This is a genomic window from Streptomyces musisoli, assembly GCF_016741855.1.
GTDB classification, from domain to species: domain Bacteria; phylum Actinomycetota; class Actinomycetes; order Streptomycetales; family Streptomycetaceae; genus Streptomyces; species Streptomyces musisoli.
The window spans coordinates 57672-114509 of the sequence record NZ_JAERRH010000018.1 but is presented as its reverse complement, the minus strand read 5'-3'; the positions used below and the strand labels follow the sequence as shown (position 1 = coordinate 114509).

Annotated in this window: 51 protein-coding genes, 1 pseudogene and 1 riboswitch (1 of these 53 cut by a window edge); of the genes and pseudogenes, 15 read left to right on the top strand and 37 right to left on the bottom strand. The window is 72.6% G+C overall.

What is annotated here, in order from left to right; genetic code table 11:
• The 3 genes from JK361_RS32635 to JK361_RS32625 form a co-directional block, all read right to left on the bottom strand.
• Positions 1-588, bottom strand: partial view of a glycosyltransferase family 4 protein gene (locus JK361_RS32635; protein WP_201825272.1) — the 5' portion only. The gene continues 540 nt to the left of window position 1, outside the view; only the first 588 of its 1128 coding nucleotides appear in the window; the start codon lies at positions 586-588; its stop codon lies off the left edge, out of view.
• Positions 589-948: 360 nt separating this feature from the next.
• Positions 949-2367, bottom strand: a complete 1419-nt coding sequence (locus tag JK361_RS32630; protein ID WP_201825271.1) for a HEAT repeat domain-containing protein — start codon at positions 2365-2367, stop codon at positions 949-951.
• Positions 2368-2667: 300 nt separating this feature from the next.
• Positions 2668-3060, bottom strand: a complete 393-nt coding sequence (locus JK361_RS32625; RefSeq protein ID WP_201825269.1) for an ankyrin repeat domain-containing protein — start codon at positions 3058-3060, stop codon at positions 2668-2670.
• A 322-nt stretch (positions 3061-3382) separates the two neighbouring features.
• Between JK361_RS32625 and JK361_RS32620 the strand changes: the two genes are divergently transcribed.
• Together JK361_RS32620 and JK361_RS32615 are read left to right on the top strand one after the other, a co-directional pair.
• On the top strand, positions 3383-3577 hold the full coding sequence (locus JK361_RS32620; protein ID WP_031174416.1) for a hypothetical protein: 195 nt from the start codon (positions 3383-3385) through the stop codon (positions 3575-3577).
• 40 nt (positions 3578-3617) lie between these two features.
• Positions 3618-5315 carry a hypothetical protein gene (locus JK361_RS32615; protein WP_201825267.1) on the top strand — a complete coding sequence of 566 codons (1698 nt, stop codon included), beginning with the start codon at positions 3618-3620 and terminating at the stop codon, positions 5313-5315.
• A 312-nt stretch (positions 5316-5627) separates the two neighbouring features.
• Here JK361_RS32615 and JK361_RS32610 read toward each other — a convergent pair whose 3' ends face one another.
• The gene (locus JK361_RS32610; protein ID WP_201825265.1) at positions 5628-7136 is read right to left on the bottom strand and encodes an SCO1417 family PLP biosynthesis transcription factor; all 1509 of its coding nucleotides are present in this window, start codon (positions 7134-7136) and stop codon (positions 5628-5630) included.
• A gap of 102 nt (positions 7137-7238) precedes the next feature.
• Here JK361_RS32610 and yczE point away from each other — a divergent pair, with 102 nt between their 5' ends.
• From yczE to JK361_RS32590, 4 genes are all read left to right on the top strand, one after another.
• Positions 7239-7910 (top strand): membrane protein YczE, encoded by a 672-nt coding sequence (yczE, locus tag JK361_RS32605; protein WP_201825263.1) that lies wholly within the window; start codon positions 7239-7241, stop codon positions 7908-7910.
• A complete protein-coding gene (locus JK361_RS32600; RefSeq protein ID WP_201825261.1) occupies positions 7907-8683 on the top strand; it encodes a glycerophosphodiester phosphodiesterase family protein in 777 nt (258 codons plus the stop codon). The genes yczE and JK361_RS32600 overlap by 4 nt, the downstream gene beginning before the upstream one ends.
• A 56-nt stretch (positions 8684-8739) precedes the next feature.
• Positions 8740-10086: an MFS transporter gene (locus tag JK361_RS32595; RefSeq protein WP_201825259.1), complete on the top strand. Its 1347-nt coding sequence runs from the start codon at positions 8740-8742 to the stop codon at positions 10084-10086.
• A 278-nt stretch (positions 10087-10364) separates the two neighbouring features.
• The gene (locus JK361_RS32590; protein ID WP_003977404.1) at positions 10365-10739 is read left to right on the top strand and encodes an RNA polymerase-binding protein RbpA; all 375 of its coding nucleotides are present in this window, start codon (positions 10365-10367) and stop codon (positions 10737-10739) included.
• Between the two features lie 295 nt (positions 10740-11034).
• Here JK361_RS32590 and fxsA read toward each other — a convergent pair whose 3' ends face one another.
• The 4 genes from fxsA to JK361_RS32570 form a co-directional block, all read right to left on the bottom strand.
• Complete coding sequence (gene fxsA, locus JK361_RS32585; RefSeq protein WP_201825257.1) at positions 11035-11586, bottom strand: FxsA family membrane protein; 552 nt, start codon at positions 11584-11586, stop codon at positions 11035-11037.
• 212 nt (positions 11587-11798) lie between these two features.
• Complete coding sequence (locus JK361_RS32580) at positions 11799-12605, bottom strand: polyprenol monophosphomannose synthase (RefSeq protein ID WP_201825255.1); 807 nt, start codon at positions 12603-12605, stop codon at positions 11799-11801.
• Positions 12606-13180: 575 nt separating this feature from the next.
• Positions 13181-14785, bottom strand: a complete 1605-nt coding sequence (locus JK361_RS32575; protein ID WP_201825253.1) for an amidohydrolase — start codon at positions 14783-14785, stop codon at positions 13181-13183.
• A gap of 52 nt (positions 14786-14837) precedes the next feature.
• Positions 14838-15278, bottom strand: a complete 441-nt coding sequence (locus tag JK361_RS32570) for an Lrp/AsnC family transcriptional regulator (RefSeq protein WP_201825251.1) — start codon at positions 15276-15278, stop codon at positions 14838-14840.
• Positions 15279-15512: 234 nt separating this feature from the next.
• Here JK361_RS32570 and JK361_RS32565 point away from each other — a divergent pair, with 234 nt between their 5' ends.
• Positions 15513-15947 carry a hypothetical protein gene (locus JK361_RS32565; RefSeq protein WP_201825249.1) on the top strand — a complete coding sequence of 145 codons (435 nt, stop codon included), beginning with the start codon at positions 15513-15515 and terminating at the stop codon, positions 15945-15947.
• 6 nt (positions 15948-15953) lie between these two features.
• Here JK361_RS32565 and JK361_RS32560 read toward each other — a convergent pair whose 3' ends face one another.
• The 3 genes from JK361_RS32560 to JK361_RS32550 all read right to left on the bottom strand — a co-directional run bounded on the left by JK361_RS32560 (position 15954) and on the right by JK361_RS32550 (position 19680).
• Positions 15954-17051, bottom strand: a complete 1098-nt coding sequence (locus JK361_RS32560; protein ID WP_201825247.1) for a phosphotransferase family protein — start codon at positions 17049-17051, stop codon at positions 15954-15956.
• A gap of 11 nt (positions 17052-17062) precedes the next feature.
• Complete coding sequence (locus tag JK361_RS32555; protein ID WP_201825245.1) at positions 17063-18163, bottom strand: Rv3169 family protein; 1101 nt, start codon at positions 18161-18163, stop codon at positions 17063-17065.
• Between the two features lie 344 nt (positions 18164-18507).
• Positions 18508-19680 (bottom strand): acyl-CoA dehydrogenase family protein, encoded by a 1173-nt coding sequence (locus JK361_RS32550; RefSeq protein WP_201825244.1) that lies wholly within the window; start codon positions 19678-19680, stop codon positions 18508-18510.
• A 324-nt stretch (positions 19681-20004) separates the two neighbouring features.
• On the opposite strand from JK361_RS32550, the gene JK361_RS32545 reads away from it, so the two are divergent.
• The gene (locus tag JK361_RS32545) at positions 20005-21234 is read left to right on the top strand and encodes a glycoside hydrolase family 18 protein (RefSeq protein ID WP_201825242.1); all 1230 of its coding nucleotides are present in this window, start codon (positions 20005-20007) and stop codon (positions 21232-21234) included.
• A gap of 53 nt (positions 21235-21287) precedes the next feature.
• Here JK361_RS32545 and JK361_RS32540 read toward each other — a convergent pair whose 3' ends face one another.
• The 5 genes from JK361_RS32540 to JK361_RS32520 form a co-directional block, all read right to left on the bottom strand.
• Positions 21288-21941 (bottom strand): TetR/AcrR family transcriptional regulator, encoded by a 654-nt coding sequence (locus JK361_RS32540; protein WP_372448763.1) that lies wholly within the window; start codon positions 21939-21941, stop codon positions 21288-21290.
• Positions 21942-22160: 219 nt separating this feature from the next.
• Positions 22161-22301 (bottom strand): SCO1431 family membrane protein, encoded by a 141-nt coding sequence (locus JK361_RS32535; RefSeq protein ID WP_201825240.1) that lies wholly within the window; start codon positions 22299-22301, stop codon positions 22161-22163.
• A 115-nt stretch (positions 22302-22416) separates the two neighbouring features.
• Positions 22417-23784 (bottom strand): C39 family peptidase, encoded by a 1368-nt coding sequence (locus JK361_RS32530; protein WP_201825237.1) that lies wholly within the window; start codon positions 23782-23784, stop codon positions 22417-22419.
• Positions 23785-24022: 238 nt separating this feature from the next.
• On the bottom strand, positions 24023-25549 hold the full coding sequence (locus JK361_RS32525; RefSeq protein ID WP_236053902.1) for an amino acid permease: 1527 nt from the start codon (positions 25547-25549) through the stop codon (positions 24023-24025).
• Between the two features lie 101 nt (positions 25550-25650).
• Positions 25651-26607 carry a hypothetical protein gene (locus JK361_RS32520; protein WP_201825233.1) on the bottom strand — a complete coding sequence of 319 codons (957 nt, stop codon included), beginning with the start codon at positions 26605-26607 and terminating at the stop codon, positions 25651-25653.
• 262 nt (positions 26608-26869) lie between these two features.
• Between JK361_RS32520 and JK361_RS32515 the strand changes: the two genes are divergently transcribed.
• The gene (locus tag JK361_RS32515; RefSeq protein WP_201825347.1) at positions 26870-27490 is read left to right on the top strand and encodes a uridine kinase family protein; all 621 of its coding nucleotides are present in this window, start codon (positions 26870-26872) and stop codon (positions 27488-27490) included.
• Positions 27491-27921: 431 nt separating this feature from the next.
• Positions 27922-29793 (top strand): AAA family ATPase, encoded by a 1872-nt coding sequence (locus tag JK361_RS32510; protein WP_201825231.1) that lies wholly within the window; start codon positions 27922-27924, stop codon positions 29791-29793.
• Positions 29794-29980: 187 nt separating this feature from the next.
• On the opposite strand, the gene JK361_RS32505 is transcribed toward JK361_RS32510, so the two are convergent.
• The 9 genes from JK361_RS32505 to JK361_RS32465 form a co-directional block, all read right to left on the bottom strand.
• Positions 29981-31066, bottom strand: a complete 1086-nt coding sequence (locus JK361_RS32505; protein WP_201825229.1) for a hemolysin family protein — start codon at positions 31064-31066, stop codon at positions 29981-29983.
• Positions 31063-32397, bottom strand: a complete 1335-nt coding sequence (locus JK361_RS32500; protein WP_201825228.1) for a hemolysin family protein — start codon at positions 32395-32397, stop codon at positions 31063-31065. The genes JK361_RS32505 and JK361_RS32500 overlap by 4 nt, the downstream gene beginning before the upstream one ends.
• 164 nt (positions 32398-32561) lie before the next feature.
• Positions 32562-33023, bottom strand: coding sequence for a PH domain-containing protein (locus JK361_RS32495; RefSeq protein ID WP_201825226.1), 462 nt, complete (start codon positions 33021-33023; stop codon positions 32562-32564).
• Between the two features lie 15 nt (positions 33024-33038).
• A complete protein-coding gene (gene hisG / locus JK361_RS32490; RefSeq protein WP_201825224.1) occupies positions 33039-33887 on the bottom strand; it encodes an ATP phosphoribosyltransferase in 849 nt (282 codons plus the stop codon).
• A 55-nt stretch (positions 33888-33942) separates the two neighbouring features.
• A complete protein-coding gene (locus tag JK361_RS32485) occupies positions 33943-34215 on the bottom strand; it encodes a phosphoribosyl-ATP diphosphatase (protein WP_086760055.1) in 273 nt (90 codons plus the stop codon).
• A gap of 34 nt (positions 34216-34249) precedes the next feature.
• Positions 34250-34735, bottom strand: coding sequence for a 6,7-dimethyl-8-ribityllumazine synthase (gene ribH, locus JK361_RS32480; RefSeq protein WP_201825222.1), 486 nt, complete (start codon positions 34733-34735; stop codon positions 34250-34252).
• A gap of 19 nt (positions 34736-34754) precedes the next feature.
• Complete coding sequence (locus JK361_RS32475; protein WP_201825220.1) at positions 34755-36044, bottom strand: bifunctional 3,4-dihydroxy-2-butanone-4-phosphate synthase/GTP cyclohydrolase II; 1290 nt, start codon at positions 36042-36044, stop codon at positions 34755-34757.
• On the bottom strand, positions 36041-36682 hold the full coding sequence (locus JK361_RS32470) for a nicotinamide mononucleotide transporter family protein (protein WP_201825218.1): 642 nt from the start codon (positions 36680-36682) through the stop codon (positions 36041-36043). Before JK361_RS32470 ends, JK361_RS32475 begins: the two co-directional genes overlap by 4 nt.
• Positions 36679-37284: a riboflavin synthase gene (locus tag JK361_RS32465; protein ID WP_201825216.1), complete on the bottom strand. Its 606-nt coding sequence runs from the start codon at positions 37282-37284 to the stop codon at positions 36679-36681. Before JK361_RS32465 ends, JK361_RS32470 begins: the two co-directional genes overlap by 4 nt.
• A gap of 165 nt (positions 37285-37449) precedes the next feature.
• A riboswitch (FMN riboswitch) is annotated at positions 37450-37580 on the bottom strand.
• Between the two features lie 416 nt (positions 37581-37996).
• Between JK361_RS32465 and JK361_RS32460 the strand changes: the two genes are divergently transcribed.
• Positions 37997-38752, top strand: coding sequence for an SDR family oxidoreductase (locus tag JK361_RS32460; RefSeq protein WP_201825214.1), 756 nt, complete (start codon positions 37997-37999; stop codon positions 38750-38752).
• A 405-nt stretch (positions 38753-39157) separates the two neighbouring features.
• Here JK361_RS32460 and JK361_RS32455 read toward each other — a convergent pair whose 3' ends face one another.
• Entirely contained in the window at positions 39158-40513 is a 1356-nt protein-coding gene (locus tag JK361_RS32455; RefSeq protein WP_201825213.1) for an ROK family transcriptional regulator, read from the bottom strand.
• Positions 40514-40670: 157 nt separating this feature from the next.
• Between JK361_RS32455 and JK361_RS32450 the strand changes: the two genes are divergently transcribed.
• Positions 40671-41885 (top strand): MFS transporter, encoded by a 1215-nt coding sequence (locus JK361_RS32450; RefSeq protein ID WP_201825211.1) that lies wholly within the window; start codon positions 40671-40673, stop codon positions 41883-41885.
• On the opposite strand, the gene JK361_RS32445 is transcribed toward JK361_RS32450, so the two are convergent.
• Positions 41845-42303 carry an acyl-CoA thioesterase gene (locus tag JK361_RS32445; RefSeq protein WP_201825209.1) on the bottom strand — a complete coding sequence of 153 codons (459 nt, stop codon included), beginning with the start codon at positions 42301-42303 and terminating at the stop codon, positions 41845-41847. The genes JK361_RS32450 and JK361_RS32445 overlap by 41 nt on opposite strands.
• 374 nt (positions 42304-42677) lie before the next feature.
• Here JK361_RS32445 and JK361_RS32440 point away from each other — a divergent pair, with 374 nt between their 5' ends.
• From JK361_RS32440 to JK361_RS41590, 3 genes and pseudogenes are all read left to right on the top strand, one after another.
• On the top strand, positions 42678-44069 hold the full coding sequence (locus tag JK361_RS32440; RefSeq protein WP_201825207.1) for a uracil-xanthine permease family protein: 1392 nt from the start codon (positions 42678-42680) through the stop codon (positions 44067-44069).
• A 100-nt stretch (positions 44070-44169) separates the two neighbouring features.
• Positions 44170-44856, top strand: a complete 687-nt coding sequence (locus tag JK361_RS32435) for a DUF5995 family protein (RefSeq protein ID WP_201825205.1) — start codon at positions 44170-44172, stop codon at positions 44854-44856.
• A 23-nt stretch (positions 44857-44879) separates the two neighbouring features.
• Positions 44880-45152 (top strand): annotated as a pseudogene (locus JK361_RS41590) (LLM class F420-dependent oxidoreductase); the annotation flags it as partial.
• 36 nt (positions 45153-45188) lie between these two features.
• Here JK361_RS41590 and JK361_RS32430 read toward each other — a convergent pair.
• From JK361_RS32430 to JK361_RS32385, 10 genes are all read right to left on the bottom strand, one after another.
• Positions 45189-46901: a flavin monoamine oxidase family protein gene (locus tag JK361_RS32430; RefSeq protein WP_201825203.1), complete on the bottom strand. Its 1713-nt coding sequence runs from the start codon at positions 46899-46901 to the stop codon at positions 45189-45191.
• A gap of 50 nt (positions 46902-46951) precedes the next feature.
• Entirely contained in the window at positions 46952-47740 is a 789-nt protein-coding gene (locus JK361_RS32425; RefSeq protein ID WP_201825201.1) for a carbon-nitrogen hydrolase family protein, read from the bottom strand.
• A 582-nt stretch (positions 47741-48322) separates the two neighbouring features.
• Positions 48323-48703 (bottom strand): DUF742 domain-containing protein, encoded by a 381-nt coding sequence (locus JK361_RS32420; RefSeq protein ID WP_251092588.1) that lies wholly within the window; start codon positions 48701-48703, stop codon positions 48323-48325.
• A gap of 7 nt (positions 48704-48710) precedes the next feature.
• The gene (locus JK361_RS32415; RefSeq protein ID WP_201825199.1) at positions 48711-49148 is read right to left on the bottom strand and encodes a roadblock/LC7 domain-containing protein; all 438 of its coding nucleotides are present in this window, start codon (positions 49146-49148) and stop codon (positions 48711-48713) included.
• Positions 49138-51720: a sensor histidine kinase gene (locus JK361_RS32410; RefSeq protein WP_201825197.1), complete on the bottom strand. Its 2583-nt coding sequence runs from the start codon at positions 51718-51720 to the stop codon at positions 49138-49140. The genes JK361_RS32415 and JK361_RS32410 overlap by 11 nt, the downstream gene beginning before the upstream one ends.
• 301 nt (positions 51721-52021) lie before the next feature.
• Positions 52022-52474, bottom strand: coding sequence for an Lrp/AsnC family transcriptional regulator (locus JK361_RS32405; protein WP_031174468.1), 453 nt, complete (start codon positions 52472-52474; stop codon positions 52022-52024).
• Positions 52475-52501: 27 nt separating this feature from the next.
• Complete coding sequence (locus JK361_RS32400; protein WP_201825195.1) at positions 52502-53989, bottom strand: amino acid permease; 1488 nt, start codon at positions 53987-53989, stop codon at positions 52502-52504.
• Between the two features lie 481 nt (positions 53990-54470).
• Positions 54471-55913 (bottom strand): GuaB1 family IMP dehydrogenase-related protein, encoded by a 1443-nt coding sequence (locus JK361_RS32395; protein WP_201825193.1) that lies wholly within the window; start codon positions 55911-55913, stop codon positions 54471-54473.
• A 132-nt stretch (positions 55914-56045) separates the two neighbouring features.
• The gene (locus tag JK361_RS32390) at positions 56046-56375 is read right to left on the bottom strand and encodes a barstar family protein (protein ID WP_201825191.1); all 330 of its coding nucleotides are present in this window, start codon (positions 56373-56375) and stop codon (positions 56046-56048) included.
• Positions 56372-56809, bottom strand: a complete 438-nt coding sequence (locus JK361_RS32385; RefSeq protein WP_201825189.1) for a guanyl-specific ribonuclease — start codon at positions 56807-56809, stop codon at positions 56372-56374. The genes JK361_RS32390 and JK361_RS32385 overlap by 4 nt, the downstream gene beginning before the upstream one ends.
• Positions 56810-56838: the final 29 nt, after the last annotated feature.

Sequence of the window (56838 nt, the reverse complement as noted above, 5' to 3'; positions counted from 1 at the left end):
GGCGAGTTCACGGCGCAGCGCCTCGTCACGGTGCTCCGGCCGGAAACGTACGGTGTCGACGCCGCGCGGCCACAGCCGTACGCGCGGTACGCCGTGCGTCTCGAGGTCGGTGCGGGCCGCGCTGGAGGGGGCCAGGGTGCGGTCGGCGGCGGCGTGCACGGAGCGGATCCGCCGCCAGGCGGCGGCCTCTCCGGCGCCCATGTAGGTGCGGGCGTATCCGGCCAGGTCGGTCTGGTAGACGGCGACGGCGGGGACACCGAGCCGGGCGGCGGCCGCCATGCCGCGGACGCCGAGGACGAAGGGGCTGGCCAGGTGGACCACGTCGGGCCGGTGCGAGACGAGGGCCGCGGCCAGCCGCCGGCTGGGCAGGGAGACGCGGACCTGGGGGTAGCCGGGGAGCGGGAGGGAGGGAACCCGGACGACCGGGCACGGGGCGTCCGTGTCCGGGCCGCTGCCGGGCGCGGGGGCGGGGGCGACGACGAGCGGGTGGTGACCGCGGTCTACGAGGTGCCGGGCGGTCTGGAGCGTGCAGTGGGCCACGCCGTTCACATCGGGGGGAAAGGATTCGGTCACGATGACGACACGCATACGGGTGTTGTCGCCGCGCCGGACGTGCCGGCGTCGACTTAGATCTTTCCGCGCGGGGAACGTCCTATGAGCGTTGGACTGCGCACCCGAGCAGGTCAGGCTGCCGTCATGGCCGCCTGACCCGCGGGTCACCCGGTGTTCACGCGCCGGGCGGTCGTCCGCCCGGGCGGGTTGCGCGAGTGGGGACCGGCCGGCGCGGGCTCAGCCCACCCCGGGTCCGGCCGGTGCGCGGCCCGGCCGGTGCGCGGTCTCGGCCGAGCGTCACGGCCCATGCCGGTGCGCGGTGTGTCAGCCGAGCGTCACGGCCCAAGCCGGTGCGCGGTGTCAGCCGAGCGTCACGGCCCAAGCCGGTGCTCGGTGTCAGCCGAGCGTCGCGTCGGGGCCGAAGCGGCTGCGTACCGCCGTCTGCACCTCGGCCTCCTCGGCCGGATCGACGGCCAGGCGGCGCAGTCGCTCCACGACCCGGGTGTCGCCGGTCTCGGCGTGCCGGGCGGCGATCTCGCGGGTGGTCTCCTCGCAGTCCCACAGGCATTCGACGGCGAAGCCGGTGGCGAAGGAGGGATCGGTGGCGGCCAGCGCGCGGGCGGCGCGGCCGCGGAGGTGGGAGGAGGCCGTCTCGCGGTAGACGTGGCGCAGGACGGGGGCGGCGCAGGCGATGCCGAGGCGTCCGGCACCGTCCACGAGGGTCCACAGGGTGGGTGCGTCCGGGCCCTCGCCGCGTACGGCCTCGCGGAGGGCGGCGAGGACGAGGTCGCGGTCCTGGGTACCGCCCCGGCAGGCGAGCATGCGCCCGGCGGCGGCGCCGAGCGCGTCGGGGCGCTGGGCCCAGCCGCGGGCGCGGTCGACGGCGACGACGCTGCGCATCCGTTCGAAGGCGTCGACGGCGGCCTCCACGACGACCGACGTGCCGTCGGTGACCGCGGCCTCGATCAGGTCGAGGGCGTCGGGGTCGTTGCTGTCGGCGAGGTAGCGCAGGGCGGTGCAGCGGGCTCCGTCGATGCCGGTCCTGGCGGCCTGGAGGATCTCGGGCCGGTCCTCGGGGCCGGCCACGGCGGCCAGGCAGCGGGCGGCGGGCACATGGAGGGCGGCGCCGCGCTCCACGCCCTGCTGGGCCCACTCGAAGACGGCGCGGACGCTCCAGCCGGGGCGGGGGCCGGTGGGACGCATCTGCCGCTGCCAGCGGTCGAAACAGCCGGCCTCGTGGGCGGCGCGCACCCGCGTGGCGATCGACGTGCGCGGATCCTCGGCCCACAGCCGCCAGGGCCGTGGTTCGAAGGCGTCGCGTACGGCGGCGGCCAGCTCGGCCTCGCCCTCGGGATCGGTGGTGAAGCGGGCCAGGACGGGGGCGGCGAGGGCGCGCAGGCCCGCGTCGTCGTCCCGCAGGGCCAGCTCGTCCAGCGCCCAGGCCCAGTTGGAGCCGTGGGCGGCGTACCTGCGCAGCAGTTCGAGGGCGTCCCGCCTGCCGTAGGAGGCGAGGTGTCCGAGGACCGCCAGGGCCAGGCCGGTGCGTGACTCGTCGGTGTCGACGACGTCCTCGGGGTCGAAGAGGTGCGCCTCGACGGCATCCAGCTCGCCGTTCAGGTCGAGGTAGAGCCGGGCGTAGTAGAGGGAGCGGTTCTCCACCTGCCAGTCGTGGCGGGGGTCGCGCAGCACACAGTGGTTCAGGGCCGCGAGCGCTTCGGCGCGCGGGGCCGTGAGCGCGTGCAGCGTGCCGTCGCCACGGCCGCGCTGGAGCAGGCCGAGCAGCGTACCGCTGGGCGCTATGACCGGATCGAACATGGGAAACAGCCTCACATCAAGCGTCGACGCAACCGGGGAACACGCACTACCTGGCCGCGTGACACAACGTCGGAGCGCCCGCCGTCTCTTGCTTGCTGTAGACCATCTCTCTCTGCCTCTCGTCGGTGGCCCATGCGGACCGCATCACGGTCCGCGCGGTGCGGCAACACCTGCCCAGCCATCGCGTCCGTGAATCACGACGTCATGATGACCCGCGCTTTGTGCTGCCGCGACCGTATTTCCGGCGGCCCTTTACCGCCTCCCCCGTTTTCTGTGTCGTACCTGGTCAGGACACGTGATTCAGTGTGCGCCGAACAGTTCCAGCAGTTCCGTCTTGGCGAACATGCGGGCCGTGTCGACGGCCGACGGCGTGCCCGCGGAAGGGTCGGCTCCGCCCTCCAGGAGGGCCTTGATGACGTCCGTCTCACCCTTGAAGACGGCGCCCGCGAGCGGGGTCTGCCCCCGGTCGTTGATCTGGTCCGCCGCCGCGCCGCGGGCGAGCAGCGCGCGCACCGCGTCGGCGTGACCGTGGTAGGCGGCGAGCATCACCAGGGAGTCGCCGCGGTCGTTGGTGAGGTTGGCCGGAACACCCGCGTCGACATACGCCACGAGCGCCTCGGTCTGCCCCTGCCGGGCCAGATCGAAGATCTTGGTCGCCAGCTCCACGACCTCGGGGTCGGGGGCTTCGCTCATCGGCCGGACCACCTCTCCTTGCGCGTTCGGGGACTGCTTGCGGACTGAGTGAGCGTACGGCAGTGAAGGAACGCAGCCGTACGAGTGAATCGCCAGCGTACTGGCTTGCGCGGCACATGACCCGATGTGCCCGAGGTAAAGATCAGCGACAGGCCCCGCGGGAGGCGATTCGCCTGGTCAACCCGGGCCGGAGCCGGCTCCTCCGACTGAGGGAAATCAGCCGTTTTTCACCCAGTTGCACCTTTAATCGTATGGATACATCCTGTGATCCTGGAAGAACTCATGGTGACTGTCCCCCACCTTCGACACCAGGAGGCCCGAAATGATCCTCTCCCTGTCTGGCGTGTTCCTGCTCGGCGTCGTCGTCTTTCTCTTCTTCCGCAAGGACGGACTGAAGGGCTCGCACGCCACGGTCTCGGCCCTGTTCGGCTTCTACCTGTCGAGCACGGCCATCGCCCCGAGCATCAAGGCCGGCGGCGAGAGCCTGGCCAGCCTCCTCGGCGGGCTCAAATTCTGATCCCGCCCACCCCACCCGCACGCACGATCAGGAGTCAGCAGTGGCCCGGCGCCCCCTCCCCCGCATCCTGAGCAAGGACAGCGCCCAGATCGCCCGGACGCAGATCGCCCGGAGCAGGGAGCTGGCCCGGACGGCGGCCGACAGTGCCACCGACGTCCTCCACCCGCTGATCACCGTCACGCGCGGGCTGCGCCTGCTGGCCTCGGCCGGCCGGCGCAGATGGGCGGACACGCCCAAGGACAGGCGCGGGCCACTGCTGTTCCTGGTGGCCTCCGCGGTCCTGGTCGTGGCCCTGGTGCCGTACGGTCCGCTGCTCGCCGTCATCACCGTGATGGCGGCGGCGGGCTGGCAGGGCCGCGACCGCACGCCGGCGGCGCCCGAGGGGCCCGACGAGTCCCAGATCGAACGGCTCCAGGCGCTGTACGAGGCCCTGGTGCCGTACTTCTCCGGCCCCGAGGATCCGGCGCCGCTGTACGCGCACGGCGGGGAGTGGGAGAAGGCCTTCGCGGCGCACGAGTTCGACGACGCCGGACGCGTCGGACACCTCGTGATCCGCTACCCCGCCTACTTCCCGGACGGCGAGCCCGCGGCCCGCGCGCGGATCGAGCAGTTGCTCACCGCGAAGGCGGGACGGGGCCGCGAGTACCACTTCGACTGGGACGAGGAGGGCAACCGGCTCACCGTCACCGTCCTCGCCCCGCTGCCCGCCGACGTCCCCGCCCAGCGCTTCGTGACCGCGCCGGGCGAGACCGTCCTCGGCTACACCGACCCCAGCGAGGTCCAGCGCACGCTCCCCCTCTCCTACGGGGAGGAGAGGATCGACGTCCCGCCGGTCGTCTGGCGCACCGGAATCCGCTCCACCGAGCCGCACATGCTGGCCATGGGCCACCCCGGCGGCGGCACGTCCACGCTGCTGCGCTCCATCGCCCTCCAGGCCCTCCAGTACGGCGACGTGCTGATCGTCGACGGCGGCGGCACCGGCGAGTACGCCTGCCTTACCGGGCGGGACGGCGTCCTGGCCGTCGAGTGCTCCCTCGCCGGGGCGCTGGCCAGCCTCGAATGGGCCGCGCAGGAGACCGAGCGACGGCTGATCGCGATCAACCTGGCCCGGCAGGCGGGCGATCCGCCGCCCGCGGACACCCGGCGCCCGTTGTGGGTCCTGCTGGACCGGCCCGGTGTCTTCGCGCACCTGGCGGCGGCGGAGGGCCGCAAGGACCCGCAGGCCCTGCTGCAGGTGCCGCTGCGGCACGGGCGCGCGGCCAACGTGACCGTGGTCGTGGCCGAGCAGTTCGACCACGCGGAGGCGCTCAGCGACGCGGTACGGCAGCACACGCGCGCGCGTGTCGTGCTGGGGGCCGCGGAGCCGCAGCAGGTGGAGGCGGTGCTCGGGGCGCCGCCGCACACGACGCCGCCGGCACACGTGCCGCCCGGGCGGGGGTACGCCCGGCTGGGGTCCGGTCCGGTGCACCGGCTCCAGGTGCCGCGTACGCCGGATCCCTACGACGACGCCACGAGCGATGCCGACCGGCAGGCGGTGCTGGAGCTGCTGCCGGCCCGGACCACCGCGATGGAGGCGGAGCCGGCGGCACCCGCCGGGACGACGGAACCCACGAAGCCGGAACACGCCCGGCCGGCCGAACTCACGGAACCGGCGGAAACCGCCAGGCCGGCCGGACTCACCAAGCCGGCGGTGGGGACGGCGCCGGTACCCGCGAAGGCGGTGGCGGCCGAGAGCTAGGGCCTCTCGTTTGGATCATGCCGGCCTGATCCAAACGAAAGACCCTAGCTAGCCGGCGCCCGGCTAGCTCTCGGCAGGCGGGGACGGAACTCCGCCCCACCACGCGGCCGAGACGCCGCCCCACGCCGCGGCCGGGAGCCGGCCGGGTGCGCGGCGCCGGGGCGGGCGGGGGTGGTCGCCGTCCCCGCCCCTCCGGGCTGCCGCTCCGCCGTTCCGGGCCGTCGGCCGCGCCACCCGCGCCACCCGTGCCGCTCGGCGGCGCGTGGCGGCGCGTGGCGGCGCGTGGCGTGCGTGGTGCGGCTGAGGACCCGGCTACGCCACGAACGTGCGCGGCGCCTCCGAGCCGCCCGTCATCCCCGACTCCACCAGCCGGGCCGCGGCGGCCAGCCGTACCGCCGCCTCGTCCGCCACCGCTCCCCCGACGGTGAACGGAAGCCGCACGTAGCCCTCGAAGGCGCCGTCGACGCCGAAGCGGGGACCGGAGGGCACCCGGACGCCGACCCGCTCGCCCGCTTCCGCGAGGCGGGAGCCGGAGAGACCGCCGGCGCGGACCCAGAGGGTCAGGCCGCCCCGGGGGACCTCGAACTCCCAGTCCGGCAGTTCCCGGCGCAGGGCGGTGACCAGGGCGTCGCGGTTCTCGCGGGCCTGCACCCGGCGCAGCTCCACCGCCTCCGCCCAGCCTCCGGTGCTGAAGAGCCAGTTCACGGCGAGCTGCTCCAGCACCGGCGTGCCCAGGTCGGCGTACGCCCGCGCGGCGACCAGGCTGCGCACGACGTCGGGCGCCGCGCGCACCCAGCCGATGCGCATCCCCGCCCAGAACGCCTTGCTGGCCGAGCCGACCGTGATCACCGTGGAGCCGGCCGGGTCGAAGCCGCACACCGGGCGGGGCATGCCGCCGTCCCGGAAGTCCTCGTCGAGCCAGAGTTCGGACATCGTCTCGTCGGCGACGAGGACCGTGCCGGCCGAGCGGGCCGCGTCCACCAGCCGGCGCCGCTGGTCCTCGTCGGCGAGCGCGCCGGTGGGGTTGTGGAAGTCGGCGACGACGTAGGCAATGCGCGGCGCGGCCTCGCGCAGGACCTGGCGCCAGCGGTCCATGTCCCAGCCGGACAGCCCCTCGGCCATCGCGACCGGGACGAGCCGGGCGCCCGCCTCACGCATCAGCTGGAGGATGTTGGCGTAGGACGGCGACTCCACGGCGATCCGCTCGCCCCGGCCCGCGAAGAGGTGGCAGATCGCGTCGATGGCCCCCATCGCGCCGGTCGTCACCATGATCTGCTCGGGCATGGTGGGGATCCCGCGCGCGGTGTAGCGCTCGGCGATCATCGAGCGCAGGGCGGGCAGCCCGGCCGGGTAGTCGCCGTGCGTGTGGGCGTACGGCGGCAGTTCCTCCAGGGCGCCCTGCACGGCCCGGGTCAGCCACGGCTCGGGCGCCGGGAGCGAGGCGCAGCCGAGGTCGATCACCGAGCCGAGGGCCTCCGGCGGGAGCGGTTCCAGGCCGCGGGCCGGGATCGGGTTGCCGGCCGGCACGGCGGTCCAGCTGCCCGCTCCGCGCCGGGACTCCAGGAAGCCCTCGCCGCGCAGCGCCTCGTAGGCCGCCGCGACCGTGGTGCGGCTGACGGAGAGGGCCAGGGCCAGTTCGCGCTCCGCGGGCAGCCGCGCGGCCACCGGGACCCGGCCCTCCAGCACGAGCAGCCGGATGCCGTCGGCGAGGGCGCGATAGGCCGGGGGACGGCGGGTGCCGGGGCCGGCCGGGCGGTCCTGCTGGGAGGTGAGGAGCCGGGCGAGTTGCGCGGCCCCCACTGCCGAGGTCCACTGCGCCATGACGATCAGTCCACCTTCCCCGAATTGGCCATGGATGGCGATCCATCCCAAGCCACAGAGTGTCATGCATCAGGCCACTGCCACCACCCAGGGGGGTATCTCGTGTCCGCTCCCAGCGCGTCCGCTTCCGGCCGCCGTCTCGGACGACGGCTGATCCAGCTGTACGCCGGACTCACTCTGTACGGCGTGAGTTCCGCGCTGCTCGTGGCGGCGGGGCTGGGGCTGGAGCCGTGGAACGTGCTGCACCAGGGCCTCGCGGAGCTGACCGGGATGAGCATCGGGGTCGTGTTGATCATCGTGGGCGCGGCGGTGCTGCTCCTGTGGATCCCGCTGCGCCAGCGGCCCGGGCTCGGCACGGTCTCCAACGTCTTCGTCATCGGTCTCGCCATGGACGGCTCGCTCGCGCTCCTGCCGGAGCCGCGCTCCCTCGCCGTGCGGGTCCCGCTCCTGGTCGTGGGGATCGTGCTGAACGGCATGGCGACCGGTCTGTACATCGCGGCCCGCTTCGGCCCGGGTCCGCGCGACGGCCTGATGACGGGGCTGCACCGGCGCACCGGCCGGTCGATCCGGCTGATACGGACGGTGATCGAGGTGGCGGTGGTGGTCACCGGATTCGTCCTGGGCGGCACCGTCGGGGTGGGCACCGTGCTGTATGCCGTGTCCATCGGCCCGCTGGCACAGGCGTTCCTGCGGTGGTTCGCCGTCCCGCCGGCACCGACGGGCAGCACGGTCGTTGCCGCCGCGACACCCGAGGGGGTCATACTGCGTCCGTGACCCTCACGACACCGCCCCTGCGCCACCCCTACCTGGACCACCCCGGGCCGATCGCCTTCGCCCACCGGGGCGGGGCGGCCGACGGCCTGGAGAACACCGTGGCGCAGTTCCGGCGTGCGGTGGAGATGGGCTACCGGTACATCGAGACGGACGTGCACGCCACGGCCGACGGCCGGCTGGTCGCCTTCCACGACGCGACCCTGGACCGGGTCACCGACGGCGCGGGCCGGATCGCCGATCTGCCGTGGGCGGACGTACGGCACGCGCGCGTGGGCGGCCTGGAACCGGTGCCGCTGTTCGAGGAGCTGCTGGACACCTTCCCCGAGGTGCGCTGGAACGTCGACGTCAAGGCGGAGCCGGCGCTGCGGCCCCTGCTGGAGCTGATCGAGCGCACCAACGCCTGGGACCGGGTCTGTGTGGGCTCCTTCTCCGAGGCGCGGGTGCTGCGGGCGCAGCGGCTGGCCGGGCCCCGGCTGGCCACTTCCTTCGGCACGCGCGGGGTGCTGAACCTGCGGCTGCGCTCCTGGGGCCTGCCGGCCGCGGTGCGCCGGTCGGCAGTGGCCGCGCAGGTGCCCGAGGCGCAGTCGGGTGTCCCCGTGGTCGACCACCGCTTCGTCCGCGCCGCCCACGCGCGCGGGCTCCAGGTGCACGTGTGGACCGTCAACGAACCGGAGCGGATGCACCGGCTCCTGGACCTGGGGGTTGATGGCATCATGACCGACCACATCGACACGTTGCGCAAGGTCATGGAAGAGCGCGGCGTCTGGGTCTGACCGCCCGGGTGCCTCGGCCCGAGCCTTCGCAGGACAGCGGGGAAGCGAGGGCACGGGTGGGCACCGACACCGTGCGGGCACGGGCGGCGGACGAGACCGCCGGACGCAGACGCGAGCAGCGGGGCTGGTACGTCTACGACTGGGCCTGCTCGGTCTATTCGACGACCGTCCTCACCGTGTTCCTCGGCCCCTACCTCACCTCGGTCGCCGAGCGGGCCGCGGACGGCGACGGCTATGTGCACCCGCTGGGCCTCCCGGTCCGCGCGGGCTCGTTCTTCGCCTACTCGGTGTCCCTGTCGGTGGTCCTCGCGGTCGTCCTGATGCCGCTGGTGGGCGGCGCGGCCGACCGCACGGGCCGCAAGAAGCCGCTGCTCGCCGCGGCGGCGTACACCGGTGCGGCGGCCACGACCGGGATGTTCTTCCTGGACGGCGACCGGTACCTGCTCGGCGGGGTGCTGCTGATCGTGGCCAACGCGGCGCAGTCCGTCGGGATGATGCTCTACAACTCCTACCTGCCGCAGATCGCTCCGCCCGAGGAGCGCGACGCGGTCTCCTCCCGGGGCTGGGCCCTCGGCTACGCGGCGGGGGCCCTGGTCCTCGTCGCCGATCTGGTGCTCTACTCGGCGCACGACTCCTTCGGCCTCTCCGAGACCGCCGCGGTGCGCGTGTGCCTGGCCACGGCCGGCCTGTGGTGGGGTGCCTTCACGCTCGTACCGCTGCGCAGGCTGCGCGACCGGCACGCGCGCGTGGAGCAGGCCACGGCGCCGGGGCTGCGGCAGCTCGCGGCGACGGTCCGGGACATGCGCCGGTATCCGCTGACGCTGGCGTTCCTGCTGGCCTACCTCGTCTACAACGACGGCATCCAGACCGTGATCTCCCAGGCGTCGGTGTACGGCTCCGAGGAGCTGGGGCTCGGGCAGTCGACGCTCATCGTGGCCGTGCTGCTGGTACAGGTGCTGGCCGTGGCGGGCGCGCTGGCGATGGGCCGGCTGGCGCGGACGTACGGCGCGCAGCGGACGATCCTCGGCTCGCTGGTGGCATGGACGGTCACGCTGGCGGCGGGCTACTTCCTGCCGGCCGGGGCGCCGGTGTTCTTCTTCGTGCTGGCCTCCGGGATCGGCCTGGTGCTCGGCGGCAGCCAGGCGCTGTCCCGGTCGCTGTTCTCGCACCTGGTGCCGCCGGGGAAGGAGGCCGAGTACTTCTCCGCGTACGAGATGAGCGACCGCGGGATGAGCTGGCTCGGCCCGCTGCTGTTCGGCGTGACCTACCAGCTGACCGGGAGCTACCGGTCCGCGATCGTCTCGCTGGTGGCCTTCTTCGTCCTCGGCTTCGCCCTGCTCGCACGGGTCCCGGTGCGGCGGGCGATCGGCGAGGCGGGCAACACGGTTCCGGAAAAGATCTAGCGTCGATTTAGCACTCGGCGCGAAAGGGCGGTAGTGTACGCGTTTGGCCTGCCAGGCGGACCGTTACTGCGCGTCAAAGATGCCGAAACGCTGGGTGACATCTGCTAGCAGATGTGACAAACCGGGCGCCTGTGGGTAGAACAAGGGGCGGCTACGACGGCGACGCATGACCCGGAACGGGACTCGGAACGGGAATCTTTACCGCCGACCGGACGTTGACCGGATGACGACGACAGCGACACCTGTCCTGTGGGCGACAAGCCCGGGAGGCACGATTCATGAGTGAGCGAGCTCTTCGCGGTACGCGCCTCGTGGTGACCAGCTACGAGACGGACCGCGGTATCGACCTGGCCCCGCGCCAGGCCGTGGAGTACGCATGTGAGAAGGGGCACCGCTTCGAGATGCCCTTCTCGGTCGAGGCGGAGATCCCGCCGGAGTGGGAGTGCAAGGTCTGCGGGGCCCAGGCACTTCTGGTGGACGGCGACGGCCCTGAGGAGAAGAAGGCCAAGCCCGCGCGTACCCATTGGGACATGCTGATGGAGCGACGCACCCGCGAGGAACTCGAAGAGGTCCTCGAGGAGCGTCTGGCGGTGCTGCGCTCGGGGGCGATGAACATCGCGGTCCACCCCAGGGACAGCCGCAAGAGCGCGTAACGCGCACGACAGCACAAGTAACCGCGGGCGCCGTACACAGAAGTACGGCGCCCGCGGTTTCGTGCTGCCCGTGGAGACCTGCCCGCTGCCCGCGAAGACCTGCCCGCACGGGCCTCGGGGGTCTGTTCGCACGGCTCCGGGGGGTTTGCCCGCACGGCTCGGCTCGTCGCCCGACGGCTCGTCGCCCGACCGCTCGTGCGGACGGGGGCTGCACCTCAGGCCAGCCCGGACGGCCTGTCCGGACACCGGTTGACCGGCTCGGTCTTCCGCCGCCCGGACGCTACGGGCCGAGGGCTCAGCGGGTGAGCGGGGGCCACTGCTCCCCCGGTTCGGAGCGGTCCTCCCGGATGACCTCGCCCTGCACCACCTTGCCGTCGGGCCGGTGCATGCGGGCCTGCTGGAACACATTGCCCAGGCTGCCCGGGGCGGCCTTGCGCAGGCTCCTGTCCAGGGCGTTCTCCCCGAAGCGGCTCACCGCCTTCTGCACCGGCGGGAGCAGCAGGAGCAGACCGGCCGCGTCCGAGACGATACCGGGGATCATCAGCAGCAGGCCGGCGAGCATCATCAGGCCGTTGCCGCCGCCGCGCTCCGGCGAGCCGCCCTGCCGGAGCGCCTCGTTCGGGCTCCGGAAGGCGCGGCGGCCTGCCCGCTTGATCACCACGGAGCCGGCCACGAGGCCCGCCACGAGCAGCAGGAACACCGTGAGGCCGCCCGCCGCGCCCGCGACCAGGGTCAGCAGCCAGATCTCCAGCACCAGCCACGCGGCGATGCCCAGCGGCAGGTACCTGCGCAGCCTGGAGGGCCGGCGGCGGGCGGTGTACGGAGAGGTCGGAGCGCCAGTCGTCATGCTCCCAGTGTGCCTGGGCGCGGCTCAGCGCGGGATAAGGGATGACCGGCCCGCGCCGGGCACCGTGCGCCAGGGCCTCTCGTCCGGATCGTGCCGGGCTCGCGGGGCCCGGCACCGCTCCCCCTCTGTCGGCTTCACCAGAGCGGGAGGTGCCCCCCACCAGATCCCGCTCCCTGACCCGGCCTGACCCGGCCTGACCCGGACGAAGGACCCTAGGCGTGCTTGTCCTTGTCCTTGTCCTTGCCGGTGAGCTTGCCGATGCGGTCCCCGACGCCCCAGGCGGTGACCCGCCACAGCGCCTCGACCACGATGTCCCGGCTCATCTTGGAGTCGCCCAGCTCGCGCTCGACGAAGGTGATGGGGACCTCGACGACGTGGTAGCCGGCCTTCACCGCGCGGCGGGCCAGGTCGACCTGGAAGCAGTAGCCCTGCGAGGCGACCTCGCCGAGGCCGAGGCCCTCCAGGGTCTCGGCGCGGAAGGCCCGGAAGCCGCCCGTCACGTCCCGGATCGGCACGTCGAGCATGAGCCGCGAGTAGGTGGAGCCGCCCCGCGAGAGGAACTCCCGGGACTTCGGCCAGTTCACCACGCGGCCGCCGGGCACCCAGCGGGAGCCGAGGACCAGGTCGGCCCCCTTGAGGGCGGTGAGCAGCCGGGGCAGTTCCTCGGGCTGGTGGGAGCCGTCGGCGTCCATCTCGATCAGCACGCCGTAGTCCCGCTCCAGGCCCCAGCGGAAGCCCGCGAGGTAGGCGGCGCCGAGGCCCTCCTTGCCCTTGCGGTGCAGCACCTGGACGTGGTCGTCCTCGGCGGCCAGCTCGTCGGCCAGCTTGCCGGTGCCGTCGGGGCTGTTGTCGTCCGCGATCAGTACATGCGCCTCGGGGACGGCTTTGCGCACCCGGCCGACGATGCTCTTGATGTTCTCCGCCTCGTTGTAGGTCGGAATGATCACCAAGGCCGTGCCGAGCGGGCCGAACTGCCTCCCGTGGGCCTTGGCCGCGAGGGTCCCGTCGCCGTCGTTCACTGCTGCCCCTTCATGTTGTTACTCAGGGGTCCACCATAGTGGCCACGGCCTGGGATGACATGACATCGCCTACGTATGGTGGTGTCGATTCCACGAGAGCGGGGTAAGAATGCGGTTTTCGGCTGGCCCCCACCGCTCTCCCGGTACCTTCGAACACCGTGACTTTCGTACCTCGGCGGATGGGGGCCCGGCGCCCTTCGGGCCGACCTGGGACCCGCTGGCTGCGGATCGACCGAAAGCCGTTGTCTACTGAGCGCCCGGGCCCCACCCGGGTCACACCTGGCCGACCAGCTGGAACGTTCCCTCGTCGGCGCGGGCGCTGAGCCTGGCTCCCAGTGGCGGTGCCCCGGTGCGGCACACCGTCCCTGACCCAGCGGCGCTGCGACGAGCCGTCTGAACGCTCCCCGGTCGGGCGTCCGGTGGTGGACTCGGACGAACCTACCGGCCCCTGGCGGCCGACTGTCAACAGCCGCCCCACCTGGCCCGACCACACCGGTGGCGGGGCCCGTGGAGAGGATGCGCAGGTCGGGCGGCGGGACCGCGGCGGGGGCCCGCCGCCGCGCCACCCGGGGAGATCACTCGCCCGGCCGTACGAACACCGTCCGTCCGCCCACCACGGTCCGCAGGCAGACCGGCAGGTCACGGCCCGGGGAGAGATCGGGCAGGCCGGGGGTGCCCGAGCGCGGGTCGGTGGACCAGCGGGCCACCCGGTCGTCGGGAGCCTGCACGATCAGCTCGTCCGTCCGCCAGACGGCGTAGTCGGCGGGCGCGCCGGGGACCAGGACACCCGCGTCGTCCCGGCCGACGGCCCGCCAGCCGCCGCGGGTGTGCGCGGTGAACCCGGCGCGGACCGAGATCCGGTGCTCGGGCGTGTGGTGGAAGGCGGCGGCACGGACCGTGCCCCACGGGTCGAGCGGGGTGACCGGGCTGTCGGAGCCGAACGCCAGCGGTACGCCGGCGCGGAGCAGCGCGGCGAACGGGTTGAGGGCGCGGGCCCGCTCCGCGCCCAGCCGACGGGCGTACATGCCCTCCTCGCCGCCCCACAGCGCGTCGAAGGCGGGCTGGACCGAGGCGATCAGGCCCAGCTCGGCGAAGCCGGCCACGGTCTCGGGAGTGAGCATCTCGGCGTGCTCGACGCGGTGCCGGGCGGCGCGGATCCGGGCGAGGCCCAGCTTCTCGGCGGCGGTGTGCACGCCCTCGACCACAGCGGACACGGCCGCGTCGCCGATGGCGTGGAAGCCGGCCTGAAGACCCGCCTCGGTGCAGGCCACCACATGGCCGGCGACGGCGTCGGCGTCCAGGTAGGCGGTGCCGGTGTGGCCGGCGTCGGCGTACGGCTCGTGCAGGCAGGCGGTGTGCGAACCGAGGGCGCCGTCGGCGAAGAGGTCGCCCGCGGCACCGACCGCGCCCAGTTCGCGCGCCTTGGCGGTGTCCTGCTCGGCCCAGTAGCCGACCACGCGCGGCCCCGGCTCCTCGGCGGCCAGCCGCAGCAGGGCGGTGAAGTCGTCCTCGGAGGAGATCTGCGGGCCGCCGCACTCGTGCACGGTGCCGATGCCGAGGGAGGCGGCGTGGGCCAGGGCGGTGCGCTGGGCCTCGGCGCGCTGGGCGGGGGTGACGGCGGCGAGGGCGGCCTCGCGGACGGCGTGGTGGGCGTCCCGGGTGAGCGGGGCGTCCTCGCGGGCAACGTCACCGGGGACCAGGTCCAGCAGGGCGGTGGTGACGACCGCCGAGTGCACGTCGATGCGGGACAGGTACAGGGGGCGTCCGCCGGTGGCCTCGTCGAGCTCCTCGCGGGTCGGCGGGCGGCCGCCGGGCCAGCGGGCGGCGTCCCAGCCGTGGCCCAGCAGGACCCGGTCGCCGGGGCGGGCGGCGGCGAACTCGCGGATCCGCGCGAGGGCCGCCTCCAGAGAAGGGGTCCCGGACAGGTCGAGGCCGGTCAGGGCGAGGCCCGTGGCGGTGGTGTGCACATGGGCGTCGGTGAAGGCCGGGGTGACCAGGGCGCCGTCCAGGTCGACGACCTCGTCCACGCCGTCGGCGAAGGCGTCGGCGGCGCCCTCGGAGCCGACCCAGGCGACCTGGCCGCGCTCCACCACCATCGCGGTGGCGAAGGGGTCGGCCGGGCTGTGCACCTCCCCGCGGCGCAGGAGGACGGTCTCGGGCTCGGCGGACTGCTCACTCATGGGGCACAGTCTCTCGCGTGCGCGGGGCACGCCGGGCACCGGGGCGGCCGGTTCAGATCTTCGGGGGACGCGCCTCGTACGGGGTGGACAGGACCACCGTGGTGCGGGTGGAGACGCCGGCCAGCGAGCGCAGCCGGGCCAGCAGTTCCTCCAGTTCGTGCGGGGTGGACACGCGCACCTTGAGGATGTAGTTCTCGTCGCCGGCCACGCTGTGGCAGGCCTCGATCTCGGGGACGCCGGCGAGGCGGTCCGCGATGTCGTCGGGGGCGCTGGGGTCGAACGGTTTCACCGAGATGAACGCGGTCATGGGCAGCCCGATGGCCTCCGGGTCGACCACCGCGGCATAGCCGCGGATGACGCCACGCTGCTCCAGCCGGCGCACCCGCTGGTGCACGGCCGACGTGGACAGGCCCGTGGCCTTGCCCAGGTCTGTGTAGCTCATCCGCCCGTCCTTGACGAGCAGCTGCACGATCTGTCGGTCCAGCTCCTCCATGCCGACAGAACCTACAGGGCTCTTGATCTCATCGGATACCGGAGAGACGCAGGTCATTCCCCGTTCGGCAGAAAAATCGCCGGGACGGGCACCTCCGAGCGGCATGTGACGAACACCACACGGCACGAGCGGGCTCCGTGATGTCTTCGTGATTACCGCCGAGAGCGGACGGGAAGTGCTTGCTGTGGTCGAGGCCGCAGCGCCTTCTCGGCCCAGCCTTAGGGGGAGAAAACCATGCAGAGTACCCATCGCCCTGGTCGATCCGCGTCCGCACGGCAGCAGCAGGTCGCCGAGCCCGAGCCGGAGGGTGTCGGAGCCGACGCCTTCGAGGACGAGCTGGACGCCTATGACACCTTCGAGATGTACCGGGTGATCTGCCCGGACTGCGCGCAGCCGATCGCGCTGCTGGCGGACGAGGAGTTCCTGCCGGAGCACGCGCTGTGCGCCTCGCCGTGGAACCCGTTCGGGCTCACGGTGTGCGCGGGTACGGGCCGTTCGGCGGCCGGGGCCCGCCCCGCGGACGAGTCCTTCGAGCCGCAGGAGCAGGACATGGCCCTGCTGCTGACGCTCCCCCAGGGCCTGGACTGGCGGACGCAGCCCTTCTCGCACGTCGGCGGCCCGGGCTCGCGCCCGATGCGCGTGCCGGCGATGCGCCGCCAGGCCGCCTGAGCCGCCTCACCCCTGCCAGTACGTGCCCTGCACCATGGCGCGCAGACTGCCGTGGTGCAGGATCAGCGTGTCCGGGTCCGCCGGGACGGCGGCCTCCCCGAAGTGCACCTGCCGGTAGGCGATGCGCAGCATGACGATCGCGTGCCTCAGGGCGGCGTACAGGGTGTAGAAGTCCATGTCGCGCGGGGTGTGGCCGGTCAGCCGCGCATAGCGGGCCTCGACCCGGTCGCGGCGCAGGAGACCGGGCAGCCCCCGCTGTCCGGAGCCGGTCGTGAGGTCCTGGAAGAACCGGTGCAGGTAGATCGTCCAGCCGAGGTCCACCTCGCGCGGGGCGAGCGCCGCCATCTCCCAGTCCAGTACGGCGACGGGGTCGAAGCCGTCGTAGACGACGTTGCCGATGCGCGCGTCCCCCCAGGTGAGGACGGGTTCGCCGGGTTCGCGGGGCCACAGCTGCTCCAGCCGGTCGAACGCGGCCTCGATGAGGGGCGAGCGGGCGAGACCGTCGGTCACCCAGGCGTAGTAGGCGCGCTGGGCCGTCACGTGCCGGCGCAGTGCGTCGCCTGGGCCCGGCAGGGCGAGGAACCCGGCCTCGGCCGCCGGGATCCGGTCGTGCAGCCGGGCCAGCAGGCCGACCGTGGCCGCCTCCAGGTGTTCGCGTTCGGCCTCGCTCGCAGCGTGCAGCCAACTGCCCTCGTAGGTGTAGGGCATGACGTCCGGCGGCACACGGCCGGCGACCCGTTCCATGACGAAGAACGGCGCCCCGAGCGGGGCCGGGTCCTCCTCCAGCCACAGCACGCGGGGCACGGGCACGTCGGTGCGCTCGGCGACGAGCTTCAGGGTGCGGTACTGGCGGGCCAGGTCGTACTCCGGGAAGACGGTGTACGCGGCGGGGTCCGCGGCCAGCCGCAACGCGCAGGAGGGGACGGGCGGCCGGGGGTGGTCGAGGTCGAACAGCAGGGTCTCGCTGGACATGCCGTTGGAGGCCGGTACGGTGACGCCGGCCGCCTCGGCGCCGGGCAGCCGGGTGCCGAGCCAGGCGGTGAGGCGCCGGGTCAGTTCCCCGGGGTCCCGGGTGCTGGTGCGGGGGCGCGGAGCGGTGGCCATCTCGTCCTCCCTCAGGGCGCGACCGAGTCGAAGCCGGTGAAGCCGCTCGGATCGTGCCGGCCGAACGAGCCGTGCTCGAAGACGCCGTATCCCGTCCGCCCGTCGAGCCGGAACCGGGCGGAGTGGTCGGTGACGCCGTAGCCGGCCAGGGGGTGGGGCAGGGTCATGTCGTAGGTGCGGCGGTCGGTCCAGCCGGGGCCCCGCCAGGCGCCGTGCTGCCAGTCGTCCGCCGGCGGGTAGCCCGCGCCGAGGGCGAGCGGCGACGAGGCGAGGATCTCGACGTCCAGCTTCAGCGGCGCCCGGGCGTCGCCGAGGTGGACGACCGCCCGTTCCGGGTGACGGGTGCCGGAGCGGTAGCCGATCTCGGTCTGCGGCCAGCCCAGTTGGCGGTCCCGGTGGCCGGGCCGCACGAGGGTCGCGTCGTTCAGGCAGCGGTGGCCGTCGGCGTCCTCCTGGGTGACGACCATCAGGAAACGGTCGTCGAAGCGGACCGGGCACCAGATCCAGTGGAAGCCCTCGGCGGGATGCTCCGCGGCGAGCCGGCCTCCGTCCTCGCCGGGTATCGGCCGCACGCCCCAGCTGCGGTCCCGGGTGCCGGTCCAGTCGTCGGCGGTGACCCGGAACTCGGTTCCCGCGGCCCGGATCACGCCTTCCGCCGTGCCGGCCTGGACGAAGCGGCGGCCCTCCAGGGTGAGCCGGTCGCCCCGGCGCTGGAGGTGGTGCGGCTCCCAGAGGGCGGGGAAGGCGGCGGTCCAGGTGAGGTCGTAGGACAGCTGCTCGTCCTCGCAGATCAGGCGCAGCCGTTCGAGCGGGCGGGGGACCTCGATGCGCAGGGGACCGACGGCGAGCCGCATCCGGTCCTCGCCGAGGGCGTCCGAGGCGCGTACGGCGTGCAGGGTGTCCCCGGTGCGGAGGGTGGCGTAGGCGTCGATCACGCCGAGGTTGGGGTAGACGCCGAGGCCGAGGATGAGCAGTGCGCGGCCCTCGTGGTCGAGGACGTGGAAGATGCAGCGGTCGTAGGCGTTCCGGTCGCCGGTCGCCACGTGCTTCATGGAGAGCGGCACCTGGTGCACGGGGTACTCGTCAAGCGGTACGGGACGGTCGTCGGCCACGCGCACACCCCCTGGTCGATGGTCAGCTGACGGTACGTCAGCCGACCGGAGGTGGCCAGAGAGTGGACCGGACGGGTATGGACTGACGCACGATTCCGCCGGAGGGTGACCTGTCCGGCCGTCGCCGCGTTGCCCGGGTATGACCCCCACGTACCCGGCGACCGGGCGTCAGCGCCGAATCTTCGTCCCTCGCCCGGCAGAATCGGTTCCGCCGCCCGCGCCGCAGGACCCGCCGATCTACCGCGATCTGATGCGGGCCTGGGCCGACCGGGGCCGCACCCTGCCGGGCCGCCACGACCCGGAGTGGATCAGGCTGGCGGCCCCGACGGTCCTGACGGGCCAGTTCAGCGACCTTCTGGCCCCGCCACGTGACGGGCGATGACCATGCGCTGGATCTGGTTGGTGCCCTCGACGATCTGCAGCACCTTGGCCTCGCGCATGTAGCGCTCGGCCGGGAAGTCGGCGGTGTAGCCGTAGCCGCCCAGTATCTGCACCGCGTCCGTGGTGACCTTCATGGCCGCGTCGGTGCAGTGCAGCTTGGCCATGGCGGCCTGCTTGGCGAACGGCCTGCCCGCGTCCCGCAGCCGGGCCGCGGCCAGGTACAGCGCGCGGCCCGCCTCTATCTGGGTGGCCATGTCGGCGAGCATGAAGCGCAGACCCTGGAAGTCGGCGATGGGCCGGCCGAACTGGCGGCGCTCGGTGGCGTAGCGGACCGCCTCGTCCAGGGCGGCCTGGGCGACGCCGATGGCGCAGGCCGCGATGCCGAGCCGGCCGGAGTCGAGCGCCGACAGGGCGATGGAGAAGCCCTGGCCCTCCTCGCCGATACGCCGGTCGTCCGGGACGCGGACGCCGTCGAAGTGCACCTGCGCGGTGGGCGAGCCCTTCATGCCCATCTTCTTCTCGGGCGCCGCACCGCTGAGGCCGGGTGCGTCGCCGGGCACCAGGAAGGCGGTGATGCCGCGCGGGCCGTCCTCGCCGGTGCGGGCCATCACGGTGTAGAAGTCGGCGATGCCGCCGTGGGTGATCCAGGCCTTGGTGCCGTCGATGACCCACTCGTCACCGTCCCGGACGGCCTTGGTGCGCAGGGAGGCCGCGTCGGAGCCGGAGGACGGCTCGGACAGGCAGTACGCGCCGAGCAGGCCGCCGCCCAGCATGGCGGGCAGGTGCTCGACCTGCTGCTGCTTGGCGCCGTAGGTGGCGAGCGAGTAGGACGCGAGCGTGTGGACGCTGACGCCGAGGCCGACGGTGAGCCGGGCCGCGGCCAGCTCCTCCAGGACCTGGAGGTAGACCTCGTAGGGCTGGTCGCCGCCGCCGTACTCGGCGGCGTACGGCAGGCCCAGCAGGCCTGATTCGGACAGCAGGGTGAAGATCTCGCGCGGGAAGCGTCCCGCGTCCTCCTCCTCCGCGGCCCTCGGCGCGATCTCGCGCTGGGCGATCTCCCGGACGAGGGCGAGCAGATCCCTCGCCTCTTCCGTCGGCAGTTGACGCTCCACCGGCTGCGGGTCGCGGTCGGACATGGCGTCGGGCTCCTCCCTGTTCGGATACCGGCGGTACGGCCCGTGGTGGGGGCGGCTCCGCCTGATCGCTGTGCCGACGGCGCCCGCTCCCGGGTCTCGGAAGCTGCTGACCAGCGGCATGCGCTGTGAGTATGCCCGATCGGCGACCTCCCGTCACCAGTTAACGACCGCTCACTTCAGGAATCCAGTCCGGGCACCCACCAGGGCGGATATTGGTCCGAACCATTGACCTAATGGTCTAGTCCTCCTACTGTGCATGACCAACGCTTTACCGCGTTCATGCCAATCGGCGCGCGTTCCCCTCCCCCCACGAGGAGACACCCGATGCACACTCCCCAGCGCTCCCTCGTCCGGGCGCTCGTCTCGGCCGCGTGTACCGCCGCCCTCGGAGCCGGCCTGCTCGCCGGCACGGGCACGGCGACCGCGGCGGCACCGAGCGCCCCGCAGGTGAAGGCCGGCTCCAAGGTCGTCGGCTACTTCACCGAATGGGGCACCTACGACCGCAAGTACTACGTCAAGAACATCGAGACCTCGGGCTCCGCGGCGCGGCTCACCCACATCAACTACGCCTTCGGCAACGTCACCGGCGGCAAGTGCGCGATGGGCGACTCCTACGCGGCCACCGACCGGGCCTACACGGCGGCCGAGTCCGTCGACGGCGTCGCCGACACGTGGGACCAGCCGCTGCGCGGCAACTTCAACCAGTTGCTGAAGCTGAAGAAGAAGCACCCGGGTCTGAAGATCCTGTGGTCCTTCGGCGGCTGGACCTGGTCCGGCGGCTTCGGCGAGGCCGCGAGGAATCCCGCCGCGTTCGCCCAGTCCTGCTACGACCTGGTGAAGAACTCCAAGTGGGCGGGCGTCTTCGACGGCATCGACATCGACTGGGAGTACCCGAACGCCTGCGGCAACAGCTGCGACACCAGCGGGCGGGAGGCGTTCAGCAACCTGATGGCGGCCCTGCGGTCGAAGTTCTCCGGGAGCCTGGTGACCGCGGCGATCACCGCGGACGCCACGAGCGGCGGCAAGATCGACGCGGCGGACTACGCCGGCGCCGCCCGGTACGTCGACTGGTACAACCCGATGACGTACGACTACTTCGGCGCCTGGGACGCGGCCGGCCCGACCGCCCCGCACTCCCCGCTGAACTCCTACCCGGGCATCCCGAAGGCGGACTACCACACCTCGGCGACCGTCGCCAAGCTCAAGGGTCTCGGCATCCCGGCCTCGAAGCTGCTGCTCGGCATCGGCTTCTACGGCCGCGGCTGGACCGGGGTCACCCAGGCGGCCCCCGGCGGCACGGCCACGGGCCCCGCGGCCGGCACGTACGAGCAGGGCATCGACGACTACAAGGTGCTCAAGACCAAGTGCCCGGCGACCGGCACGGTGGGCGGCACGGCCTACGCCAAGTGCGGGAACAACTGGTGGAGTTACGACACCCCGGCGACCATCGCCACGAAGATGGCGTACAAGAACCGGCAGGCGCTCGGCGGCACCTTCTTCTGGGAGCTGAGCGGCGACACCGCGAACGGTGAGCTGATCAAGGCGATCAACTAGCGCCGGGGCACTCGACCGCGAGCGGAGGCCGCCGGGTCTCCGCTCGTCCGCTCTCAGCCGTCCCGGCGGGCGGGCGGCGGGGCCGGGTAGGCGGGGTCCAGCTCCTCGATGGCGCGCAGGGCTCCGCCGAGCGTCTTCACCAGCAGCTCGCGCATGGTGTCGCGGGCCAGTTCGGGGCGGTCTGTCCAGGCCAGGGTGGCGCCCTCCACGCTGCACACCCAGGCGAGCAGGCCCATCCGGGCCGCCGGGGCGATGTCGGCCCGGCCGTAGGCACCCTCGGCGATCGTGGCGATGATCGCCTCGCGCACGCCGTCGCGGATCGCGTGCACCTCCGTGTCGAAACCGACACCGCCGCTGACGATGGTGCGGTAGGCGGCCTGGTGGTTCTCGGCGTAGCGCAGGTAGCCGTCGATGGTGCGGTGCACGCGGTCCACGGCGGGCAGCCGGAGGCCGCCGGCGGCGGAGGTGACCAGCTCGGCGACGGAGTCCTGGATGATCGCCAGGTAGTAGCCGCGCTTGGACCGGAAGTAGTAGTAGATCAGACCCTTGGCGACCCGGGCGTGGCGGGCGATGTCGTCCATGGACAGCGCGTCGTAAGACGTGTCGGCGAACAACTTCCGCCCGATGGCGATGAGTTCGGCGCGACGCGCCGTGGAGCGCTCGGTGCGGCGCACCTGGGTGGCGGCACGCTGCTGCGGCAAGTTCACGATCGACCCTGTCTAGGCGCGGCGGGACATCCGCAGTATGTCAGAACATGCCGCGCCCGGAGGCGGTCGGTACCGAACCGTCCGGGCGGTCGGTCAGAGAGTGCCGGAGGGCCCTGCGGGATCGGCCGGGGTCGTGCCGGATCGACATGGGGCCGGATCGGCCGGAGAACCGGATCCGCCGGAGAGCTGGATTCGCCGGAGGGCCCGTGGGGCGTGGGCTCAGAGCAGGCCGAGCTGGGTCACGAGCATCGCGAACACCGCGACGAGGACCCAGCCCATGACGTGCTCGACGATCTCCGGGCCGTCCTCCTGGGGACCGCCCGTGCGGACGCGGGTGGCGGTGGCCGGGTGTGCGGTCATGGTGTTACTCGCAAAGGTCGGACGTACATGGTCGAATCCCCCCGTCACATCCGTCCACCTTGCCATCCGCGACGACGTTCGGGGCGATGAGCTTGCTCACACGCCCCGGGCCGGGTCAGTGCACGCCCACCGCGGCGAGCGCCTTGCGCTGGCGCGGGCTCGGGTGGGCCGGGAAGTAGAGGTAGCAGACCCCTCCGGTGCCGGAGACGACCTTCCCTGAGGCGTTGTACCGCTTGGTCCGCAGCCAGATGTTCTCGAACTCCCGGCGCAGATACACCCGTCGCACCGCCTCGTCGCCCGGCGAGGCCGGATCGTTCGCGATCACGTCGCCGTCCGCCGTGAAGCCGATCACGGTCATCAGGTGCCCGGAGGTGCCGTACCCCGCACCGGTCAGTTCGTCCTTGCGGAAGGACTGGGACGTTATGGCCGGGATCCCGGACGCGATCAGCGTCTCCAGGTCGGTGAGGGAGGCGAGCCGGGTGACCACGGCCTGGAGGCCCTCGAAGGTGGCGGCGTAGGCCGCGTTGAAGGGCCAGTTGCCGCAGCCCTCGTACTGGTAGTCGTAGGTGAAGCGGGCCGCGTGGTCGACCTGCGGGTCGGCGTAGGCCGGGTCGACCCAGGACAGCTGCTCGCGGGTGAGCCTGCCGCCCCAGTACTCGATGATCATCTGTGAGGAGGTCGGGCTGCACCACGCCTCGCCGCCGCTGTCGTACTCGGGGTACTGACCCTTGTGGATCTCCTGCGAGTAGCGCGGGACGGCCAATTCCTGGGCGAGGCCGGGGGTGGAGGCCGGGACGGTGAAACGGTCGGGGATGTCGGAGCCCATCGCGCCCAGCCGCCAGACGGTCGGCGTGAGATGCGTGCCGGGCCGGCGGTACAGGGTGAGGCGCAGCCGGTACGACGTCAGGCGCAGCCCGGTGCTCGCGTCGTCGATGGCGAAGGTGTCGGTCCAGATGGTGCTCCTGCCGTCGGTCTGGTCGTCCACCGAGGTCCGCCGGATGTCCTGGTCGCCGGCCGCCCAGCGGCCCATCACGTACCAGGGCGTGTCCGTGCCGTCGGAGTACGTGCCGAGCAGCTCGACCTGGAGCCAGGTGCCGTCGGGGGTGTGCGCGTTCCAGGAGGCGACGACCTCGGTCGCGGGCACGGTGAGCCGGTGCACCGGGGAGGTCCAGGTGGCGTACTCCCAGGCGGCGGTGGTGCCGGTGTGCGGGTCGGTGTAGTCGGTACGGCCGGCGGGGGCGCCGATCACGACGCCGGGCCGGCGGCCGGCGACGGGCCGGGCGCCCTGCGCGGTCCCGCAGCGCCAGTCGCGGTGCGTGGTCCAGGCGTGGTAGTCGATCGGGCGGTCCTGCGCCCGGCCCGGATCGCCGGTGTCGGCGGGACGCGGTGCCGCGGCGGCAGCGGGGGCGGCTGTGCCGGTCACCGCCGCGGCGACGGCTACCGCCAGGACGGTTCTGCGGGACGGCTGTTCGGCTCTGCTCATGGGCGCGATGACCCCCAGGGTGTCCGAGTCGGGCTGGTCCGGTGCACGTTGTGCGCCAACTATGGAGCAGGCCCGGCCCCCCGGCCAGCACTTCGGCGCATGCCGCGACACGAATATTGGTCTGGACCAGTGGAAGGGGTGTGACCCGGGCCGGGGGGCCGCCGACGCGGGGCCCCCGAACCCACCCGGGCCGGCCTGGGGGCGCCTCCCGGCCCGGGTGAGCGCGAGCCGTGGCTCGTCAGACCAGGTCCATCGCCGCGACCTCGTCGGGGCGGCCGTAGCTGACCGGGCCCTGGAAGCGGCGGCGGGCGGTGGCGAACCACCACACCGTGGCCACCAGGAGGACGACGGCGAGCGCGATCGGCGCGTAGTTGAAGGAGTCGACGGTGATCGGCGAGGCCTGGGGCAGCATGAACAGCACGCTGCTGAGCAGGATCCAGACCACCGCGAGCCAGCCGACCGGCCTGCCCCAGCGGCCCAGGTGCCAGGGGCCCGGCTGGAACGCGTCACCGAGCCGCAGCCGCAGGAAGATCGGCACGGCGTAGGCGAGGAAGAGCCCGACCACGTTGACGCTGACGATGGCGGTGAACGCCGTGTGCGACCACCAGCCCGGCACGACCAGGGCCAGCGAGCAGGCGACCGCGAGCCACACCGCCTTCACCGGCGTACGGGTGCGCAGTGAGACCGAGTGCCACCAGCGGGAGCCGGGCATGGCCCCGTCCCGGGAGAAGGCGAAGATCTGCCGGGTGTTGCTGGTGAGGTTGGCGAGGCCGCAGAAGAGCATCGCGCCGATGACGATGAGCAGCATCACCTTGGCGGTGCGCAGGCCGAGCCCGTCGATGAGGATCTGGACGGGCGGCGCGGCGGCGCCGGCCACCTCGGCGTAGTCGCCGATGCTGTAGACCAGTGCGAGCATCAGGATCAGGCCGGTGATCGCCGAATAGCCGACGGCGCGGGTGATGCCCTTCGGGGCGCTGACGGTCGCGTGGACCGTTTCCTCGGACATGTGGAAGCTGCCGTCGAACCCGGTGAAGGTCCAGCTGGTCACCAGCAGGCCGAGCATGCCGCCGTAAAGCCCGTTCGTGAAGCCGGTGTTGTTCTCGAAATGCGTGACGAAGGACGCCTGCTGATGCTGGTCGGGCATCACGATGAGTGCCCCCACGATCACGACGAGTCCGATCAGCAGCCACCACACGGAAATGCGGTTCAGCACGGCGACGAGCTGGACGGTGTAGGTGTTGGCGAGCCCCTGAAGGATGATGATCAGCGCCGTGATCAGGACCGTCTGGTGCGCGGTCGGCCGGTAGGAGGGCCACTGCAACTGCACGAAGACCTGGATGAAGGTGGCGGCGGCGTATCCGGTGGCGGCGGTGCCGCCGATCTGGCCCACGAAGTTCAGCCAGCCCGTGAACCAGGACCAGGCCCCTTTGTGCCGCTTGGCCAGTTTGCCCGCGGAGAAGTACAGGGCGCCGCTCGTCGGATAGGCGGACGCGACTTCCGCCATGGCCGCACCGATGAGCAGAACCATGAGCGAAACGCCTATCCAGCCGAACACGAGAATGCGGGGGCCGCCCGCGTTCAGGCCGAATCCGAAGGACGAGAAAATACCCGAGAGGATATTGATGATGGTGAAGGAGATCGCGAAATTGTCGAACGCCTTGAAGCGCCGGGTGAGCTTCCGCGGATAACCCATCGCATGCAGGGTGGCGTCGTCGTCGAGCACGACGGTGTCCGCGGCCCGGGCCCGCGCCCGGGGAGTCGACATCCGTTCCGACACGGATCGGCCTTTCTCTCGATGGGGCAGGGGGCGAGTCTCTCGATGGGGCAGGGGGCGAGTCTCTCGATGGGAGAGGGGGACGAGCGGGGTCAGCCGGGCCCCGGGACGGGCAGGCCGCAGGCGCGCCGGGCCCGGGAGAGCTGCTCGGCGGGGTCGCCGAAGGCGCTCCATGGCATGCGCGAGGCGTACGGGCCCATCGCCGTGAAGACCGCCCGGGCCTCGAACTCGCGCTGGCCCATGACCAGCGCGTGCGCGAGGTAGGCCAGGTCGAGCACCGGGGTGAAGCGGTATCCGGCCACCGAGGGCAGCCAGTTCTGGTAGATCGAGAGTGTGGTGGAGCGCCACTGGGGCTGTTCCCAGACCCGGTCGGCGAGCAACTGGGTGGGGTTGTAGTTCTCCACCAGGGCCACCAGGGGCAGCAGCCGGAGAGGGGAGTCGCCGGGCGCCCGCTGACTGAGGAAGGCGGCGACGTCCCAGGCCGCGGTGACCGAGCCGCCGTGCCGCGTGAAGAAGCAGGACAGGAAGCGGTGGTGGGCCTCGCGGTGCCAGGGGTCCAGGGACAGGATGTGCGCGAACAGCCGCCAGGGGCCGGGCGGGGCGGTGAGCAGGCCGTGCGGGGCCGGGTCGCGCAGCCGGTGCAGCCGGGCCATGGCGAGCCGGGCGACCCAGGGGGTGGGGTCGGCGGGAGCCGCGCCGGTGGCCCGGTCGCAGGCGGTCAGCGCGATCCGCTCCAGCGCCTCGGCACGGTCGTCACGCGCGTCGGCGGCCCGCAGGGCGCGCTGCACCGCGACCCGGGCCCACATCAGCGCGGCCTCGGGGGTGGGCTCCTCGTCCAGCCAGCGTTCCACCAGGTCGGTGCCGGCCGCCTCGGAGGCGAGGACCAGCGAGCGGTGGGCACGCAGGGCGAAGTCGGAGCGGGTCTCGGCGAGCGCCTCGTGGGCGGCCCGATATCGTCCGGCGCGCACGTCGACGCATACGCTCGCCAGGGCGCGGTCGTCGGCCGCCGGATGCCACACGTACTGCCCTTCGAATAACTCCGCGGCCATGTCCCCCTGCCAGTCCCCGTGCGTCGCATCACGTTGCGCAGGAGGCACCTTACTCAGCGTGGGCCACGCCCGGAACGCCGAATTCGACATATCGGTCAGGGGATTCGGATTGTTTATCGATGCCCTTGACTGGCCGCCAGCCGATGATTCAACACGTGACTTTTTCTCGGTCCGGCGGCGCCCGCCGGCCGGGCCGTCATGGGCCGCCACTAGACTGTTTCACGGAAAACCCCCCACACCGCATCACACCTCGGGAATCGCCATTCACGACCTCGCCGCCCGGCTGCGCCGGCTCCCCCCTTCGCTGGGGCCCGTCCGGCTGATCGGCGTCGACGGGCACGCCGGATCCGGGAAGTCCACCTTCGCCGGACGGCTGGCGCGGGCACTGGGCGGTGCTCCGGTACTCCACCTCGACGACATCGCCAGCCATGGCCAGCTCTTCGCCTGGACCGGCCGCCTCATGAACCAGGTGATCGAACCGCTGGCGCGCGGCGAGAGCGGGCACTTCACCCCGTACGACTGGCGGGCCCGCGCCTTCGGTGCCGCGCTTCCGCTGCCGGCCGCGCCCGTCGTCCTGATCGAGGGCGTCGGCGCCGGCCGCCGTGCGCTGCGGCCGCATCTGGCCGGGCTGCTGTGGATGGAGCTGCCCCGGGAGGAGGCGTGGGCGCGCGGCCGGCGGCGGGACGGGGCGGAGCAGCGGGAGTTCTGGGACGGCTGGGTCGCGGCGGAGCGAGCGCACTTCGCCGCGGATCCCTCGCGCCCCCATGCCGATCTCCTGGTGCTCCAGCGACGAGAGGGGTACGAGGTGCTCCCGGGACCGGGCGCGACGCCCGGAGCCGGCGAAGATGTGACGCTGAGTGAGGGATCATCCCCGATGTGGTGAAGTCGTGAAGAGCCTTGCGAGACAACTTCTCGGACTGCCTCAACTGCGCTTGACCCGGGGGCCGTACAGGTCTTACGTTCTCAATGTGCGGCTTTCGGAGCCGCCCATCGACACGAAGCCCCCGGTTGTTCCCCCGTGACCGGGGGCTTCGTTCTGTCCGCGGGACCGGAATTCCGGGTGCCCCGCGCACCGGTCCTCTCACCCTCGGTCACGAAACGCCGTGCGCCCCGTCTGCTCCCGCCTGGCCGAACCTCCCGTGCGGCACCCTTCGGCCCGCGCCGGTACCGCGGGTACGATGCCCTCGGTGCGACCTTCGGGCGGCTGCCTCGCGCACCTGCAACTCCGGTCCGCGGCACAGCGGTTCGACCGCGGCGGCCGTCGGGTGACTGCCCGGTGGTGAACCACGGGGACACGGTCTGTGGGGGGACGTGATGGACTTCGGCACGCAGGGCCCCGAGGCCCCGGCCGACCTCGCCTGGCTGCGGGGGGTGGACGCCTACACGATGGGTGCCTACCCGCAGGCGGAGGAGGAGTTCCGCGCCGCGGTGCGGATGGACGCGGGCATGGCGGACGCCTGGCTCGGGCTGCACGCGCTGCGGATCGACACGACCACCGCGCTGCTGCGGATGTTCCGGCACCGCGACCGGTTCGGCGAACAGCGCGCGCGGCACCGCCGGACCCTCAACTCCTGGTACTGGCTCGGCTGGTGGGTGCAGCCGGTGCTGGAGAGCCCGCGTGATCTCCTGCTGGCGCACGCCTCCCACTGGCTGGACGGCCGGCATGTGCCGGAGCTGGACCGCGCCCTCGCCGGGCTGCCCCCGGTCGACGCGGACGCCCAGGTCCGGTTCCTGCACGCCTGCCGCGCCTATCTGGTCAAGGACTGGGAGCAGCTGGTCCGGCACACCGACCCGCTGCTGGACGATCCCATGCTCGGCATCGAGGCCGGCCTGTTCGGCGGCATGGCCCGGGTCCGGCTGGAGATGTACGGCCAGGCCGAACCGCTGCTGTCGGCGGCGCTGATGCGCTGCCGCAGCGAGCAGCCGCAGCGCAAGGAGCTGCGGTACTGGCTGGCCAGGGCCCATGAGGGCACCGGCCGCAGCGCCGCGGCGCTCCCCCTGTACCGGGCGGTGCACCGGGTCGATCCGGCCTTCATGGACACCGCGGCCCGGCTAGCGGCGATCGCCGAGGGCGACGGGTGGGACGAGACGGCCGACCTCGCCGCCATCACGCTGGCCGGCGCGGGACTGGACACGGTGGACGGGCCGGACGGGTTCGATCCGCTGTTCGGGACGGAGGGCCGCGATCTGCGGCTGCCGGAGCCCGACCTGCCCACCGGGCCGCTGCCGTCGGTGACCGATCCCTCGGTGCGGACGAAGACGGGGCTGTCCGGGACGAGTGCCTCGCCGATCCCGGCCGGGCCGACCGATCCGGCGTTACTCGAGGAGGCGCTCGCCGAACTGGAGCGCATGGTGGGCCTGGAGCCGGTGAAGCGCCAGGTCAAGGCGTTGTCCGCGCAGCTGAACATGGCGCGGTTGCGGGCCGGGCAGGGGCTCCCGGTGCAGCCGCCCAAACGGCACTTCGTCTTCTCCGGCCCGTCCGGCACGGGCAAGACCACGGTCGCGCGGATCCTGGGCCGGGTGTTCTACGCCCTCGGCCTGCTCGGCGGCGACCACCTCGTGGAGGCCCAGCGGGCCGACCTGGTCGGCGAGTACCTCGGGCAGACGGCCGTGAAGGCCAACGAGCTGATCGACTCCGCGATCGGCGGGGTGCTGTTCGTGGACGAGGCGTACGCGCTGTCCAACTCCGGGTACGGCAAGGGGGACGCGTACGGCGACGAGGCGCTCCAGGTGCTGTTGAAGCGGGCCGAGGACAACCGGGACCACCTGGTGGTGATCCTGGCCGGTTACCCGGAGGGCATGGACCGCCTGCTCGCCGCCAACCCCGGCCTGTCGTCCCGGTTCACGACCCGGGTGGACTTCCCGTCCTACCGGCCTCCGGAACTCAGTGAGATCGGGAAGGTCCTCGCGGCGGAGAACGGGGACGTGTGGGACGAGGAGGCGCTGGAGGAACTGCGTTCCATCGCCGGGCACGTCATCGAGCAGGGCTGGATCGACGAACTGGGCAACGGGCGGTTCCTGCGGACGCTGTACGAGAAGAGCTGCGCCTACCGGGATCTGCGGTTGTCGACGTACGCCGGTGCCCTGTCCCGGGGGGATCTGGCGACCCTGCGGCTGCCCGACCTGATGCAGGCGTACGGGGAGGTGCTGTCGGGACGGGGGCCCCAGGATCCCTCTGCCTACTGAGTACCGGGAGGGGGCGGGGCCGGGTCGGCCACTCTTCCTGTTGCGCACCGGGACGGGGCCGGGTCGGTCCCTCTTCCTGTTGCGCACCGGGGCGGGTGCCGGTCGTGCCATGCCTCTCCTCCAGATCAGGCCGGGCACGCGGGGCCTGGCACCGCGCCCTGAACCGGCCTGATCCGGGCGCGAGACGCTAGGCCATGGCCTCCTCCGGCTCCCCGCTCACCCTCGGCTCGGCCAGCTTCACGTCGGCCGTCTCCCGGTGCGCCGGGTCGCGTACCTCTCCCACCAGCAGCTCCAGCACGTCCTCCAGGGCGACCAGGCCGAGCACCTTGCCGGTGGCGTCGGCCACCTGCGCCAGATGCGTGGCCGCCCGGCGCATCACGGTGAGGGCGTCGTCGAGCGGCAGCTCGGCCCGGAGCGTGGCCATGGGGCGCCAGACGTGCTGCGGGACGGCCCGGTCGGAGTGCTCCAGATCGAGGACGTCCTTCACGTGGACGTACCCCATGAACGGACCCTTCTCGCCCGCCGCGACCGGGAAACGGGAGTAGCCCGTGCGGGCCGTCAGCTCGACGATCTGCCCGGGGGTGACCGACGGGGTGACGGTGACCAGGGACTCGCGGCGCAGCAGGACGTCCGTCACCGGGCGGGAGCCCAGTTCCAGTGCGTCCTCCAGGCGCTCCCGCTCCTCGGGGTCGAGCAGGCCCGCCTGGCCGGAGTCCTCCAGCAGGCGGTTGAGCTGCTCGGTGGTGACGACCGCCTCCACCTCGTCCTTCGGCTCCACCCGGAACAGCCGCAGGATGGCCTGGGCGCAGGCGCCGAGGGCCACGGTGATCGGCTTGCAGAGGCGGGCGAACCAGACCAGGCCGGGGCTGAGCCAGAGCGCCGCCTTCTCGGGCGCCGCCATGGCCAGGTTCTTCGGCACCATCTCGCCGATGACCAGGTGGAAGAAGACCACCGCGGCCAGGGCGACGACGTAGCCGAGGGGGTGGATCATGCCGTGCGGCAGGTGGATCCACTCGAACAGCGGCTCCAGCAGGTGCGCCACCGTCGGCTCGGCGACCGCGCCGAGCGTCAGGGAGCACACGGTGATGCCGAACTGGGCGGCGGCCATCATCTGCGGCAGGCGTTCGAGGCCGTACAGCACCTGGCGCGCCCGGGCCGTGCCGAGCGGTTCGATCTGGCTGCGGCGGACGGAGACGAGCGCGAACTCGGCACCGACGAAGAAGCCGTTGGCGAGCACGAGCAGCGCGGCGAAGACCAGTTGGAGGACGCTCATCGGGCGGCCTCCAGCACGCCCGCCGCCGGGGCCGTCCTGACCAGGCGGACCCGTTCGGCGCGGTAGTGGCCGACCTGGCGGACCGAGAGCCGCCAGCCGGGCAGTTCGGCCTTGTCGCCCGGGGCCGGGATCCGGCCGAGCAGATCGGCGACCAGGCCGGCGACGGTCTCGTACGGGCCCTCGGGCACGTCCAGGCCTATGCGCAGGAGGATGTCGACGCGGCAGCTGCCGTCCACGTCCCAGGCGGGCCGGCCGTCCTCGGGCGGGGCGGGGGCCAGCTCGGGCATGTCCTTGGCGTCGTGCTCGTCGCGGACCTCGCCGACCAGTTCCTCGACGATGTCCTCCAGGGTGACCACGCCGGCCGTGCCGCCGTACTCGTCGACGACGACCGCGATGGGCTGCTCGCTGCGCAGGCGGGCGAGCAGGGGCTGGACGGGCAGGGTCTCGGGGACCAGGAGCGCCTTGCGGGCGATGCGGCCGACCGGGGTGCGCAGCCGGTCGTGGACCGGGACGGCGAGCGCGTCCTTGAGGTGGGCCATGCCGACGATCTCGTCGATCTTCTCCCGGTAGACGGGGAAGCGGGACAGGCCGGTGGCGCGGGTGAGGTTGACGACGTCCTCGGCGGTGGCCGAGTCCTGGAGGGCGCTGACCTTCACGCGCGGGGTCATGACGTGCTGTGCGGTCAGCTCGCCCAGGGACAGGGTACGGACGAACAGGTCGGCCGTGTCCTGCTCCAGGGCGCCGGCCTGGGCGGAGTGCCGGGCCAGGGAGACCAGTTCGCCGGGGGTGCGGGCGGAGGCCAGTTCCTCGGCGGGTTCCACGCCGAGGGCGCGGACCAGCCGGTTGGCGACCGTGTTCAGCGCGGAGATCACCGGGCGGAACAGCCGGGCGAAGCGGTGCTGCGGGCCGGCGACGAAGCGCGCGACCTGAAGCGGCCGGGACACCGCCCAGTTCTTGGGCACGAGTTCGCCGATCACCATCTGGATCGCGGAGGCCAGCAGCATGCCGACGACCACGGCGACGCCGGAGGCGGCACCCGCGGGGATGCCGATCGCGGCGAACGGGCCGCGCAGCAGCCCGGCCAGGGCCGGTTCGGCGAGCATGCCGACGACCAGGGAGGTGATGGTGATGCCGAGCTGGGTGCCGGAGAGCTGGAAGGACAGCTCCTTCAGCGACTCCACGACCGTACGGGCACGGGGGTCGCCGTCGGCGGCGGCCTTCTCGGCGTCTTGGCGCTCCACCGTCACCAGGCCGAACTCGGCGGCCACGAAGAATCCGTTGGCGACAATCAGCAGGAACGCCGCTCCGAGGAGCAGCAGAGAGATGGTCACGCTGCCACCGCCTTCCCGTTGTTCCGGGCAGGGGTGGCGCAGGTACTACAGGACGATCCGTCCATCGCCGGAGGGGGTCACTCCTCGGGTAGCAGGAACCCCCGTGCACCGGGCGGTGCGCAGGGGCGGAGGCGCAGCGAGACGACCTCCGCCCACCAGGTTAATCAAGATCTGGGCTCGTGCGGCAGGGCGGAGGAGCCCGAGTGGGCTTCGGCGAGGGCGCGCAGGGCCCCGGCGTCGGCGATGGCCCGCTGCCTGGCGATGCCCGGCTGGATGCCGAGCGCGGGCAGACTGGTGCCGTCGCTGAGGTCGAGGAACACCCAGGGGTCGCCCGGCCGGAGGTTCACCTGGAGGATCTCCGCCCAGGCCAGGTGCCGCCTGCTGGCGATGTTGACCACGGTGACGCCGGATTCGTCGGCGACCACCTTCACCCGGGCGAGCTGGGCCAGGGCCCAGAAGAAGAGCGCCCCGGTGAGGACGAAGGTGAGCCGGGACCCCGGGCCGATGTGTTCCAGCAGCAGCGCGACCGCGCTTATCACCGCGAAGATCACGACTCCGGCGGTGAGCAGGATCACCCGGGTGCGGCCGGGCCGGAAGGTGACGGGCAGGGTGGGCAGATCGGACATCGGTCGGCGAACCCCTTACAGGCGGCAGGCGTGGATGGCCGTGGTCAGGATGGCGCGGGCGCCGATGGCGTAGAGGTCGTCCATGATCCGCTGGGCCTCCTTGGCGGGGACCATGGCGCGGACCGCGACCCAGCCCTCGTTGTGCAGCGGGGAGACGGTCGGGGACTCCAGGCCGGGGGTGAGCGCGACGGCCTTCTCCAGCTGCTCGACCCGGCAGTCGTAGTCCATCATCACGTACGTCCGGGCGACCAGGACGCCCTGGAGGCGGCGCAGGAACTGCTGGACCTTCGGGTCCTCGGCGTCCGCGCCGGTGCGGCGGACGACGATCGCCTCGGACTTCATGATCGGCTCGCCGAAGACCTCCAGGCCCGCGTTGCGCAGGCTGGTGCCGGTCTCGACGACGTCTGCGATGACCTCGGCGACGCCCAGCTCGATCGCGGTCTCGACGGCGCCGTCCAGGTGGACGACGGAGGCGTCGACGCCGCTGTCGGCGAGGTGCCCGGCGACGATCCCCTCGTAGGAGGTGGCGACCGTCTTGCCCTTGAGGTCCTCGATGCCGTTCGCCGTGCCCGGCTTGGCGGCGAAGCGGAAGGTGGAGCGGGCGAAGCCGAGCGGCAGGATCTCCTCGGCGTCGGCGCCGGAGTCGATCAGCAGGTCCCGGCCGGTGATGCCGATGTCGAGGCGCCCGGAGGAGACGTAGATCGCGATGTCGCGGGGGCGGAGGTAGAAGAACTCGACCTCGTTCTCCGGGTCGACGATCCGCAGCTCCTTGGACTCGCGGCGCTGCTGGTAGCCGGCCTCATGCAGCATCTCCGCCGCAGGGCCGGACAGGGAACCCTTGTTGGGGACGGCGATGCGCAGCATGAGGTCGGCTTCCTTTGCGTGAAGGGGTGTTCTACGGCTTCTTACGGCAGGCTGATCACAGGTGGGCGTAGACGTCGTCCAGGGAGATCCCGCGGGCGACCATCATCACCTGGACGTGGTACAGCAGCTGCGAGATCTCCTCGGCGGCCGCCTCCTTGCCCTCGTACTCGGCGGCCATCCAGACCTCGGCGGCCTCTTCGACGACCTTCTTGCCGATGGCATGGACGCCCTTGCCGACCAGTTCGGCGGTGCGGGAGGTGGCGGGGTCGCCGGTGGCGGCCTTCTGCTGGAGCTCGGTGAAGAGCTCCTCGAACGTCTTCTTGGACATGGTGAGCCCCACCCTACGCGGTTCGGGCGACTCCCTAGTGCCAGGGTTCAGATACTGAGCGCAGCGTGGCCGCGGTGGCCACCGCGGCCGTCACCGCCTCGTGGCCCTTGTCCTCGTTGGAGCCCTCGATGCCGGCCCGGTCCAGGGCCTGTTCCTCGGTGTCGCAGGTGAGCACGCCGAAGCCGACGGGGACGCCGGTCTCGACGGACACCTGGGTGAGGCCCTGGGTGACGCCCTGGCACACGTAGTCGAAGTGCGGGGTGCCGCCCCGGATGACGACGCCGAGGGCGACCACGGCGTCGTAGCCGCGGCCCGCGAGGACCTTGGCGGCGACCGGCAGCTCGAAGCTGCCGGGGACCCGGATCAGGGTCGGCTCGTCGATGCCCAGTTCGTGCAGGGCGCGCAGGGCGCCGTTCACCAGACCGTCCATCACCTTCTCGTGCCACTGCGCCGCGATGACGGCGACCCTGAGGTCGCTCACGTTGCGTACGGACAGTTCCGGTGCACCCTTGCCGCTCACGTCTCTCCTTCGTGCTCTGTTACTGGTTGCTGCAGGCCGACACGGCGGACGTGTCGAGCCAGGGCAGGTCGTGCCCCATCCGGTCCCGCTTGGTGCGCAGGTAGCGGAGGTTGTGCTCGCCGGCCTGGACGGGCATCGGCTCGCGGCCGGTGACCTTCAGACCGTGGCGCAGCAGGGCGTCGGTCTTGTCGGGGTTGTTGGTCATCAGCCGGACGCCGCGCACACCGAGGTCGGCGAGGATCTGCGCGCCGGCGCCGTAGTCGCGGGCGTCGGCGGGCAGGCCGAGTTCCAGGTTGGCGTCCAGGGTGTCCCGGCCCTGTTCCTGGAGTTCGTAGGCCCGCAGCTTGGACAGCAGGCCGATGCCCCGTCCCTCGTGTCCGCGCAGGTAGACGACGACTCCGCGGCCCTCGTCCTGGATGCGCTCCAGGGCGGTGTCCAGCTGGGGGCCGCAGTCGCAGCGCAGGGAGGCGAAGACGTCGCCGGTGAGGCATTCGGAGTGGACGCGGACCAGGACGTCCTCGCCGTCGCCGATCTCACCGTGGACGAGGGCGACGTGCTCGACGCCGTCGAGGGTGGACCGGTAGCCGTAGGCGGTGAAGGTGCCGTGCCGGGTGGGCAGGCGGGTCTCGGCCTCGCGGCGGACGGTGGGCTCGCTGCCGCGGCGGTAGGCGATCAGGTCCTCGATGGAGATGATCGTCAGGCCGTGCTTACGGGCGAACGGGATCAGCTCGGGCAGGCGGAGCATGCGGCCGTCCTCGCCGGCGATCTCCACGATGGCGCCGGCCGGGCGCAGGCCCGCGAGCCGGGCGAGGTCGACGGCGGCCTCGGTGTGGCCGTTGCGGACCAGGACACCGCCGGGCCTGGCGCGCAGCGGGAAGACATGGCCGGGGCGGACGAAGTCGGTGGGCCCGGCGGTGCCGCCGGCCAGCAGCCGGAGGGTGGTGGCACGGTCGGCGGCCGAGATGCCGGTGCTCACACCGTGGGCGGCGGAGGCGTCGACGGAGACCGTGAACGCGGTCTTCATCGACTCGGTGTTGTCCTCGACCATCTGCGGCAGCCGCAGCCGGTCCAGTTCCTCGCCCTCCATGGGGGCGCAGATCAGGCCGCGGCACTCGCTCATCATGAAGGCGACGATCTCGGGGGTCGCCTTCTCGGCGGCGATGACGAGGTCGCCCTCGTTCTCCCGGTCCTCGTCGTCGACGACGACCACGGGGCGGCCCGCGGCGATGTCGGCGATGGCCTGCTCGACCGGGTCGAGCGTGAGGTCCTCGAGGTCGGTGGTGTCGTACAGCAGCGGTGCCGAGGTCATGCCGGCGCTCCTTCCAGTGCGGGCTGCGGGCCCCTGCGGGAGCGCAGCCACCAGTCGCGCATGCCCCACAGGACGAGTGCGCCGTAGATGACGTAGACGAAGCCGGAGAAGGCGTAGCCGTTGGCGAAGTTGAGGGGTACGCCGACGAGGTCGACGAGCAGCCAGGCGAACCAGAACTCGACCATGCCCTTGGCCTGGGCGTACATCGCGACGATGGTGCCGACGAAGATGTAGGCGTCGGGCCAGGGGTCCCAGGACAGGCTCGGGTAGGCCTTGAAGAGGAGGGCCACGGCGACCGTGCCGGCGGCGGCAGCGGCGAGCATGGCCGCGCGTTCGCGCCAGGTGGCGAAGCGGGGGACGATGTGGCCGTCCTCGGTCCGGTCCTCGTTGCGCTGCCACTGCCACCAGCCGTACAGCGCGACCGCCATGACGACGGCCTGCTTGCCGGCGCTGCCGGTGAGGTGGCCGTAGAAGGCGGCGAAGAGGACGAGTCCGGACAGGAACTGCACGGGCCAGGTCCACAGGGAGCGGCGCCAGCCGAGGGCGAGGGTGACGAGGCCCAGGATGTTGCCGACCATGTCCGACCAGATGATGCGCTGACCGAAGAGGGTGAACGCCTCGGAGTTGAGCCAGCTCACCGGTCGGTCCCCTGTCCGGCCGCGAGCAGCCGCTCCACGTACTTGGCGATGACGTCCACTTCGAGGTTGACCGGGTCGCCGGGCTGCTTCACGCCGAGCGTGGTCAGGGCGAGGGTGGTCGGGATGAGGCTGACGGTGAAGTGGTCGGGGCCCGCGTCCACGACGGTCAGGCTGATGCCGTCGACGGTGATGGAGCCCTTCTCGACCACGTAGCGGGAGAGGGCCGCGGGGAGGGAGATCTTCACGATCTCCCAGTTCTCGGAGGGCTTGCGCTCCAGGATCTCGCCGGTGCCGTCCACGTGCCCCTGCACGATGTGGCCGCCGAGGCGGGCGCCGACGGCGGTGGGACGCTCCAGGTTGACGCGGGAGCCGATGGTCAGCGCGCCCAGGCTGGAGCGGTCCAGGGTCTCGGCCATGACGTCGGCGGTGAACTCGTCGCCCTCGTGCTCCACGACGGTGAGACAGACCCCGTTCACGGCGATGGAGTCGCCGTGCTGCGCGCCCTCGGTCACGACGGGGCCGCGAAGCCGGAAGCGGGAGGCGTCGCCGAGAAATTCGACGGCGGTGACCTCACCCAGCTCTTCGACGATTCCGGTGAACACTTCCCGGGTCCTCCTGCCTCTTCGGGCACGGACTCCGGGGCCTGTCGATGACGACAGTTGGTACGGATGAGCACACACCGGGGGCGTCGCCGGAAAGGGACTCGTCCGCATACGGACGAGCCCAGATACGGCGGCGCGCACACGGAAGAGACGTATGCCCGCCCGCCGCGCACTGCCTCCCATCCGGACTTTAACCGTCGGTCCAGGAATTTCACCTGGTCAACCGGCCGCTGGAAGCGACCGGGTCGCGGACTGTAACCGCCGGTTCGGACTTTCACCGACCCCGGAGTGCGCTGCTTCTGGTACAGGGCCAGTGTGCCATGCCCGGTACTCGTCCATACGGGTGAACGATGTGGGCTCGCTCACACTGTGTACCGTCGAATTCGCGCCACGCAGTCCCGCCGGCCAACTGGACTCCCCGCCAGGCGCGTTGGCCTTGATCCGGACCATTGACCCTACTGGTCTAGTCCTTTTAGGGTGCGGACGGGCCCGGCGGCGGTGACGACGGCCCTTGCCCGCCGCCGGGCCGCCAGGGCACTGGCGGGCCACCGCCGCGCGGCCGAGCGGCCCCTCGGAGTGCGTGTTCGCCCCCCGTTCGGCCTCCGCGGAAGAAATCCGCCGGAGGATGTCACATTTCCGGGCGGCTTTCCGGTCCAGTCGGCGAAGGGCGCTCCAGCGGGAAGCGCCCGGTGTCCGAAGGGCGGAGTACAGCATGACCACGATCCTGGTGACCGGCGGAACCGGAACCCTCGGCCGGCTCGTCACGGAGCGGCTGCGGGCGGACGGGCACGAGGTCCGGGTGCTCAGCCGGCACACCCAGCCCTACGCCGTCGACCTGCGCAAGGGCGGTGCCGGTCTGGACGCGGCCGTGGCCGGCGTGGAGACCGTCGTGCACTGCGCGAGCACGCCCAAGGGCGGCGACGAAGAGGCCGCCCGGAACCTGATCGCGGCGGCCCGGCGAGCCGGGGTGGGCCATCTCGTGTACATCTCCATCGTGGGCGTCGACCGGGTGCCGCTCGCCTACTACCGGACCAAGTTCGCGGTGGAGCGGCTGGTCGACGAGTCGGGGCTGGGCTGGACCACACTGCGGACGACGCAGTTCCACGATCTGCTGGTCACGCTCTGCGCGAGCCTGGGCAGGCTGCCTGTGCTGGCGGTCCCGGCGGGGGTGGCGGACCAGCCGATCGAGGTCGCCGAGGTGGCCGAACGGCTGGTGGAGCTGGCACTCGGGGCACCGGCCGGGCGGGTGCCGGATCTGGCCGGACCCGAGGTCCACGGGCTGGACTCGGTGGCCCGCGCCTGGCTGCGGGCGACCGGCCGGCGCCGGCCGGTGGTGCGGGTGCCGCTGTTCGGCAGGGCGTACCGCGCCTTCCGCGAGGGCGGCCACCTGGCACCGGACCGCGCGCTGGGCAAGGTGACCTTCGAGGAGTACCTGGCGAGGCGCTTCGGAGCCGACAACAAACGCTGACCCCGGCCACCGTGCGCTGCGGGGGCGCCCACCGGAAGGCAACGGCCGGGCGTGTTCCGGCGGGCGGGCGGCCATCCGAGAACACCGGCCGGGCGCACTCCGACGGGAAGGCCGCCACCCGAGAACACCGGCCGGGCGCACTCCGACGGGAGGGCGGCCACCACTAGAGGCGCCGGCCGGGCGCCGCGCGGGGCACGGCTGCGGCAGCGGCCGCACGGCTCCGCGTCGACAACCCCGCGGGCCGGTCCGGCCGGTCCGCCCCTTACGGCCCCGGCCTCATCCGTGGCGGCCCGCGCCGCATCTCACCCGCGACGCCGGCACCGCACCTCGCCGCGTCGCCGTCGGTGCGCCGTGGTGGCCGCACCGGACGCCGTGGGCTCGGCAGGCGCGCCCGGGTGGGACGGCCTAGCGCTCCGGCGGTGTGAACAGGTCGTCCTGGGCCCGCTCACGGGCGGTCAGCAGCGCTCCGCGCAGTACGGCCGTCCCGCCGAGGCTGCTCGCCCGCACCTCCGTGACCAGGGGTGACATCCGGCCCAGCCGTTCCCGTACCAGTTCGGCGAGCACCGCGCCCCCGGCCTGCCCGACCTCCCCGCCGAGCACCACGCATCCGGGGTCCAGGACGGCCACCACCGAGGCGGCGCCGACGGCGATCCGGTCGGCCAGGGCCCGCAGGAAGCGGACGGCGGGACGATCGCCGGACGCGGCCCCCGCGGCCGCCGCCTCGCGTTCCGCCCCCGCCGACGCCACCTCGGCCACCCCCGCACGCACCGCCCCCGCCGACGCCACCTCGGCCACCCCCGCACGCACCGCCCCCGCCGACGCCACCTCGGCCACCGCCGCACGCACCGCCCCCGCCGACGCCACCTCGGCCACCGCCGCGCGCACCGCCTCCGCCGCCCCCGGCCCGTCCGATGTGGCCGGCGTCGGCAGTCCGCACTCCCCCGCCAGCGCGACGACCGCCGCCGCGCCGGTCAGGGAGTGGAAGCCTCCGTCGCAGTCGGTCGCCGAGGGCAGCCCGCTCGTTCCGGGGACCGGCAGGAAGCCGATCTCGCCGGTGCCGCCGGAGGCGCCGCGGCGCAGGGTGCCGTCCAGGACGACCGCGGCGCCGACGCCGTGGCCCAGCCAGAGCAGGACGAAGGTGTCGCGGTCGCGGGCGGCGCCCTCGCGCTGTTCGGCCAGGGCCGCCAGATTGGTCTCGTTCTCCACGGTGACCCGGGCGCCGGGCAGCCGGTCCTGGAGGGCGGCGGCCAGACTGCGGTGCCAGGCGGGCAGGCCGGCCGAGTCCCTGAGGTCGCCGGTGGCCGGGTCGATCAGTCCGGGCGCACCGATGCCGACGGTGTGCAGCCGGTCGGCCCCGGCCTCCTTCAGGGCGCTCTCCACCGCCGCGACCGCCTGCTCCACGGCGGGCCCGGTCCCGGTGTCCCCGCCGATCGGTGCGGACGCCTCGGCGCGCACCCGTCCGACCAGGTCGGAGACCAGGACGAGGACGCCTTCGGTGCGGACGTCCAGCGCGGCGAGGTGGGCGCGGTCGGCGACGATGCCGTAGAGCCGGGCGTTGGGACCCCGGCGCTGCTCGCCGGACTCGCCGACCACGGTGATCAGTCCGGAGGCCGTGAGCCGGTCGACGAGGTCGGCGACCGTCGGCCGGGACAGCCCGGTCAGCTGCTTCAACTGCCCTGCCGTGAGCGGGCCTTCCTGCTGCAACAGCCGCAGGGCCAGCCGGTCGTTGATGGCCCGGGCGGTGCTGGGTGATGCGGGCATGACGGGAATCCTCCCAGATCGGCGGGGTCCGGAACGGGCTCTCGCGGGACGTGATTACCCGCTATCTATCAGGCAGGGTTCCTGATAGTTTACGCGGCGTTGCAGGAGGCCGCGTTGCGGGAGGAGCGGGCCGGGCACCCTTGGGGAGGACAGGGACATGAGTGACGTGAGCCGTACGCACGACGAGGTGAGGCGCGCCCGGTACGCCGTGGCGGCCGTGTTCGCCGTGCACGGTGCCGTGACCGGTTCGTTCGCGACGCGGGTGCCGTGGGTCCAGGAGCACGCCGCTCTCGGCACCGGCCAGTTGGGGTTCGCGCTGGCGTTCACGGCGTTGGGCGCGTCGTGCGCGATGCCGCTGGCGGGCCGGATCAGCCACCGCTTCGGCAGCCGTGCGGCCCTGCGCGGGCTGCTGGCGCTGTGGACACTGTCCCTGGCGCTGCCGTCCCTGGCGCCGAATCTGGTCACCCTGTGCCTGGCGATGTTCACCTACGGCGCGACCGCGGGCATGGCCGACGTCGCGATGAACGCGCTCGGCGTGGAGATCGAACGGCTGCTCGGCAAGTCGATCATGTCGGGACTGCACGGCATGTGGAGCGCGGGCGCCCTGATCGGTTCGGCGGCCGGCACCCTGGCCGCGCACCTCGGCGCGGACGCGCGGCTGCACTTCGCCCTCGCGTCGGCCGTCCTGACCGTGCTCGGGTTCGTGGCCTGCGGCTGGGTGCTGGACCTCCAGCCCGCCGAGGACGAGGAACCGCCCCCTCGGTTCGCGCTGCCGCCCCGTTCCGCGCTCTTGATCGGCGCGGTCGGCTTCTGCGCGGTGTTCGCCGAGGGGGCGAGCCTGGACTGGTCGGCGGTGTTCCTGCGGGACCGGCTGGACAGCTCGGCCGGCCTCGCGGCGGCCTGCACGACCGGTTTCATGCTGACCATGGCCGTGGCCCGGATCGCCGGGGACGCGGTGGTGAACCGTTTCGGCGCGGTCCGAACGGTGCGGGCCGGGGGTGTCCTGGCCGTGCTGGGCGGGCTGCTGATCGTGCTCGCCGGGCATCCGGCGGTGGCGATGGCCGGGTTCGCGCTGACGGGACTCGGTATCGCGGTGGTGGTACCGCTCTGCTTCGCGGCGGCCGGGCACGCCGGCCCCAACCCCAGCCAGGCCATCGCGGGCGTGGCGACCATCACCTACACCTCGGGGCTCATCGCGCCGAGCCTGATCGGCGGGGTGGCCCAGGCGACCAGCCTGATGGTGTCGTTCTGCGTGGTGACGGCACTGGCGTGCGGGCTCACGGTGTTCGCCGGCGTGCTGCGCACCGCCGAGCGCGGGGGCCGCGCCGAGGTCAGTCCGCGGGCCGCAGCAGTGCCCGACCCGCGACCCTGAAGGTCTCGGTCCAGGGCGCGGGGCGCATGGTCGCCGGGTCCAGCCGGACCAGCACCCGGGTGCCCTGGGCGTAGGTCCGGGTCCCGTCGGCCGAGCAGAACCGGAAGCCGTAGGTGAGACCGGTGGTGCCGAGCCGTTCCAGCCAGAGGTGGACGGCGTAGGTGCCGGGGCGGGTGACCGGGGCCTCGTAGCCGATGCGCAGTTCGCGGACCGCGTTGCAGGCGTCGCCGGCCGCCGCCCAGTCGCCGTCGAAGCGGACGCCGTACTCGTTCCACAGCTCGGTCCAGGCGCGCTCGACCATCAGCGGGTAGCGGGCGTTGTGCAGCAGTCCGAGCGCGTCCAGGTCGTCGAAGTGGACGGTGACGGGGATCAGCCTGCCGTAGGAGACGGCGGGGGCGATCGGGGCTTCGGCGGTCACGGGAAGGGCTCCTGGGCAGCGCTGGCGGGGTAGCGGCACCCCCGTACCCGCCCATACTAAGCGACCGCTCAGGAGCCTGGCCGGGAAGCCCCGGGGCCGGCGAGGGGGTCAGCCCGCTGTCGACGACCGTCCAGGGGCCCTGGTCCAGCCGGCGTCCGCGCGGGCGATCAGGTGGGCCAGGGCGTGCCGCAGTCCGGGGGGCGTGGGCCGCCCGGGCCCGGGTCCGCTCCAGGCGGGCGCCGAACACTCCAATCTACCCTTGATCAGGTATGTGAATCGAGTTCATGGATAAGGCCGGGTGAGCGTAAAGCCACCGGTTACCCCTGACAATGGTTCGGACCGTCTTCACGTACGTAAGAAAGCGAAACCCCACCATGGACCTCGGCGTGCGCTGGAAGCTGCACGGTGACGGGCGCACGCCCGCACCCGGAGCGGTGGTACGCCCGGATGAACGACTCTCCTGGCCCCGCACCATGGGCCTGGGCGCCCAGCACGTGGTCGCGATGTTCGGAGCATCCTTCGTAGCCCCGGTGTTGATGGGCCTGGACCCCAACCTCGCGATCATGATGTCCGGTGTCGCGACCATGATCTTCCTGCTCGCCACCCGCGGCCGGGTGCCCAGCTACCTCGGCTGCTCCCTGTCGTTCGTGGGGGTGGCCGCCGTCATCCGCGCCCAGGGCGGTACGAGCGCGACCGTGACCGGCGCGGTGCTCGTCGTCGGCGTCGTGCTGTTCCTGGCGGGCCTCGCGGTGCAGCGCTTCGGCGCGCGGATCATCCATGCCGCCATGCCGCCGATCGTGACCGGCGCGGTCGTCATGCTGATCGGCTTCAACCTGGCCCCGGTGACCGCGTCCACGTACTGGCCGCAGGACCAGTGGACCGCCCTGCTGGTGATGCTCTTCACCGGACTGGCCGTCGTCTGTATGCGCGGCTTCTGGTCCCGCATCGCGATCTTCCTGGGCCTGGTCTTCGGGTACGGCATCTCCTGGGTCTTCGACCGGATCTTCGGCAAGATCCACTCGAACGACGGCAGCGGCCGGATCACCGACCACTGGCGCCTGGACCTCTCCGGCGTCTCCAAGGCCGACTGGATCGGCCTGCCGTCCTTCCACGGCCCGTCCTTCCAGTGGTCGGCGATCCTGGTCGCGCTGCCCGTGGTCATCGCCCTGATCGCCGAGAACGCGGGGCACGTCAAGGCGGTCGGCGAGATGACCGGCGACCCGCTGGACGACAAGCTGGGCACGGCGATCTCGGCGGACGGCGTCGGCTCCGTGCTGTCGACGGCCGTCGGCGGCCCGCCGACCACCACCTACTCGGAGAACATCGGCGTGATGGCCGCGACCCGCGTCTACTCGACCGCCGCCTACTGGGCCGCCGCCGGCTTCGCGCTGCTCTTCGGCGTCTGCCCGAAGTTCGGCGCGGTCGTGGCCGCGATCCCGGGCGGGGTCCTCGGCGGCATCACCGTCATCCTGTACGGCATGATCGGCCTGCTGGGCGCGCAGATCTGGATCAACGCCAAGGTGGACCTGCGCAACCCGCTGAACCTGGTCCCGGCCGCCGCGGGCATCATCATCGGGGTCGGCAACGTCACCATGAAGTTCAGCGACACCTTCTCGCTCAGCGGCATCGCCCTCGGCACCCTGGTCGTCATCACCGGCTACCACGCGCTGCGCGCCTTCGCCCCGGCCCATCTGAAGAAGCAGGAGCCGCTGCTGGACGAGGGCACGTCCTCCTACGACGCGCAGGCGCCGGGCGCCAAGCCGTAGGCGCGCGCTCGCCTGCGCACCCGGCCCGGCGTTCCCCCGTTCCGGCGAAGCACCGGGCCGGTCGGCGCGCCGGCCGGCCACGGACTGGGACGCTTCCCCCATGGCGCAGCCGGCATACTTCACCGCCCCCGTCGACGCCGTCGTCGCGCGGATGCGCGCTCTCGACGCGGACCTGCCGGCGGGGGACGGCGTCGGCGTGTTCAACCGCGTGTACCTCGCCGTCACCGAGGAGGTCGGGCGTCGCCTGGCCGCCGGCCGGTTCCCGGACCCGCGCGCGGCGAGCACGCTCGACGTGCGGTTCGCCGAGCGGTACCTGGCGGCGGTCGACGAGGCCGCCGCGGACCGCCGCCCGCCCGCCTGCTGGCGGCCCCTGTTCCAGCTCCGCCGCCACCCCGGCGTGCGACCGCTCCAGTTCGCGCTGGCCGGAATCAACGCCCACATCGGGCACGACCTCGCCCTCGCCGTGGTCGACACCTGCCGGACGCTCGGCTGCCGGCCGGCCGATCTGGAGGACGAGTTCGACCGCGTGGGCGAGCTCCTCGGGTCGCTGGAGGAGCGGATCCGCGAGGAGCTGATGCCGGGCCCCGACCTGCTCCAGATCGCCGACCCGCTCACCCACCTGCTGGGCTCCTGGAGCCTGGAGCGGGCCCGGGAGGCCACCTGGACGGCGGCCCGCGCACTGTGGGCGCTGCGGCACTGCGCCGACGTCGCCGAGGAGTTCACCGAACGGCTGGACGCGGCGGTGGGGTTCGCCGGCCGGATGCTGCTGACACCGCTCGCCGACTGAGGTGGCCGGATCTCGCCCACCGGCGGCGGCTGCGGGACCTGGCCGAGGAGCGGGGCCGCATGGAGCCGATCCGGACCGTGCTGCGCGTGAACACCGACCGCCGGGCCAAGCCGTACGAGGGCACGTACCGCCGGCCCTTCCAGGGCAGCGTCGACCAGATCGTGGCGGACCTCGTGGAGCACGCCCGGATCGGTCTGGACGAGGTCCTCATCGACCTGGAGGGCACCGCACGGGATGCCGCCGGGCTGACGGACGTCGCCGCCGAGGTGTTTGAGAAGGCGCGGGCGGCCGGAGTCCGAGGCCGGCCGCCCGCGCCCTGGTCCGTTCCCGGGTCAGTCCTCGGGAAGCTCCACCGGCGCGATCTCGTCGTAGACGTCACCCGGGCCCGGGTTCGTCGCGTCGGTCTCGCCGCCGAAGTGGTGCATGACGCCCCAGACCGCGTTCAGCGCGGTCTGGATCGCGCCCTCGGCCCAGCCGGCCGTCCAGGAGATGTCGTCGCCGGCGAGGAAGATGCCCCGCTTGTCCTCGGGCAGCCGGTCCTGCATGAAGTGCGTGAACAGGCGCCGCTGGTAGCGGTAGTGGCCGGGCAGGTTGGCCTTGAACGCGCCCATGAAGTAGGGCTCGTTCTCCCAGGAGACGGTCACCGGGTTGCCGATGATGTGCTTCCTGATGTCGACATTCGGGTAGATCTCGCCGAGCGACTTCAGCATGACCTCCATCCGCTCGTTCGCGGACAGCGGCAGCCACTTCAGGCTGTCGTCGCACCAGGTGTACGACAGGCAGATCACGGCCGGCTTGTCCGGGCCGTCGTCCAGCAGGTAGGTGCCGCGGGTCATGCGGTCGGTGAGCGTCATCGACATGACGTCCCGCCCGGTCGGGTTTCCCTTGTCGTCGACGGCCTTGTCCAGCCAGAACGGCCGGTCCACGGGCACGAAGAGCTTGCTGGACTCCATGTAGTGGGTGCGCTCGATCGCGGTCCAGTGGTCGATCGGGAACAGCGAGTCGTCGCAGGCGATCTTGGACAGCAGCATCCAGGACTGGGCGGTGAAGATCGCCGCCTTGAAGGTGCGGATGTCCCCGTTCGCGTCGGTCACGGTGATCTGGTTGCCCGCGGTGCGGTGCAGCCGGGTCACGGCCGGCTTCGGCTCGCCGTCGACGTGCAGGGACTTCAGCGAGGTTCCGTAGGGCCAGTGGACGATCTTCTCCGGCTCGCGCTCCCACAGGCGCAGCGGCAGCTGCTGGGAGCCGCCGACGATCCCGCGGTGGTGGTCGTCGGCCTCGGTGTAGACGACGCGGAGGATCTCCAGGATGGAGTTCGGGAAGTCGGTGTCCCAGCCGCCGGTGCCGAAGCCGACCTGGCCGAAGATCTCCCGGTGCCGGAAGGACTTGAACGCCTCGGAGTCGCACAGGAAGCCGTAGAAGGTCTGGTTGTCGAGCTTCTCGACCAGCTTCGCCCAGATCTCGCGGATGCGCGGGACGTCCCGCTCGCGCATCGCACGGTTCATGTCGGAGAAGTCGGCGCCCTCTTCCAGGCACTTGTTCCACGCCTCGGCGACATCCCGGTAGACCTGGGGCAGGTCGGCGATGGTCTCGGCGTAGTGCGACTCGCCCTTGAGGTCGACGACGGTCGACGGGGTCGCCTCGGCCAGGGGGTTCGGGAAGGGACGGGTCTCCAGGCCCACCATGTCGATGTAGTGCTGGAGGGCGGTGGAGGACGGCGGGAAGCGCATCGCGCCCATCTCGGCGGTCAGCGACTCGTCGCAGCCGTCGAAGCCGACCGTGCGGAGCCGGCCGCCGATCTGGTCGGCCTCGTAGACGACGGGCTTGAGGCCCATCTTCATCAGCTCGTACGCGGCCACGATGCCGGACAGGCCGCCGCCGATGACCGCGATCTCGGTGCCGTGCTCGGTCGCCGGGATCTGGCCGAGGCCCGCCGGGTGGGCGAGGAAGTCGTCGTAGGCGTAGGGGAAGTCCGGGCCGAACATGGTGATCGGCGGCTGCTGCTCGTCGGTGTGCTCGACGGCGTTGGGCACCGTGGACGTCATGGGGGTACGGACTCCTTGCGCGGGGTGGTTCGGGGGAGGGCTCAGGGGGTTCAGACGAGGGACCCGTACAGGCCGGGGCGGCGGTCCTTCAGGTACGGGTTCGCCTCGCGCGAGGCGGCCAGGAAGGCGGGGTCGACGTCGGCGACGACCAGTTCCTCGCCGCGGCCGGCGCGGGTGCGGGCGATACCGTCGGGGCCGGCGAGGGCGGAGAGCCCGAAGAACTCGAACTCGCCCTCGTGGCCGACCCGGTTGACGTACGCGACGTACATCTGGTTCTCCCAGGCACGTACCGGCACCATCGACTCGGCGACGAACTGGAACGGGTGCATGTTCGCCGTCGGCACGACGAGCAGGTCGGTGCCGGCCAGGGCGTGGGCGCGGGCGTTCTCCGGGAACTCGACGTCGTAGCAGATCATGAGGCCGACGGTCAGGTCGCCCAGCCGGGCCTGGACGAGCGACTGCTCGCCCGGGGTGAAGTGCTCGCGCTCGGCGCAGCCGAAGAGGTGGGTCTTGCGGTAGTTCGCGAGCCGGGTGCCGTCGGCGGAGATCAGCTGGGCGGAGTTGTAGACGGTTTCGCCGTCGCGCTCCGGGTAGCCGTAGGCGATGGCCAGGCCGTGGTGGGAGGCGATCTCCGCGATCGCGTCGGCGGAGTCGCCGTCGGCGGGCTCGGCGAGGCGCGCGATGTCGTCGCCGATCGCGTACCCGGTCAGGAACATCTCCGGTGCGGCGAGCAGCGCGGCGCCCCCGGCGGCGGCACGGCCCGCGGCCTCGCCGAGGACCTTGAGGTTCTCGGCGACCGAGCCGGGGCGGCCGGAGCTCTGGAGCAGGGCGGTGCGCATGCGGGATCCTCGCCGGTACGTGGGGTTGGGGGCCGATAAGACCGTACGGTCGGTGCGCGCGGCCGGACAAGAAGGAGCCGTTGCGCGCGGGTGCGCGGTTCGTTGCGTGCAGCGGGGGGCGGGCGGCGATTCGTTGCGCACCCCCGCGGGTGCCCGTCCTCCCCCGGGAGCAGACACCGGTGCGACGCGCCCGCCGCGGCGGATACGGGGTGCCGACCCCGGAGCGTCGGTGAACAGCGAGACGCCGCCCGAGCCGGTGGCCGGCACGCTCGCCGGCGCCGAGGTGACCACGCGTGCGGGAACGACCCGGCGGCACGTGAGACCGGAGGGACTCGCGGCGTGCGTCGTGAACCCGCACGAGTGGGCGTGGCACATCGTCGACCGGGTGCGGGCCGAGAGCGTACGCAACCCGGACGAACGCCTGGCCCGCCCGGCCGCCGGCCTCACCGCCCGCCGACCCACTTCGGCACGGCCACCGACGTCACCGTGGCCGAGCTGCGGCTGGAGGCGTTCCCGCCGGCCGGCGAGCCGACCGCCGCCCTGCCGGCGGAGCTGGTGCGCCGCCGACCGTCTCCTCGCGCCCTACAGCTCCTTCAGCCGGGTCACGATCTCCTGGAGCAGCCCGGGGTCGGCGGCGGGGCCCGCGGCCGGACGGCGGGGCGCGTCGATGCGGACGTGTCCGGCCTCGGCCAGGTCGCCGAGCAGTACCCGGACCACGGTCAGCGGCAGGTCGGCGTCCGCGGCCAGCTCGACGACGGGGCGGGGGCCGCGCCTGATCAGGTCGAGCAGTGCGGCCGGGGCGTGGTCGAGGCCGGGACCCGCCGGCTCGTCCGGGTCCAGTGCGGTGACCCGGGACAGCAGGTCGAGGGGGTGCCGGCCGACGGGACGGGTACGGCCCCGGGTCACCGTGTAGGGGCGGACCATGGGCCCGGTCTCGTCCTCGTACCAGTGCTCGTCGCTCACCGCGGGGTCACGGGGTGGTGCGGGACGCCGCGTCCAGGTGGCGGCCGAGGCGGCGGACCAGGAGCGCCATCTCGTGGGCGAGCTGGCCGACGTCGGTGTGGGCCTCGCTGAGCACGGCGAGCCGGCTGCCGTGTCCGGCAGGGGTGATGAAGAGGTACGCGTCGTCCAGCATCACCATCGTCTGCCGGACCTCGCCCGCGCCGAACCGCTCCCCCGCGGAGCGGGCCAGGCCGTGGAAGCCGGAGCAGACGGCGGCCAGATGCTCGATGTCCCGCCGGCGCATGCCGTCGGAGCTGCTGAGCGGGAGACCGTCGGCGGTGAGCAGCACAGCCTGGCGCACGTGCCCGGTGCGGGCCACGAGGTCGTCCAGCAGCCAGCCGAGATCCGTACCGGGGGCTCCGGCGGGCACGGCGGGCTGCTGCGGGGTCTGCTCGTCACCGTGCATCGTCGGTGTCCGTCCCTTCGTCGGCGGGGGTGGTCGTGGCGTCGGTGCCCGTGGCAGGGACGTCACGCTGCGCGGGCAGGCCCTTGCGGCCGCGGTCCAGGCCGCGCTGGAAGGCACCGAAGATGGCCCGCATCTCCTCGGCGTCGGCCTCGCGTGCGGCCCCGGTGCCCCGCGCCGGCGGATCGTCCCGCAGCTCCGGTGCGAGCGAGGCCTGCCGGGTACGGGTGGGCAGCGCGGGAACGGCCTCGGCGCCCGGCTCGGCCACCGAGCCGCGCACGGACGAGGTCGCGGCCTGGGGTGCGGACGGGCCCTCCGGTGCGGACGGACCGTCGGGTACGAGAGGGCCGTCGGGTGCGACAGGACCCTCGGATGCGAGGCGACCATCGGGCACCACAGAACCCTCGGACGTGACAGTGCCCTCGGGTGCGACAGCGGCTCCTGGTTCGCGCGTGGGCGCGGTCTCGGGTGAGGGCGCGGCCTCGGGCGCGAGCCGGGGCGTCGTGCCGGTGGGCTTCGGTTCGGGTCGTGGCCGGGTCGCCAGGCCCCGTGCCGTGCCCGGCTCCCCGGCCCGTTCCCGCGTCGTGTGCGAGGCCTCGGCCGGGGGCCGCTCTTCCGGCCGGCCGGGGCGCCGCGCGGGGGCGGGCGTCCGTGTCGGCTCCGTCTCCGGCTGGGCCAGCACTCCGTCCGGCAGCCGGACCACCGCCGTCGTGCCCCCGTACGGGGAGTCCCGGAGGGTGACCTCGATGCCGTGGCGGGCGGCGAGGCGGCCGACGACGTAGAGGCCGAGCCGGTCGTGCCGGGTGGGGTCGAAGGCGTCAGGGTCGGTGAGGGTCCGCGCGGCGAGCGCGGACGCCTCCGCGTCGAGGCCGAGGCCGCGGTCGTCGATCTCCACCACGAACCCGTTGCCGACCCGTCCCGTCCGCAGCGTGACCTTGGTGTGCGGCGGCGAGAACACCGTGGCGTTCTCCAGGAGTTCGGCGATCAGATGGACGACGTCGGCGACCGCGTCCGCCGCCACCCCCGCCTCGGGCATCGGCGGCACGACCACGCGCGCGTAGTCCTCGATCTCGCCGACGGCCGAGGCGACCACGTCCGCGACCGGCACGGGTCCGCGCCAGCGGCGGCCGGGGGCGGCACCGGAGAGGATGATCAGGCTCTCGGCGTGCCGCCGCATGCGCGTGGTCAGGTGGTCGATGCGGAACAGCTCGCGCAGCACGTCGGGGTCCTCGGTGCGCCGCTCCAGCGTGTCCACGAGCTTCAACTGCCGGTGCACCAGCGCCTGGTTGCGGCGCGCGATGGTGAGCAGGACCGCGAACTGGCCCCGGCGCAGCGTCGCCTGCTGGACCGCGGCCTCCACAGCGGCCAGCCGGGCCGAGTTGAACGACCGGCCGACCTGCCCGATCTCGTCGTCGCGGACCTCGTCGGCGGCCAGCGGCGGCGCCTCGGTCACCGCGTCCACGTCCTCGCCCGCGCCCAGCCGCCGCATGACGTCCGGCAGCTGCCGTGCCGTCAGCAGGTCGGCGGCGTCCCGCAGCGTCTCCAGCCGGCGTGAGATGCGCCGGGCGCCCCGGACGGCGAACCACAGCGACAGCGCCACGGCGGCCAGTCCGACGGCGCCCACCACGGCCGCCTTGGCCAGCTCCCGGTAGGCGAAGCTCCGGCCGCGGGCCGCCGAGTTCTCCGCCGAGCGTGTGCACAGCCGCATGTACCGCTTGACGGCCTGGTCGGTGGTCGACCGCCAGGTGTCCGCCGCGACGGCCCGGCCGGCCCCGCCGGCGCCGGCCCGCAGCAGCGCGTCCTCGCCCCGCACCAGCGAGCGGTGCAGGTCCCCGCGCCGGAACTCCTCGAACAGCGCGCGCGAGTCGGCGGGCAGGTCGGGGACGTAGGTCCGCTCGAAGACGCGCCGGTCCTCGATGGTCGCGGTGAGGGTGTCGTACTGCCGGTCGGTCAGCGTGCCGGCCGCGCGCGCCCCGGCGACCAGGGCGTCCTCCCGGGAGACGAACTCGCGTACCCGGACCAGTTCGACGACGACCTGTGCCTCGCGGGCGAGCTGCCCGGCCTGGAGGGCGGTGAGCGTTGACTGCACGTCGAAACCGGGCTCCACGAGCGCGCTGTACTCGCCGACGGCCCGGTCCCAGGAGATGTGCCGGGTCAGGACGAGCGAGCGCAGCTTCTCCAGCCCGTCGGTCGCGCCGGCCATGGCGTCGAGGGCCTGCCGCTGCCGGCCGGTGAGCCGGTCCCGGTCGCCGTCCCGGATCGCCTGCCGCATGGCGTCCACGGCCCGGTCGGTACGGCGCTGCTGGCCGAGCAGGGCCCCGGCGGCGGCCGGGTCGGGGCGGGCACCGAGGTAGGCGGCGGACATCCGGCGTTCGATCTGGATCTGACCGATCGCGGTGTCCACGGGGGTGCCGAATTCCTCGTACACGCCCTGGAGCCGGATCAGCGCGCGCAGTTCGGCGGTGACGGACACCATGGCGAAGCTCCACAGCGCCATCAGGGCGAGCGCCGGGGCGAGCGCGAGCGCCACGATCCGCGCACGGACGGTGGTGGGACGGCCGAGGGGCCAGCGCATGGGGTACCTGCCGGTGTTACCAGTCAGTAGAGAGCGCGGGACAACCTACGGGACGGTCACCCCGCACCGCAACGGTGACCTGCGGTAACCCCGAGTCACACAGGGGTCTGGTGCCCGAGTCGCCCAGGGGCAGGGCCCCGACGCGCACGGTTCGCCCAGTCGCGGGGCACCGCGATGATGTGCGGCTTCCCCTCCTTGTCGGCCGCCGCGACCAGGGCGTCCATGCCGCCGAAGTCGGCCGGCCAGCCAGGGAGCACCCGCACCCGGCACTCCACCGGATGCCCCCTGACATGGTCCGCCCCTACCCCGGCGCTCCCGACGAGAAGCGCCGCAGCAAGGGCGAGAGCACCAGGACCGACTTGGTGCGTTCCACGAACGGCTCGCCGGCGATCCGCTCCAGCACCCGCTCGAAGTGACGCATGTCGGAGGCGAACACCTGGGCGATCGCGTCCGCGTCGCCGGTGACGGTCGACGCGGCCACGACCTCCTGGTACCGCTCCAGGCCCCGCTGGATGGTGTCCGGCGAGGTGTTGCGCCGGCAGTAGATCTCGATGTACCCCTCGGTCTCCCAGCCGAGGGCCGCCGGATCCACCCGGACGGTGAACCCGGTGATGGCTCCGGTGGCCCGCAGCCGGTCCACGCGCCGCTTCACCGCGGGCGCGGACAGGCCGACCATCTGCCCGATGTCCGCGTAGGAGCGGCGGGCGTCCTCGGCGAGGGCGTGCACGATGCGTTCGTCGAGATCGTTCAGCACAGGGGGTGGTTCACTTCTTCGGTCCGGTCACTTCTCTGCCGTCACCGCGAGATCCTCGTTGGTCGCGAGACGGGAACGGCGGTAGCCGTAGAGGAAGTAGAACACGAGCCCGACGGCCATCCAGCATCCGAAGACGACCCAGGTGACGGTGTCGAGGCTGAACATGTTGTACGCGCAGAACAGGAAGCCGAGCACGGGCAGGACCGGGCCGAACGGCACCCGGAACGTGCGCTCCAGCTCCGGGCGCTTGTACCGCAGCACGATCACCGCGATGTTGACCAGGCCGAAGGCGAACAGCGTGCCGATGCTGGTGGCGTCGACGAGCTTGCCCAGCGGGATGAGGGCGGCGAGCACACCGCAGAAGAGGGACACGAGGACCGTGTTGAGGCGGGGAGCGCCGGTCTTCTGGTGGACCTTGCCGAGCGCCTTGGGCACCAGGCCGTCGCGGGACATCGCGAAGAGGATGCGGGTCTGGCCGTAGAGCACGGTGAGCACCACGCTCGCGATGGAGATGACCGCACCGAGCGCGAGCAGCGTGCCCCAGAAGGTCTGGCCGCTGACGTCGTTCATGATCGCGGCGAGGGTGGCCTCGGAACCGTCGAACTTCTTCCAGTTCCAGGCGCCGACGGCGACGCCCGCGACGAGCACGTACAGCGCGGTCACGATGATCAGCGACAGCATGATCGCCCGCGGCAGGTCGCGCTTCGGGTCCTTCGCCTCCTCACCGGCGGTGGAGGCGGCGTCGAAGCCGATGTACGAGAAGAACAGCGTGGCCCCGGCGGCGCTGACCCCGCTCATGCCGAGCGGCATGAAGTCGCGGTAGTTGCCGGACTTGAAGCCCATGAAGCCGATGGAGCAGAACAGCACCAGGGCGGCGATCTTCACGCAGACCATGATCGTGTTGGCGCGGGCGGACTCCCGCGCGCCACCGAGCAGGAACACCATCGCCAGCAGGACGACGATCAGGGCGGGCAGGTTGATGACGCCGCCCTCGCCCGGCGCCGAGGACAGGGCGGCGGGAATGGTGACACCGATGGTGCCGTCGAGCAGCTCGTTCAGGTACTCGCCCCAGCCGACGGCGACGGCGGCCACCGACACGCCGTACTCCAGCACCAGGCACCAGCCGCAGACCCAGGCGACCAGCTCGCCCAGCGTTGCGTACGCATACGAGTAGGAGGAGCCGGCGACCGGGATGCTGCCCGCCAGTTCGGCGTACGACAGGGCCGAGAACAGCGCCGTGAGGCCGGCGATCACGAAGGCCAGGGTGACCGCGGGACCGGCCTCCGGGACGGCGTCGCCGAGGACGACGAAGATGCCGGTGCCGAGCGTGGCCCCGATGCTGATCATGGTCAGCTGCCACAGCCCCAGGGAGCGCCGAAGCTGCCCTCCCTCACCCTGGCCGCCCTCTGCGACCAGGCGTTCCACGGGCTTGCGACGCAACAGGCGCGCGGCGACGCCCTGGGACGCGGGGGCGGCCGGTATCGGGTTCTGCGGGGGTGCGCCTTGGTCGAGCACGCGCTGGCTCCTTCTCGCTGCCGGTCGGATTGCGGTGGGTGGACCGGCATGGCCGCCGGCCCTCGTGGAGGGGGACCGGTAGGCCTGCGAGGCAGGAACCCACCGAGCGGGGTCCCCGCCACACCACGTACTAGCGCAGCACCCTATGAGGCGGGCCTTCACGGGCGTAATGCAGCAACCTTGCGCATCCCCGCATGATCATTGCGTTCCTCGGGCCCGAATGACAAATCGTTGCGCGGGAGCTGTCGACCGTTGCACCGCGCCCCCGCGGACCTGCCGCGAGCCCTCTCGGCGGAAAAGGTGTAGTCACCACGCGTATGTCGGGTCAACGCCCCGCCGGCGGCCCGCTCACCGTGCCGGGCGAGCTGCGGCCGACGGTCGGCCGGAGAGACACCGGCGGCAACGCGGCCGGACACGCCGACGGCCCCCGTCGTTCCCGGCCTGCGGGAACGACGGGGGCCGTCGGGACGATGTGGCGCGCTCAGCTCCAGCTGGCGTGCAGCGGCTTGCCCTCGGCGTAGCCGGCCGCGCTCTGGACGCCGACGATCGCCTTCTCGGCGAACTCCTCCAGGGAGCCGGCACCGGCGTAGGTGCAGGAGGAACGGACACCCGCGATGATCGAGTCGATCAGGTCCTCGACGCCCGGGCGGGCCGGGTCGAGGAACATGCGGGAGGTGGAGATGCCCTCCTCGAACAGCGCCTTGCGGGCGCGGTCGTAGGACGACTCCTCGGACGTCCGGTTGCGCACGGCACGCGCCGAGGCCATGCCGAACGACTCCTTGTACGCACGCCCCTGGGCGTCGTGCTGGAGGTCGCCGGGCGACTCGTAGGTGCCCGCGAACCAGGAGCCGACCATCACGTTGGACGCGCCGGCCGCGAGGGCCATGGCGACGTCGCGCGGGTGCCGGACACCGCCGTCGGCCCACACGTGCTTGCCGTACTTCTTGGCCTCGGCGGCGCACTCCAGGACGGCGGAGAACTGCGGGCGGCCCACGCCGGTCATCATGCGGGTGGTGCACATGGCACCCGGGCCGACACCGACCTTGACGATGTCGGCGCCCGCGTCGATCAGGTCCTTGACGCCCTCGGCGGAGACGATGTTGCCCGCGGCGATCGGCACCTGCGGGTCGAGCGCGCGCACCAGCTTGATCGCGTTGATCATCGACTCCTGGTGGCCGTGCGCGGTGTCGATGACGAGCGTGTCGACGCCCGCGTCGAGCAGTTGCTTGGCCTTGCCCGCCACGTCGCCGTTGATGCCGACGGCCGCCGCGATCCGCAGCTTGCCGTTCTTGTCGACGGCCGGCGTGTACAGCGTGGCGCGCAGGGCGCCCTTGCGGGTGAGGATGCCGGCGAGCCTGCCGTCCTTGTCGACGGCCGGGGCGTAGCGCCGGTTGTGGTGGTCGAGGGTGTTGAAGGCCTCGCGCGGGTCGATGTCGGCGTCCAGCAGGAGCAGGTCCTTGGACATGACCACTTCGAGCTGGGTGAAGCGGTCGACACCGGACAGGTCGGCGTCGGTGACGACCCCGACGGGGCGGTGGTTCTCGTCCACGACCACACCGGCGTTGTGCGCCCGCTTGGGCAGCAGCGCCAGGGCGTCGGCCACGGTCTGATGCGGGGCCAGCACGATCGGGGTGTCCAGCACCAGGTGACGGCTCTTCACCCAGGAGATCACGTCGGTGACGACGTCGATCGGGATGTCCTGCGGGATGACCACGAGGCCGCCGCGGCGGGCCATCGTCTCGGCCATGCGGCGGCCGGCGATGGCGGTCATGTTCGCGACGACGAGCGGGATGGTGGTGCCCGTCCCGTCCGGCGCGGCGAGGTCCACGCCCTGACGCGAGCCCACCGCGGAGCGGCTCGGCACCATGAAGACGTCGTCGTACGTCAGGTCGTACGCGGGCTGGATGTCATTGAGGAAACGCACGTGCTGCACATCCCAGTCGATCAGAGGTGACCCCCGGACAGGTGTGCCAGGGGGAAAGAGCACGTACTTCATTGTCCCATGGCGGTACCGGTGTCATGCCCTGACAGAACATCCAGGGTGGCCGTCGATCACCTAGGAGGTTCCTCCAAGGGCGAGGGCGACCGTGAGGGCCGGCGTCCGGTCCACCGCCTCCGCGAAGACCTCCTCGGCGGTCCGCCACTCGTCCGGCCGCGTCCGGGCGTACGGCCGCCAGCCCCGTACGACGATCAGCAGCCCCTGCTCCACGGCCCCCTCGGGCCAGACGGTGTGATCGGCGAGGGAGTCGGCGAGCGCGTCCCAGTTCCGGCCGAACCAGGCGGGCAGCGCCAGGGCCCGGGAGACGCGGTCCATCAGGTCCGCCTTGCCCGTGACGCCGTCCAGGTCCAGGGTGACCGTGTACCGGCCGCCCAGGTCTTCCGTCATCTCAGCACCGCCCGGAACGAGTCGTAGTGATCATCGGTGTAGTAGATCTCGCCGCCCTGTCCGGTGACGATGCGCCGGGCCCCGCGGTCGCGCGATCCGGGGGTCCGCACGGTGTACTCGTGGTAGTAGCCGCGCCGGTGCTTCGGCAGACGCCCCTCGAAGTTCCCGAAGACGACCCCGTCCCTGCTGTACGGGTACGGGCCGCCCCGGTCGACGAGCGCGAGCGTGCGGCGTGCCTCGGCGGGCAGCCGGGCCTCCGGGACGGTGCCCAGGCCCCTCGCCCACGCCGGGGTGGACACGCCCGGCGCGGGGGCGGTGTCCGGGCCCGACGAGCATCCCGCCAGCAGGACGGACAGACAGACCAGCAGTCCCGCGAGCGCACGGGACAGGTGCCGTCCGGGCCGGGGGACACGGGGGGCGAGCCGCAGCAGCATGGCGCCGATGCTGCCACGGCCGTCCCCTC

Bases quoted from the DNA above. Each gene is read 5' to 3' on its own strand.
- JK361_RS32565 (WP_201825249.1), top strand. From the start codon at position 15,513: ATGCAGAGTACCCATCGCCCTGGTCGATCCGCGTCCGCACGGCAGCAG.
- JK361_RS32520 (WP_201825233.1), bottom strand. From the start codon at position 26,607: ATGGCCGCGGAGTTATTCGAAGGGCAGTACGTGTGGCATCCGGCGGCC.
- JK361_RS32570 (WP_201825251.1), bottom strand. From the start codon at position 15,278: ATGGAGGAGCTGGACCGACAGATCGTGCAGCTGCTCGTCAAGGACGGG.
- JK361_RS32505 (WP_201825229.1), bottom strand. From the start codon at position 31,066: ATGAGCGTCCTCCAACTGGTCTTCGCCGCGCTGCTCGTGCTCGCCAAC.
- JK361_RS32625 (WP_201825269.1), bottom strand. From the start codon at position 3,060: ATGAGCGAAGCCCCCGACCCCGAGGTCGTGGAGCTGGCGACCAAGATC.
- fxsA (WP_201825257.1), bottom strand. From the start codon at position 11,586: ATGACGACTGGCGCTCCGACCTCTCCGTACACCGCCCGCCGCCGGCCC.
- JK361_RS32450 (WP_201825211.1), top strand. From the start codon at position 40,671: ATGAGTGACGTGAGCCGTACGCACGACGAGGTGAGGCGCGCCCGGTAC.
- JK361_RS32440 (WP_201825207.1), top strand. From the start codon at position 42,678: ATGGACCTCGGCGTGCGCTGGAAGCTGCACGGTGACGGGCGCACGCCC.
- JK361_RS32410 (WP_201825197.1), bottom strand. From the start codon at position 51,720: ATGCGCTGGCCCCTCGGCCGTCCCACCACCGTCCGTGCGCGGATCGTG.
- JK361_RS32485 (WP_086760055.1), bottom strand. From the start codon at position 34,215: ATGTCCAAGAAGACGTTCGAGGAGCTCTTCACCGAGCTCCAGCAGAAG.
- JK361_RS32510 (WP_201825231.1), top strand. From the start codon at position 27,922: ATGGACTTCGGCACGCAGGGCCCCGAGGCCCCGGCCGACCTCGCCTGG.
- JK361_RS32610 (WP_201825265.1), bottom strand. From the start codon at position 7,136: ATGGCGCAGTGGACCTCGGCAGTGGGGGCCGCGCAACTCGCCCGGCTC.
- JK361_RS32385 (WP_201825189.1), bottom strand. From the start codon at position 56,809: ATGCTGCTGCGGCTCGCCCCCCGTGTCCCCCGGCCCGGACGGCACCTG.
- JK361_RS32560 (WP_201825247.1), bottom strand. From the start codon at position 17,051: ATGGCCACCGCTCCGCGCCCCCGCACCAGCACCCGGGACCCCGGGGAA.
- JK361_RS32495 (WP_201825226.1), bottom strand. From the start codon at position 33,023: ATGTCCGATCTGCCCACCCTGCCCGTCACCTTCCGGCCCGGCCGCACC.
- JK361_RS32460 (WP_201825214.1), top strand. From the start codon at position 37,997: ATGACCACGATCCTGGTGACCGGCGGAACCGGAACCCTCGGCCGGCTC.
- JK361_RS32590 (WP_003977404.1), top strand. From the start codon at position 10,365: ATGAGTGAGCGAGCTCTTCGCGGTACGCGCCTCGTGGTGACCAGCTAC.
- JK361_RS32390 (WP_201825191.1), bottom strand. From the start codon at position 56,375: ATGACGGAAGACCTGGGCGGCCGGTACACGGTCACCCTGGACCTGGAC.
- JK361_RS32435 (WP_201825205.1), top strand. From the start codon at position 44,170: ATGGCGCAGCCGGCATACTTCACCGCCCCCGTCGACGCCGTCGTCGCG.
- JK361_RS32535 (WP_201825240.1), bottom strand. From the start codon at position 22,301: ATGACCGCACACCCGGCCACCGCCACCCGCGTCCGCACGGGCGGTCCC.
- JK361_RS32475 (WP_201825220.1), bottom strand. From the start codon at position 36,044: ATGACCTCGGCACCGCTGCTGTACGACACCACCGACCTCGAGGACCTC.
- JK361_RS32415 (WP_201825199.1), bottom strand. From the start codon at position 49,148: ATGCACGGTGACGAGCAGACCCCGCAGCAGCCCGCCGTGCCCGCCGGA.
- JK361_RS32550 (WP_201825244.1), bottom strand. From the start codon at position 19,680: ATGTCCGACCGCGACCCGCAGCCGGTGGAGCGTCAACTGCCGACGGAA.
- JK361_RS32530 (WP_201825237.1), bottom strand. From the start codon at position 23,784: ATGAGCAGAGCCGAACAGCCGTCCCGCAGAACCGTCCTGGCGGTAGCC.
- JK361_RS32425 (WP_201825201.1), bottom strand. From the start codon at position 47,740: ATGCGCACCGCCCTGCTCCAGAGCTCCGGCCGCCCCGGCTCGGTCGCC.
- JK361_RS32630 (WP_201825271.1), bottom strand. From the start codon at position 2,367: ATGTTCGATCCGGTCATAGCGCCCAGCGGTACGCTGCTCGGCCTGCTC.
- JK361_RS32620 (WP_031174416.1), top strand. From the start codon at position 3,383: ATGATCCTCTCCCTGTCTGGCGTGTTCCTGCTCGGCGTCGTCGTCTTT.
- JK361_RS32525 (WP_236053902.1), bottom strand. From the start codon at position 25,549: ATGTCGACTCCCCGGGCGCGGGCCCGGGCCGCGGACACCGTCGTGCTC.
- hisG (WP_201825224.1), bottom strand. From the start codon at position 33,887: ATGCTGCGCATCGCCGTCCCCAACAAGGGTTCCCTGTCCGGCCCTGCG.
- JK361_RS32575 (WP_201825253.1), bottom strand. From the start codon at position 14,785: ATGAGTGAGCAGTCCGCCGAGCCCGAGACCGTCCTCCTGCGCCGCGGG.
- JK361_RS32545 (WP_201825242.1), top strand. From the start codon at position 20,005: ATGCACACTCCCCAGCGCTCCCTCGTCCGGGCGCTCGTCTCGGCCGCG.
- JK361_RS32455 (WP_201825213.1), bottom strand. From the start codon at position 40,513: ATGCCCGCATCACCCAGCACCGCCCGGGCCATCAACGACCGGCTGGCC.
- JK361_RS32430 (WP_201825203.1), bottom strand. From the start codon at position 46,901: ATGACGTCCACGGTGCCCAACGCCGTCGAGCACACCGACGAGCAGCAG.